The 56,122-nt window shown below is 72.9% G+C and carries 52 protein-coding genes and 2 pseudogenes (1 of these 54 cut by a window edge); 36 read left to right on the top strand and 18 right to left on the bottom strand.

The genetic code is table 11. The features are described 5' to 3' along the window. The first annotated feature begins 206 nt into the window (after window positions 1-206). Window positions 207-1,307: a galactose-1-phosphate uridylyltransferase gene (gene galT / locus ABZY91_RS15450; protein WP_355402691.1), complete on the top strand. Its 1,101-nt coding sequence runs from the start codon at window positions 207-209 to the stop codon at window positions 1,305-1,307. Window positions 1,308-1,434: 127 nt separating this feature from the next. After that, on the top strand, window positions 1,435-2,574 hold the full coding sequence (galK, locus tag ABZY91_RS15455; protein ID WP_355402693.1) for a galactokinase: 1,140 nt from the start codon (window positions 1,435-1,437) through the stop codon (window positions 2,572-2,574). Between the two features lie 114 nt (window positions 2,575-2,688). On the opposite strand, the gene ABZY91_RS15460 is transcribed toward galK, so the two are convergent. Beyond that, a complete protein-coding gene (locus ABZY91_RS15460) occupies window positions 2,689-3,108 on the bottom strand; it encodes a hypothetical protein (RefSeq protein WP_329877655.1) in 420 nt (139 codons plus the stop codon). A gap of 195 nt (window positions 3,109-3,303) precedes the next feature. After that, window positions 3,304-4,044, bottom strand: coding sequence for an alpha/beta hydrolase (locus tag ABZY91_RS15465; RefSeq protein ID WP_355402695.1), 741 nt, complete (start codon window positions 4,042-4,044; stop codon window positions 3,304-3,306). A 301-nt stretch (window positions 4,045-4,345) separates the two neighbouring features. Between ABZY91_RS15465 and ABZY91_RS15470 the strand changes: the two genes are divergently transcribed. Beyond that, window positions 4,346-4,819, top strand: a complete 474-nt coding sequence (locus ABZY91_RS15470) for a hypothetical protein (protein WP_355402696.1) — start codon at window positions 4,346-4,348, stop codon at window positions 4,817-4,819. Next, the gene (locus tag ABZY91_RS15475; protein WP_355402698.1) at window positions 4,819-6,654 is read left to right on the top strand and encodes a CHAT domain-containing protein; all 1,836 of its coding nucleotides are present in this window, start codon (window positions 4,819-4,821) and stop codon (window positions 6,652-6,654) included. Before ABZY91_RS15470 ends, ABZY91_RS15475 begins: the two co-directional genes overlap by 1 nt. A 100-nt stretch (window positions 6,655-6,754) precedes the next feature. Here ABZY91_RS15475 and ABZY91_RS15480 read toward each other — a convergent pair whose 3' ends face one another. Then, window positions 6,755-6,928, bottom strand: a complete 174-nt coding sequence (locus tag ABZY91_RS15480; RefSeq protein ID WP_355402700.1) for a hypothetical protein — start codon at window positions 6,926-6,928, stop codon at window positions 6,755-6,757. Window positions 6,929-7,256: 328 nt separating this feature from the next. Between ABZY91_RS15480 and ABZY91_RS15485 the strand changes: the two genes are divergently transcribed. The 8 genes from ABZY91_RS15485 to ABZY91_RS15520 all read left to right on the top strand — a co-directional run bounded on the left by ABZY91_RS15485 (window position 7,257) and on the right by ABZY91_RS15520 (window position 15,142). After that, entirely contained in the window at window positions 7,257-9,893 is a 2,637-nt protein-coding gene (locus tag ABZY91_RS15485) for a serine/threonine-protein kinase (protein ID WP_355402701.1), read from the top strand. An 80-nt stretch (window positions 9,894-9,973) separates the two neighbouring features. After that, window positions 9,974-10,492 carry a GNAT family N-acetyltransferase gene (locus tag ABZY91_RS15490; protein WP_355402703.1) on the top strand — a complete coding sequence of 173 codons (519 nt, stop codon included), beginning with the start codon at window positions 9,974-9,976 and terminating at the stop codon, window positions 10,490-10,492. Window positions 10,493-10,813: 321 nt separating this feature from the next. Next, window positions 10,814-11,017 carry a hypothetical protein gene (locus tag ABZY91_RS15495; protein ID WP_355402705.1) on the top strand — a complete coding sequence of 68 codons (204 nt, stop codon included), beginning with the start codon at window positions 10,814-10,816 and terminating at the stop codon, window positions 11,015-11,017. A 346-nt stretch (window positions 11,018-11,363) separates the two neighbouring features. Next, on the top strand, window positions 11,364-12,737 hold the full coding sequence (locus tag ABZY91_RS15500; protein WP_355402707.1) for an NUDIX domain-containing protein: 1,374 nt from the start codon (window positions 11,364-11,366) through the stop codon (window positions 12,735-12,737). Beyond that, window positions 12,734-13,234 carry an NUDIX domain-containing protein gene (locus tag ABZY91_RS15505; RefSeq protein ID WP_355402708.1) on the top strand — a complete coding sequence of 167 codons (501 nt, stop codon included), beginning with the start codon at window positions 12,734-12,736 and terminating at the stop codon, window positions 13,232-13,234. The genes ABZY91_RS15500 and ABZY91_RS15505 overlap by 4 nt, the downstream gene beginning before the upstream one ends. Window positions 13,235-13,524: 290 nt before the next feature. Continuing rightward, window positions 13,525-14,007, top strand: coding sequence for an NUDIX domain-containing protein (locus tag ABZY91_RS15510; protein ID WP_355402710.1), 483 nt, complete (start codon window positions 13,525-13,527; stop codon window positions 14,005-14,007). Between the two features lie 134 nt (window positions 14,008-14,141). Continuing rightward, window positions 14,142-14,618 (top strand): GNAT family N-acetyltransferase, encoded by a 477-nt coding sequence (locus ABZY91_RS15515; protein ID WP_355402712.1) that lies wholly within the window; start codon window positions 14,142-14,144, stop codon window positions 14,616-14,618. After that, a complete protein-coding gene (locus tag ABZY91_RS15520) occupies window positions 14,615-15,142 on the top strand; it encodes an HIT domain-containing protein (RefSeq protein WP_355402714.1) in 528 nt (175 codons plus the stop codon). The genes ABZY91_RS15515 and ABZY91_RS15520 overlap by 4 nt, the downstream gene beginning before the upstream one ends. A gap of 177 nt (window positions 15,143-15,319) precedes the next feature. Here ABZY91_RS15520 and ABZY91_RS15525 read toward each other — a convergent pair. Next, window positions 15,320-15,442: pseudogene (locus tag ABZY91_RS15525) on the bottom strand (CPCC family cysteine-rich protein); the annotation flags it as partial. Window positions 15,443-15,631: 189 nt separating this feature from the next. Between ABZY91_RS15525 and ABZY91_RS15530 the strand changes: the two are divergent. Continuing rightward, entirely contained in the window at window positions 15,632-16,594 is a 963-nt protein-coding gene (locus ABZY91_RS15530; protein ID WP_355402716.1) for an HD domain-containing protein, read from the top strand. A gap of 4 nt (window positions 16,595-16,598) precedes the next feature. Next, window positions 16,599-16,850, top strand: a pseudogene (locus ABZY91_RS15535) (ATP-binding protein); the annotation flags it as partial. 30 nt (window positions 16,851-16,880) lie between these two features. Here ABZY91_RS15535 and ABZY91_RS15540 read toward each other — a convergent pair. Beyond that, a complete protein-coding gene (locus tag ABZY91_RS15540; RefSeq protein ID WP_355402718.1) occupies window positions 16,881-17,333 on the bottom strand; it encodes a hypothetical protein in 453 nt (150 codons plus the stop codon). 638 nt (window positions 17,334-17,971) lie between these two features. On the opposite strand from ABZY91_RS15540, the gene ABZY91_RS15545 reads away from it, so the two are divergent. After that, on the top strand, window positions 17,972-18,346 hold the full coding sequence (locus ABZY91_RS15545; RefSeq protein ID WP_355402720.1) for a hypothetical protein: 375 nt from the start codon (window positions 17,972-17,974) through the stop codon (window positions 18,344-18,346). Between the two features lie 156 nt (window positions 18,347-18,502). Here the strand turns inward: ABZY91_RS15545 and ABZY91_RS15550 are convergent, their stop codons facing one another. After that, complete coding sequence (locus tag ABZY91_RS15550) at window positions 18,503-19,447, bottom strand: LysR family transcriptional regulator (RefSeq protein WP_355402798.1); 945 nt, start codon at window positions 19,445-19,447, stop codon at window positions 18,503-18,505. Between the two features lie 112 nt (window positions 19,448-19,559). On the opposite strand from ABZY91_RS15550, the gene ABZY91_RS15555 reads away from it, so the two are divergent. The 5 genes from ABZY91_RS15555 to ABZY91_RS15575 all read left to right on the top strand — a co-directional run bounded on the left by ABZY91_RS15555 (window position 19,560) and on the right by ABZY91_RS15575 (window position 25,077). After that, complete coding sequence (locus tag ABZY91_RS15555) at window positions 19,560-20,453, top strand: NAD(P)H-binding protein (RefSeq protein ID WP_355402722.1); 894 nt, start codon at window positions 19,560-19,562, stop codon at window positions 20,451-20,453. 72 nt (window positions 20,454-20,525) lie between these two features. Then, window positions 20,526-20,891, top strand: a complete 366-nt coding sequence (locus ABZY91_RS15560; protein WP_355402724.1) for a darcynin family protein — start codon at window positions 20,526-20,528, stop codon at window positions 20,889-20,891. A 222-nt stretch (window positions 20,892-21,113) separates the two neighbouring features. Continuing rightward, complete coding sequence (locus ABZY91_RS15565; RefSeq protein ID WP_355402726.1) at window positions 21,114-22,319, top strand: hypothetical protein; 1,206 nt, start codon at window positions 21,114-21,116, stop codon at window positions 22,317-22,319. A gap of 85 nt (window positions 22,320-22,404) precedes the next feature. Beyond that, window positions 22,405-23,610 carry a hypothetical protein gene (locus ABZY91_RS15570; protein WP_355402727.1) on the top strand — a complete coding sequence of 402 codons (1,206 nt, stop codon included), beginning with the start codon at window positions 22,405-22,407 and terminating at the stop codon, window positions 23,608-23,610. A gap of 171 nt (window positions 23,611-23,781) precedes the next feature. Next, window positions 23,782-25,077 (top strand): MFS transporter, encoded by a 1,296-nt coding sequence (locus tag ABZY91_RS15575; RefSeq protein ID WP_355402729.1) that lies wholly within the window; start codon window positions 23,782-23,784, stop codon window positions 25,075-25,077. A gap of 209 nt (window positions 25,078-25,286) precedes the next feature. Here ABZY91_RS15575 and ABZY91_RS15580 read toward each other — a convergent pair whose 3' ends face one another. Both ABZY91_RS15580 and ABZY91_RS15585 read right to left on the bottom strand, forming a co-directional pair. Further along, a complete protein-coding gene (locus tag ABZY91_RS15580) occupies window positions 25,287-26,099 on the bottom strand; it encodes an arginase family protein (RefSeq protein WP_355402731.1) in 813 nt (270 codons plus the stop codon). A 109-nt stretch (window positions 26,100-26,208) separates the two neighbouring features. Then, window positions 26,209-27,168 carry a LysR family transcriptional regulator gene (locus ABZY91_RS15585; RefSeq protein WP_355402733.1) on the bottom strand — a complete coding sequence of 320 codons (960 nt, stop codon included), beginning with the start codon at window positions 27,166-27,168 and terminating at the stop codon, window positions 26,209-26,211. A gap of 56 nt (window positions 27,169-27,224) precedes the next feature. On the opposite strand from ABZY91_RS15585, the gene ABZY91_RS15590 reads away from it, so the two are divergent. The 5 genes from ABZY91_RS15590 (at window position 27,225) to ABZY91_RS15610 (ending at window position 33,961) form a co-directional block, all read left to right on the top strand. Beyond that, window positions 27,225-28,697: an amino acid decarboxylase gene (locus tag ABZY91_RS15590; RefSeq protein ID WP_355402800.1), complete on the top strand. Its 1,473-nt coding sequence runs from the start codon at window positions 27,225-27,227 to the stop codon at window positions 28,695-28,697. Window positions 28,698-28,707: 10 nt separating this feature from the next. Next, window positions 28,708-29,649: an ABC transporter substrate-binding protein gene (locus ABZY91_RS15595; protein WP_355402735.1), complete on the top strand. Its 942-nt coding sequence runs from the start codon at window positions 28,708-28,710 to the stop codon at window positions 29,647-29,649. Between the two features lie 29 nt (window positions 29,650-29,678). Next, window positions 29,679-30,629 carry an amino acid ABC transporter permease gene (locus ABZY91_RS15600; protein ID WP_355402737.1) on the top strand — a complete coding sequence of 317 codons (951 nt, stop codon included), beginning with the start codon at window positions 29,679-29,681 and terminating at the stop codon, window positions 30,627-30,629. Continuing rightward, window positions 30,626-31,417, top strand: a complete 792-nt coding sequence (locus tag ABZY91_RS15605) for an amino acid ABC transporter ATP-binding protein (RefSeq protein WP_355402739.1) — start codon at window positions 30,626-30,628, stop codon at window positions 31,415-31,417. Before ABZY91_RS15600 ends, ABZY91_RS15605 begins: the two co-directional genes overlap by 4 nt. Before the next feature lie 300 nt (window positions 31,418-31,717). Continuing rightward, complete coding sequence (locus ABZY91_RS15610) at window positions 31,718-33,961, top strand: sulfatase-like hydrolase/transferase (RefSeq protein ID WP_355402741.1); 2,244 nt, start codon at window positions 31,718-31,720, stop codon at window positions 33,959-33,961. A gap of 67 nt (window positions 33,962-34,028) precedes the next feature. Here ABZY91_RS15610 and ABZY91_RS15615 read toward each other — a convergent pair whose 3' ends face one another. The 3 genes from ABZY91_RS15615 to ABZY91_RS15625 all read right to left on the bottom strand — a co-directional run bounded on the left by ABZY91_RS15615 (window position 34,029) and on the right by ABZY91_RS15625 (window position 37,405). Further along, on the bottom strand, window positions 34,029-35,054 hold the full coding sequence (locus tag ABZY91_RS15615) for a YihY/virulence factor BrkB family protein (RefSeq protein WP_329877635.1): 1,026 nt from the start codon (window positions 35,052-35,054) through the stop codon (window positions 34,029-34,031). A 66-nt stretch (window positions 35,055-35,120) separates the two neighbouring features. Then, a complete protein-coding gene (locus ABZY91_RS15620; protein ID WP_355402743.1) occupies window positions 35,121-35,594 on the bottom strand; it encodes an SRPBCC family protein in 474 nt (157 codons plus the stop codon). 164 nt (window positions 35,595-35,758) lie between these two features. Then, window positions 35,759-37,405 carry an NAD(P)/FAD-dependent oxidoreductase gene (locus ABZY91_RS15625; RefSeq protein ID WP_355402745.1) on the bottom strand — a complete coding sequence of 549 codons (1,647 nt, stop codon included), beginning with the start codon at window positions 37,403-37,405 and terminating at the stop codon, window positions 35,759-35,761. A gap of 213 nt (window positions 37,406-37,618) precedes the next feature. Here ABZY91_RS15625 and ABZY91_RS15630 point away from each other — a divergent pair, with 213 nt between their 5' ends. Further along, the gene (locus ABZY91_RS15630) at window positions 37,619-38,536 is read left to right on the top strand and encodes a hypothetical protein (protein ID WP_329877629.1); all 918 of its coding nucleotides are present in this window, start codon (window positions 37,619-37,621) and stop codon (window positions 38,534-38,536) included. A gap of 198 nt (window positions 38,537-38,734) precedes the next feature. On the opposite strand, the gene ABZY91_RS15635 is transcribed toward ABZY91_RS15630, so the two are convergent. Both ABZY91_RS15635 and ABZY91_RS15640 read right to left on the bottom strand, forming a co-directional pair. Next, on the bottom strand, window positions 38,735-38,893 hold the full coding sequence (locus ABZY91_RS15635; RefSeq protein ID WP_329877627.1) for a hypothetical protein: 159 nt from the start codon (window positions 38,891-38,893) through the stop codon (window positions 38,735-38,737). A 263-nt stretch (window positions 38,894-39,156) separates the two neighbouring features. Then, entirely contained in the window at window positions 39,157-41,493 is a 2,337-nt protein-coding gene (locus ABZY91_RS15640; RefSeq protein WP_355402748.1) for an Orn/Lys/Arg decarboxylase N-terminal domain-containing protein, read from the bottom strand. A 264-nt stretch (window positions 41,494-41,757) separates the two neighbouring features. Between ABZY91_RS15640 and ABZY91_RS15645 the strand changes: the two genes are divergently transcribed. Next, entirely contained in the window at window positions 41,758-42,003 is a 246-nt protein-coding gene (locus ABZY91_RS15645) for a substrate-binding domain-containing protein (protein ID WP_355402750.1), read from the top strand. A gap of 108 nt (window positions 42,004-42,111) precedes the next feature. Here the strand turns inward: ABZY91_RS15645 and ABZY91_RS15650 are convergent, their stop codons facing one another. From ABZY91_RS15650 to ABZY91_RS15660, 3 genes are all read right to left on the bottom strand, one after another. Next, window positions 42,112-43,110: a hypothetical protein gene (locus ABZY91_RS15650; protein ID WP_355402752.1), complete on the bottom strand. Its 999-nt coding sequence runs from the start codon at window positions 43,108-43,110 to the stop codon at window positions 42,112-42,114. Between the two features lie 151 nt (window positions 43,111-43,261). After that, window positions 43,262-44,404, bottom strand: coding sequence for a serine hydrolase domain-containing protein (locus ABZY91_RS15655; RefSeq protein ID WP_355402754.1), 1,143 nt, complete (start codon window positions 44,402-44,404; stop codon window positions 43,262-43,264). A 121-nt stretch (window positions 44,405-44,525) separates the two neighbouring features. Continuing rightward, complete coding sequence (locus ABZY91_RS15660) at window positions 44,526-45,725, bottom strand: serine hydrolase domain-containing protein (RefSeq protein ID WP_355402756.1); 1,200 nt, start codon at window positions 45,723-45,725, stop codon at window positions 44,526-44,528. A gap of 320 nt (window positions 45,726-46,045) precedes the next feature. On the opposite strand from ABZY91_RS15660, the gene ABZY91_RS15665 reads away from it, so the two are divergent. The 4 genes from ABZY91_RS15665 (at window position 46,046) to ABZY91_RS15680 (ending at window position 49,052) form a co-directional block, all read left to right on the top strand. Further along, window positions 46,046-46,849 (top strand): alpha/beta hydrolase, encoded by an 804-nt coding sequence (locus ABZY91_RS15665; RefSeq protein ID WP_355402758.1) that lies wholly within the window; start codon window positions 46,046-46,048, stop codon window positions 46,847-46,849. Beyond that, window positions 46,846-48,138, top strand: coding sequence for a SpoIIE family protein phosphatase (locus ABZY91_RS15670; protein WP_355402760.1), 1,293 nt, complete (start codon window positions 46,846-46,848; stop codon window positions 48,136-48,138). Before ABZY91_RS15665 ends, ABZY91_RS15670 begins: the two co-directional genes overlap by 4 nt. Then, a complete protein-coding gene (locus tag ABZY91_RS15675) occupies window positions 48,135-48,476 on the top strand; it encodes an STAS domain-containing protein (protein WP_355402762.1) in 342 nt (113 codons plus the stop codon). Before ABZY91_RS15670 ends, ABZY91_RS15675 begins: the two co-directional genes overlap by 4 nt. A 228-nt stretch (window positions 48,477-48,704) precedes the next feature. Beyond that, the gene (locus ABZY91_RS15680) at window positions 48,705-49,052 is read left to right on the top strand and encodes a hypothetical protein (protein ID WP_355402764.1); all 348 of its coding nucleotides are present in this window, start codon (window positions 48,705-48,707) and stop codon (window positions 49,050-49,052) included. A gap of 167 nt (window positions 49,053-49,219) precedes the next feature. Here ABZY91_RS15680 and ABZY91_RS15685 read toward each other — a convergent pair whose 3' ends face one another. Then, entirely contained in the window at window positions 49,220-49,924 is a 705-nt protein-coding gene (locus ABZY91_RS15685; protein ID WP_355402765.1) for a metal-dependent hydrolase, read from the bottom strand. A gap of 339 nt (window positions 49,925-50,263) precedes the next feature. On the opposite strand from ABZY91_RS15685, the gene ABZY91_RS15690 reads away from it, so the two are divergent. The 4 genes from ABZY91_RS15690 (at window position 50,264) to ABZY91_RS15705 (ending at window position 55,056) form a co-directional block, all read left to right on the top strand. Then, complete coding sequence (locus tag ABZY91_RS15690) at window positions 50,264-52,120, top strand: diacylglycerol kinase family protein (RefSeq protein WP_355402766.1); 1,857 nt, start codon at window positions 50,264-50,266, stop codon at window positions 52,118-52,120. After that, window positions 52,120-53,079: a YihY/virulence factor BrkB family protein gene (locus tag ABZY91_RS15695; RefSeq protein WP_355402768.1), complete on the top strand. Its 960-nt coding sequence runs from the start codon at window positions 52,120-52,122 to the stop codon at window positions 53,077-53,079. The genes ABZY91_RS15690 and ABZY91_RS15695 overlap by 1 nt, the downstream gene beginning before the upstream one ends. 10 nt (window positions 53,080-53,089) lie before the next feature. Then, on the top strand, window positions 53,090-53,893 hold the full coding sequence (locus ABZY91_RS15700) for a phosphatase PAP2 family protein (protein ID WP_355402770.1): 804 nt from the start codon (window positions 53,090-53,092) through the stop codon (window positions 53,891-53,893). Window positions 53,894-54,036: 143 nt separating this feature from the next. Further along, window positions 54,037-55,056: a hypothetical protein gene (locus tag ABZY91_RS15705; RefSeq protein WP_355402772.1), complete on the top strand. Its 1,020-nt coding sequence runs from the start codon at window positions 54,037-54,039 to the stop codon at window positions 55,054-55,056. Window positions 55,057-55,196: 140 nt separating this feature from the next. On the opposite strand, the gene ABZY91_RS15710 is transcribed toward ABZY91_RS15705, so the two are convergent. Continuing rightward, complete coding sequence (locus ABZY91_RS15710; RefSeq protein WP_355402774.1) at window positions 55,197-55,331, bottom strand: hypothetical protein; 135 nt, start codon at window positions 55,329-55,331, stop codon at window positions 55,197-55,199. 276 nt (window positions 55,332-55,607) lie between these two features. On the opposite strand from ABZY91_RS15710, the gene ABZY91_RS15715 reads away from it, so the two are divergent. Next, on the top strand, window positions 55,608-56,122 hold the 5' portion of the coding sequence (locus tag ABZY91_RS15715; RefSeq protein ID WP_329877591.1) for a hypothetical protein. Its footprint extends 133 nt past the window's final position; only the first 515 of its 648 coding nucleotides appear in the window; its start codon is at window positions 55,608-55,610; its stop codon lies off the right edge, out of view.

Here is a 56,122-nt window from a genome sequence, read left to right on the forward strand (position 1 = left end):
CACGTGGTGCGGGTCGTCGCCCCTCTCCGTCGCCCCGGGCGGCGGCTGCCGCCGCCCGGCCGGCCGGCCGGGGGATCTCCGCCCCACGGTGCTCACCCACCATTTCACGACATCTGATTGTTGACTTCTGTTTCTTTGTGTTCGAATATGAACCCGAGGCTTGCTCAGTACGGGTAGCCGAGACAGGCCCTGCAGGGAAGGAAGCCATGATCAAGACCTCGGACAAGCTCGCGGACGGCCGCGAACTCCTCTACTTCGACCAGGACGACGCCACTCCCCGAGCCCGCTCGGTCGACCTGCGTCCCCTGGAGCCGGCGGCGAGCCTGTCCGAGATCCGCAGGGACCCGCTCACCGGGGACTGGGTGACCATCGCCGCGCACCGGCAGGCCCGCACCTACCGTCCGCCCGCGGACGAGTGCCCGCTCTGCCCCTCCCGCGACGGCCGGCTCAGCGAGGTGCCCGCCTCGGACTACCAGGTCGTCGTCTTCGAGAACCGCTTCCCCGCCCTGGCCACCGGCGCCGACCCCGAGCGTCTCGGCCACCCGGTGGCCAAGGCGGAGCCGGGCGCCGGGCGCTGCGAAGTGGTGTGCTTCACCGCCGACCACGGATCGTCGTTCGCCGACCTGACCGAGCCCCAGGTCCGCCTCGTCCTCGACGCGTGGACGGACCGGACCGCGGAACTGTCCCTGCTCCCCGACGTCAGGCACGTGTACATCTTCGAGAACCGCGGCGCCGAGATCGGCGTCACCCTCGCCCACCCGCACGGACAGGTCTACGCCTTCCCGTTCGTCCCGCCGCGCACCGCCCGCATGATCGAGCAGGCCGACTGGCACCGCGTCACCACCGGCCGCAACCTCTTCGAGGACGTGCTGGCGGCCGAACGCGCCGATCCGGTACGCGTGGTGCTGGCCGGTGAGTACTGGACGGCGTTCGTTCCGTTCGCCGCCCGCTGGCCCTACGAGGTGCACCTCTATCCGAACCGGCGGGTCGCCGACCTGACGCACCTGAACGAGGCGGAGCGCGCCGAGTTCCCCGGCCTCTACCTGGAACTGCTGCGCCGCTTCGACCGCCTGTTCGTCGAGGCCGAGAGCGGCGGACAGACCGCGCCGACGCCGTACATCGCGGCCTGGCACCAGGCCCCGACCGTCGGTGCCCCCGAACTGGCCCTGCATCTGGAGCTGTTCACGATCCGCCGCACGGCCGGCAAGCTCAAGTACCTCGCCGGTGTGGAATCGGGGATGGACGCGTTCGTCAACGACGTGTCGCCGGAGGCCGCCGCGCAGCGTCTGCGGGAGGTCTCGTCATGAGCAGGCACCTGGTCACGGGCGGCGCCGGCCGTGTCGGCCGGACCCCGCGCCGCCCGAACCCGGACGACGTCGTCGCCGATGCCCGGGCCTTCACCCCGAGGCGGAACACCGAGAGGCAGCAAGCCCGATGAGCCCGGTACGCACCCCCGGCAGCGCGACGGCCCCCGCCCGGACCGGGGTCTGGGCCGCCCCCGGCCGGGTCAACCTGATCGGCGAGCACACGGACTACAACGACGGGTTCGTCCTGCCGATCGCGCTGCCCCAGGCGGCCCGCGCCACCGTCCGCCCCCGCGCCGACCGGGCTCTTCGCCTCTACAGCGAGCAGGGCGACGGCCGGACCGTCGAACTGGACATCGACGCCCTCTCCCCCGGCGGCGTGGACGGCTGGGCCCGTTACCCGGCCGCCGTCGTCTGGGCGCTCCGCGAGGCCGGATGCGCGATCGGCGGTGCCGACGTACACATCGACAGTGACGTGCCGACCGGCGCCGGCCTCTCCTCCTCGGCAGCGATCGAATGCGTCGTGGCAGCCGCCTACAACGACCTTCACGATCTCGGGCTGACCAGGAGGGAACTGGCCCGGATCGCCCAACGCGCGGAGAACGCCTTCGTCGGCGTCCCCTGCGGGATCATGGACCAGATGGCCTCGGTGTGCGCCCGGCAGGGCGAGGCGCTGTTCCTCGACACGCGTGACCTGTCCGCCCGTCACGTCCCGCTCGACCTGGAGGGCGCCGGCCTGCGGCTCCTGGTCATCGACACCCGGGTCAAGCACGACCTCGCCGACGGCGAGTACGCGAAGCTGCGGGCCGGCTGCGAGCGGGCCTCCGCCCTGCTCGGCCTCCCCGCCCTTCGCGACCTCACCCCGGACAGGCTGCCGGCGGCGCTTGATCGCCTGCCGGCCGAACTACGCCCGCTCGTACGCCACGTGGTGAGCGAGAACGCGCGCGTCGAACAGGCCGCCGCCCTCCTCCACGAGGGCTACCTCCACGCACTCGGCCCGATCCTGACCAGCGGACACGCCTCGCTGCGCGACGACTTCGGCGTCTCCTGCCCGGAGACCGACCTCGCCGTCGAGGCCGCCGTCGACGCCGGCGCGCTGGGCGCCCGGATGACCGGCGGCGGCTTCGGCGGCTCGGTGATAGCGCTCGTCCCGGCCGACCGGGCGCCCACCGTCACCACCGCGGTCGAAACCGCCTTCCGACAGGCCGCCTACACCGCTCCCCGCGCCTTCACGGCCGTCCCTTCGTCCGGCGCCCGCCGCATCGTCTGAGCCTCCCCGAAGGGCTGCCCCCCTGGCGGCGACGGCCGGCCGGTCCCCGCGCGCCGCTCAGGCTGCCCCGGCGCGGCAGGACGTCGACCGGCGCGACCGCGTCCGGGCGGGCGCTCAGACGTGGGGCGTGAGGGGCCCTCCGGCCGTCCGCGACCCGCCCAGCGGAGCGAGAGTGCCGGCGGCGGCCGCCAGGACCTCGGCGAGCAGAGCCGCGGTGCGACTCGCCTCGTACAGCTGGTCCCGGGCATCGCGGGCGGCCCGGATGACGTCGAACGCCGCGTCGCCCACCGGTTCGGTGGCGGGCGCGATCCGGCCCGAGGCCTGCTCGCTGCTGAGGAAGGCCTCGACCTGGTCCAGCAACTCCGGCAGGCGCGCGGCGATTCCGGCGAGCGCAGCGACGGTCTCGGCCGCCTCGGCGGTGTGCAGCAGGCCCGGACGGCCACCCTGGGGAGCCGTACCGGCGGCACGCAGAAGATCGGCGGCCTCGGTGGCGAGGCGTACGACGGAAAGGTTCGGAGGGACGGGCTGGCTCATGGGTGGTCCTCCTCGACGGGGCGGTGGTGAGGGACCGTCACCGACGCTCCCTGGCACCGTCTTCCCCTTCGTCTCCGCGCCACACCACCCGAATTCTCGTCGGCCGGAGGGCGGTCCCCGGAGGGAAGCCGGCCCGCGGACGGGGGCCCGGCCGCGCGACGCGGCGACGGGTGCGGCGCGGCAGCCCGTCATTCCTCAGAGCGCCGCCAACTCCTCCAGCACCACGGCGGTCCCGGCAGGCCGGGAGAACATCGGCCAGTGGCCGGTGGGCAGTTCGCGCAGCTCCCACTCGGGGCCGGCGAGCGGGGCGAAGTACGGCTCCCCGGAGGCGATCATCGCGCGGATCTGCTCCAGCGGGAACGAGCAGGAGACGAGCGCCTTCGGCAGGGCCTGTCCGCCGCCCGTGAGCCGCAGCGGTTCGGTGAAGACCCTGACCGGCACATCGGTGGCGCGCGCCCGGATGTCGTCGAGGGTCTCCCGGTCCAGGCCGTCCAGGCTTGCGCCGCTCGCCGCCAGTTCGTCCCAGGGAGGCATCGGGTGCCGCCAGCCGCCGACCAGGGACGCTTCGGCGCGGGCCCGGTAGGCGGGTTCCCAGAGGTCGCACAGGGCGGCGCCGTCCGGGAGCGGCCCGCTGTCGAGGTAGACGACCCGCCGGATCCGCCCGGGCAGGCGGTCGGCCGCGCCGGTGGCCGGGGCGCCGCCGCCGCTGTGCGCTACCAGGACGACCTCCCGGAGGTCCTCGCGGACCATCAGACCGGTCAGATCGGCGATGTGCGTCTCCAGCCCGACCTCCGGTCCGGCCTCGCCCGCACGCTCGGCCAGGCCGGTCAGACTCACCGGGTGGACGGTGTGCCCGGCGGCGCGCAGCGGCGCGGCGACCGCGTCCCAGGCCCAGGCACCGAGCCAGAAGCCGGGCACGAGTACGAACGTGCTCATGGCGTCCTCATGGAATGTCGCCCCACCTTCCCGTGAGGGTCGAAGCTGATCATCCGCAGGGCCGGCGCGCCCGGTGGGGGCGCCGCCGACGCCAGGGTAGCGGGCGCGGGTGCCGCGAAGGCCGTCCGACAGGCCCGCAGATTCCACCATCCTTACCGGCTAGGAGAGTTCGTTCTGACCGGTCGTCAACCTCGGTCCGTCCGAGGCCCTCACGCCGGCCGCCCGGCGGCCCCGCACCGGCGGGTGCCCACTTCCACCGAAAAGCCCCGTCACCGAGGGCGGGGCCAGTAACCTCTCGTGCATGGACGACTACATGTTTGTGCATGTTCCTTCAGATTTGTGGGAGTTGCTGAAGGCGGCGGACTTCGACGAGGTCGAGACGAACACCCGATCCGCCGACCAGTGGTCGTCGGTGATCCAGGCCGTGCTGTCCGTCGGCCAGGAGGGACTCGACGTCTCGGCCGACCTGGTGGGCGTCTACCTCGCGCGCGAGCAGATCGCCGACTTCGCCCGCCGCACCGCGGCGTGGTTCGGCTTCCGCGTCCCCGCCCCCCGCTCCGGCGAGGGAACCACCGGCCCCGGCGCGGCGCCGCTCGTCTTCACGATCACCACGGGCCCGCCGGGCAGCGAGGTCCGCATCGAGATCCGCTCGACACCCGGTCCCGACGGCGCCCCGGTCCTGGACGCGACCGCCCTCGTCAACACCCTCGTGGCCGCCATCGAGACGCCGTCGCCGGCGGCGCCCCGGAGCACCGGTTCGCCCGCAGCCGGCTGATGGGCTTCTTCGCCTCCCGCCGCACCGCGGAGTACGAGAAGGTCACCGAAGCCGTCCGGGAGTTGCAGCGCCTGGGACGGCGGGAGGGGACCGCCGCCGCCGCGGACGGTTCCTGGAAGCTCATGCGTCACTGCTTCGACAGAATGGCCCGCGGCAGGGCGTGGTACGCCCCGATGACCCTCCGCTCCGCCCAGGTCTCCTTCGGCATGCACGCCGAACTGGGGCAGTGGTTCGTCGCGGCCTGCAGCAGCCTGTCGTTCGCCGCGGCGGTCGCCCTGATGGACGCGGAGTGCACCCGACAGGGGACACCGTTCCCCGAAGAGGTCCTCCCCGACATGCAGATGATGGCGGAGATGTCGGTGGACGTCGCCCACCGCGCACAGGTGCCCCTCGTGGGCTACCTCGTCGCGGAGGCCCTCACCGGCCTGCAGATGGGTGACCGCACCATCGTTCGCGAGGCGACGGACCTACTCGGCGCACAGAACACGGTGGAGCGCCTGCGCGCGCTCCGACACGACGTGGGACACGCCCGCAAGCAGGCGCGGCTCGCCTCGAAGACCACCGGTATCGACACGGTCGCGGCCCTGCGGGTCATGGCCGACGCCATGCTGGCCGACGACCTGGACAAGGCTCTCGACAGGCTCGCCAAGGGCCACCTGCTCTCCGGCTCCAACACCGCGTCCGCCCTCCTCGCCTCGGTGATGACGGCCCGCTCCGTCGTCTACGTGGCACCGGGGGCGGTCGCCGGTGCGGCGATCCGCCTCAACGCGCCGGGGACGGGCCGCGACCTGTGCGAGAGCGTCGCACTGCCCGGTCTGCGGGCCACCACCGTCCGGGACCGGCTGGACACGCTGGGCGCGCGGCTGGCCGTACCCGCGCGGGGAATCCGCGATCGGGCGGTCCGGGACGTGCACGCCTTCGTGCGCGAGGCCGTGTGGGAGCCGCTGCTCGGGGCCTGGCCTGACCTCGTGGGGGCGCGGGTCGCCCTGGTCCCCCTGGGCGAGAGCGCACGGCTGCCCCTCTACACGGCGCCGGCGGACGACAGCGGCATCCCGGCCTGCGGCCTCATGGATCTCACCGTGGCCCCCTCGGGCAACGCCCTGATGTTCGCGAGCGCCTGGCCGCGGCCCTCCAGGCTCGATCCCCTGGTGGTGGCCGACCCCTGGTTCGAGGACGGCGAGGGATTCGGCCCGATGCCCTTCACCGTGCCGGAGGCCCGCCAGGTGGCGGCGGCCCACGGTGTCGAACCCCTGCTCTACCGTCAGGACGCGGACACCACCGACGGCGACGGCGACGGCGACCGTGACGACGGTGAGGGTGAGGGTGAGGGTGAGCGGCTGAACGGTCCCGGCGGGTCCCCGGCTCCCCCGGGCGCTCGGAAGGGCGGGGCCGCAGCACCGGAGCTGGCAGGGCTGCTGACGTCGGCCAACCTCATCCACCTCGGCGGCCACGGCGTCCTCGACCCGACCCGCCCCCTGGACTCCGCCGTCCTGCTGGGCGAACGCCTTCCGCTGTCCGCGCTCCTGGGCCACGACCTGCGACGGGGGACGACGGTCGTGCTCTCGGCCTGCCACCTGGCCGGCATCGGCACGCGGACGCCCGGCGAGCAGCTCGGCTTCCCCGCCGCGATGCTCGCCATGGGGGCGAGCACGGTGGTCGCCGGGCTCTGGGCCATCCCCGACTCCGAGGAGGCCGTCACGTTGATGACCGGATTCCACCGGGACCTCGCACGGGGGACGTCCCCGTCGGCCGCGTTCGGCCGGGCCGTGGCCCGCGCCGCCGCCGACGGTGCCCGCCCGACCCTCTGGGGGGCGTTCACCCACTTCGGCGCCTGACGACCGCCGGCAGAAGCAGGTGAGCCGAGGCACGGACGACGGCCCGAGTCTGAACGCCCCCCGAGGGGCCAACTCCCCGGGTCGACGTGCTGAGGCCGCGTCAGTCCGCTGCGGACGGCCGCGCGGCCACCGCCTCGACACCGGCGGCGCGCAGGCGGTGGACGAGAAGCGTCATCTCGGGCATCGTCCCGGCGAACAGGCCGGCGCGGATCTGCTGAAGCGTCCTTCTCGCCCGTGCCAGCTCCCCGCCGAACTCGGCACGAAGGACCTTCATCACGAGGACCGCACTGGCGCCGCCGTCGCCGAGGGACCGGGCGGATCCGGCGGCAGCTTCCGCATCCCCTCCGGGCACAAGAACGGCAGCATCACCGGAACGTCCGTGTACTTGGCGTACACCGACGACAACTGCCAAGACTCGACGACCGGCCCGCGCCGACGTGCGGCGAACGCCCGTGGCGGCACCCACCCCCGTGCGCGTCCACGCCGACCCCGGCCGGGGGCCGCACCCCGACCGGGGGCCGCACCCCGGCCTCGGTCGCGGCCTTCCTGCTACTACCCTTTCAACGCCCGACGAAGGGTGCAGTTGACGAGGGGGCAGGGCCTTGGACGTATCCGAAGGGACTGTGGTCGCCGGCCGCTACCGGCTGGCCGAGCGGCTGGGCGGCGGCGGCATGGGCGAGGTGTGGAAGGCCCGGGACCAGCGGCTGCACGTCGAGGTCGCGGCCAAGCGCCTGGTCCTGGACCCGTACGCCACACCCGAGGAACGCCGGACCGCCCTGGCCTACGCGGTGACCGAGTCACGTCACGCTGCTGCGCTGCGGACGCACCCCAACGTCGTCGCCGTCCACGACGTGGTCGAGGACGAGGACGGGATGCCGTGGACGGTGATGGACCTGGTCTCCGGGCGCTCCCTGGCGCAGGCCCTCACGGCGGGCGAGCGCCTCGGACCCGACCGTGCCGCGCTGATCGGCCTCCAGGTGCTGTCCGCCCTGGCCGCGGCGCACGCGATAGGCATCGTGCACCGGGACGTGAAGCCCGGAAACATCATGCTGGCCGACGACGGCCGCATCCTGCTCGTCGACTTCGGCATCGCCAGGCACCACGAGGACACCAGGATCACCCGGACGGGCATGGCGGTCGGCACCGTCGAGTACATGGCTCCCGAGCGGTTCGACGGCGCCGACGGGCCGGCCGGTGATCTCTGGGCCCTGGGCGTGACGCTGTACGAGGCCGTCGGGGGCGGATCGCCGTTCCGCCGCGAGTCGATGATGGCCACCATCCGCGCGATCGGCATGGACGACCCCCCGCCGCCGGCCTCGGGCGGCCGGCTGGCCGGGCCCATTCTGCGCCTGCTGGACAAGGACCCTCGGAGCCGCCCCACCACCGACCAGGCGGCGGCGCTGCTGGAGGGCGACCGGGCTTCGGGCACCGTGCCCCTGGCGCGTGCCGGCGGGCATCCACCCACGCAACCGGTGACGGCCGGTCCGCTGTCGGCGGCCCGGCCCCCGCTCACCGCCACGCAGGAGGAGTTGTACGACCGCGCCGTGCGGATCGCCGAGTCCATCGACGACCCGGAGGAGCGAGCCGCCGCGTTCGTCGCGGTGGGCCTGGCCGCTCCGTGGCTCGGCGACGAGATCACGACGCGGGTGGCCGTGGAGGACCGCGCTCCCACCCTGATGGCACTGGCCTGCCGCACGGACGATGCCGGCCTGGCCCGACGTCTGCTCGAACGGGCCGAGGCGATCGTCGCTCCGACCACCGCCGCCGATCAGGACGTCACGCGGGATTGGTCGTCCGTCCATGCGCTGAGCAAGGCCGCGGGTCTCCTGGCCGGGGCCGACCCCGGCTTCGCACGTCAGCTGATGGGGCGGGTCGAGTCGGCTGCCCGCGACCTGCGCCCGGACCCCGACTACGTGTTCGCCCTGCCGGAACAGCTGGTGGAGATCGCCAAGGACGGCCACGACGCCGATCCGCACGCCTCCCGGCGCCTGATCAACCTCGCCGAGCAGCGCGCGCTCGACCTCGCCGAGCAGGAGGACAGAAACCTGGCGTTGCAGTTGGTCGGTGAAGCGGTGGCCCCGGTCGACCCTGACCGGGCCGAACGGCTCATCGGCATGATCACCGAACGGCACGTCCAGGTCTCCGCCTGGGAGCACGCCGTCGAGGCCGCGATCACCGCCGACAGCCGGCACGTGCCCCACCTCATCGACACGGCCGAGCTGGCCCTCGTCGGACCGGCGCCGACCGCAGGACCGGCCCCCGTCGCAACACCGGTGGACGCTGCCGCGTCGCCGCTCCGGGACGAGGAGCAGCCGTCGGGTGGGTGGTGGCGGCGCAAGACGCGTCGGGCCCATCCGGCGGACGCCGACGTCGAGGTGCGGGAACGGGAGGCTCCGGCGGACGCGGACGCCGCCGGCGATCTTGTGGGCATCGCCGTCGCTGCCGCCGCAGCCGACGTGCCCCGGGCCGAGCGCCTCGCGGCCCGGATCACCCACCAGGCCGCCCGGACCACGGCCCTGACCGGCATGGCACGTCAGGTGGCCGCCTCCCGCCCCGACCAGGCGCGGAGTTGGCTCGTGGCCGCCCACCGGTCGGCGCTTCTGGTCCCGAGTGCCCACGGCCGCCGGACCAAAGCCTTGGGAGAGGTCGCCGCGGCGGCCTCGGACATCGACCCCGAGTTGGCGGTTCGGATCACCGAACGCCTCCTCCCCGACCTCGGGGACCGCGAGCAGGTGTGGACCCTGGCGCTCCTCGCCGAGCACATCGCTGCCGTCGACCCCGCTCAGGCGATCCGGCTCGTCGACCGGGTCGAGGGCCACCGCGACACCCGGACGAGGCCGCTGGACGGGGTACAACGGCACGCTCTCGCAGAGGCATTGGCCATCGCCGCCGCGACGCTGGTCGACACGGACCCCCAGCAGGCGAAGAGCCTGATCCGGCGGGCCCGGCGGACCGTCCACCAGCCGTCCGCGGTCGAGGAGTACGTCGATCAGACGTGGTGGCCCCTCAAGGCCCTGGCCGGCAGGAATCTGCACGCGGCCGAACAACTCATCGACCAGCTACCCCACTCCGACCAGGATCCGCTACTGGTCGACATCGTCTCGACACTCGCCGCCACCGATCCTTTCCGCGCCGAACAGACGGCCCACCGAATCACCGATGACACCCTCCGAAAGCGCGCCCTGGTGGGGGTCACACTCTCGATGGCAGTCGGCGCCCGAGTCACACGACAGCACTGACCCCGGTGTCCAAACGCAACGCCGGGAAGTGGAACGGCCTCGCCAGTCGTGCCGACGTGGCCACCTGTTAGCCTGCGCGGATGGACGATCTGGGACCCGTGGCCTGGCCGCCCGAGCCGATCAGGACCGAGAGGCTCGTACTCCGTGAGCCCGAGAGCCGGGACCGTGCGGCGTTCATCGAGCTGCTCGCCTCCCCGGAGGTGCACACCTACCTCGGCGGCCCCAGGCCACGTGACGAACTCCGGCGCGAACTCCCCGGGACGCCCGAGCGGCGGCCCGGGAGCTTCGTCGTCGATCTCGACGGATCGATGATCGGTCAGATCCTGCTCAGGAGAGCAACGGGGCACCGGCGCCCGGCTGCCGCGGGGAAAGCCGATCTCGGCTACCTGTTCCTCCCGCGGGCGTGGGGATTCGGGTACGCCGCCGAGGCATGCACGGCGGCACTCGACTGGCTCGCCGGCGCGCTTCCCGGCGAGCCGGTGGTGCTCACCACCCAGAGCGCCAACCTCGGCTCGATGCGTCTCGCGGCGAAGCTGGGTTTCGCCGAGGTGGAGCGGTTCGAAGCCTGGGGCGCCGAGCAGTGGCTCGGTATGCGGTAGCCGGTCGCGCCGTCCACACACGCGCGGCAACGGTGACCTGCCGGAGCCTCGGGTTCCCATGATCCCCCCGCCGGCCGTGCCGTACCGCCTGGTCGGCTCCTTCCCCTGAACAGTGGCCGTTCGGCGGGGTGCTTCGCCCTTGACCGGCCCAAGGACCCGATCACCGCCGCCCGGGGGTGACCGCGGGCGTACTCGACCGGCCCGGCGCCGCATTCAGCCCGGCGCCCCGCGCTTGCCGCTTGCCGCTTGCCGCTTGCCGCTTGCCGCTTGCCGCTTGCCGCTTGCCGCTTGCCGCTTGCCGCCAGGATCCCGCCCGCGAGCATGCCACTCGGCGCAACCGACCCGGACACCCCCGCAGTCCGAAACCTCGTCGGGCATCCGACCATCCGATCGGGTGATTCCGGCGACGGCTGCACCCGGCGCGGACCTCTCGCCCGCGAGGCCGCCCGCAGCCGCCTCGAACCCGGCCGGGGAGAGGCGCTCGAACGGGCGATCGCCGCCTGCGTGCTGGCTCCGCCGCCCTGACCCGAGCCCTCCGCGGCCAGGTGCGGCATGCCGGGGCCACGCCGGGACTGTGCTCGAAAAGTCCCCGTTCGACCCGGGCTCGCCCGGAGGAAATCCGCTTGAACGCCGCACTCGAACAGCACCATCATCAGTCGCCTCCGCGCACAACGGGCCGACCAACTCGACCTCCTGAAAGCTGACTTACCGCGCCCCGCACCAGCGGTCGACCTGGCGTGCTCGAACACCACCGGCGTCCGGACCTCCGGCCCGACCTGCCCCGCCTGCCCCGCCTGCCCGCCCGCCCTGCCTGCCCGCCCGCCTACCCGCCCGCCCGCCCGCCCGCCCGCGACAGCGAGGAGCATCTCCAGTGATCGACTTCGACGTACTCACGGAACTGGCCGCCCGCGAGGGCACCGAACGGATCGGCGTCGGCGTCGTGGTTCGCGACGCCTCGGGACGGATCCTGATGATCCGCCGGGCCCCGCACGCCGTCCCGCCGGGCCTGTGGGAGTACCCGGCCGGCAGCCGGGAGGACGGCGAGACCGTGCCGGCCGGCGCGGCGCGCGAACTCGCCGTCGCGACCGGGCTCACCGGCGTGCCGCTGGAATTCGCCCGGAGCCTGGACCTCACCGACCGACACGGCCGACGCCTGCGGCAGTTCGTCTTCACCACCGTCGTACCGGACGGCACCACGGTGACCCTCTCCCCCGACCACGACGAGCGCCTATGGGCGAGTGCGGACACCCTGCCACCGGCCGAGGACGGACAGCGGGAGGTCATCGACTGGCTCGTCCGTCGCCTGGCGATCCCGGGATGGCGACCGGTCGGCGGCTACGTCACCACCATCGCCCGGCCCACGACCTACGGCAGTTTCCTGATCACCGACCCGCAGGGCCGCGTCCTCGGAATGCGCTCGACCATCAACCCCACCGTGTGGAACTTCCCCGGCGGCAACGTCGAGCACGGGCGGACGCCGTTCACCACCGCGCTGATCGAGACCGCGGAGGAGACCGGCCTCGACCTCACCGAGGAGAACCCCGAGGTGATCGCATGCCGACGCCTGGTCGCCGTCGTCCACGAACAGGCCGGCACCGACTACCCGGTGCCGGTCTGCGGCTACGTCTTCGACGGCGGTGTCCTCGGCGAGGAACAGCAGGCGAGGATCCGGCTCGACCCGGCCGAGCACACCGAGTGGCGGTTCGAGACCGCCCACGACTGGCACGCGCTCATGGAGCCCGACCACTACCAGCGACTCCTGCAGGTACTGCGCGCCCACCGCTCCGGCGTCCCCCTGTACCTGGAACGGCCGGTGCCGGAGCACGAGTTCGAGGGCGTGATGGTCTTCGTCACCGACGCTCGGGGCAGGCTGCTGATGCACCATCGCGACGACAAGGAGGGCATCGCCTGGCCGGGCTACTGGACCCCGATCGGCGGCTGGCGCGAGGGAGGGGAGACCCCGGAGGAGACCGCCGCGCGCGAGGTCGGCGAGGAGGCCGGGATCACCGTCTCCGGGCTACGGGCCGTACCCGGTCCGCACCACCACCTCGTGCACCCGCTCACCCGCGTCCTGCACGCCGTCTGGGACGGCCCCGAGACGGATCTCCGGCTGGGCGACGAGGGCCTCGCCGTACGCATGGTCCCCCTCGCCGAGGTGCCGTCCCTCAAGGTCCCGCCCTACCTGCGGCACTACCTGCCGCTGCTCGCCGCCGCGGCCGGTCTGCCGTCCGGGAAGCCCGCGTGAACCCGCTCGACGACACCCGTCACCCGGCCGCCGCCGTACCCAGGGCCTCCGGAACCGACCCGCTGACCCTGGTCGTCGGCGTTCACCTGGTCCTGGTCGAGGGCGCCACAGTACTGCTCGGTCGGCGCCGCAACACGACCTACGCCGCCGGGATGTGGCACCTGCCGGCCGGACACATGGAACGGGGCGAACCGGTCACCGGCTCGATGTGCCGCGAGGCCGGGGAGGAGTTGGGCATCGCCGTCGCCGAGGGCGACCTCGTGCTCGTCCACACACTGCACCACCTCGACGCCGACGACGGCCGCAGCCGCCTCCAGCTCTTCTTCGGCGCCGCCCGCTACGAAGGGCAGATCCGGAACGCGGAGCCGCACAAGTGCGGGGCTCTGCGCTGGTGGCCGCTCGACGGGCTGCCGCACGACACCGTGCCTTACACCGTCCACGCACTCGGCGAGATCGGCCGCGGCCGCACGTTGTCGACCCTGGGGTGGGCGGTATGAGCGCCCCGCCGTCCCGGTCGACGCCGACCGGCTCCTTCGCGACACGGCAGGGCGGTGCGACCTGCCGGCCAGGAACTCCCGCGATCTCTCCGGCCGCCCGACGTCCGGCCGTCCGGTTGTCCGAAGACAGCGCCGACGGCACCGGCCCTCGTGGCCCGCAAGGCCCCGTCCCTTCTCGTCGAGGGTGTCGGGGCACGGCTCGGATACGCCCGCGCCGTTCTGGAGCTGGTGCGTCGACCCGCAGAAACCGTCGGAATCCCGCCCGTCGAACGTCCTTGGGAGGAAATGCTGTGGAGAGCCTGCGGCAGGCCGTGTCCGTGATCGCCCACGACCGGGCCCGCGGGGTGGTCGCGACGATCCGCTACGCGGTGAACAGTTGGAGCGCGACGCCCGCCTGGACGATCCCCGGCGGCAAGGTCGAGGTCGGTGAGCGTCTCGACGAGGCCGCCGCCCGCGAACTGCACGAGGAGACCGGCCTGGTGGTCACGCCCGAGGACCTGCGGCTGGTCCACACGATCCAGGTCCGCGAAGGCTGGGACGGCAAGGGGCCGTTCCTGCTGAGCGTGTTCCTCGCCACCGCCTGGAGCGGCGAGTTGAGCAACCCCGAGCCGGACAAGCACCTCGGCGTGGTGTGGGCCCCGGCCGGCGATCCGCCGCTGCCCATGTTCGCCACCTCCCACGCCGCCCTGACGCTGTACCTCTCCGGCGGGCGCGGCTTCTCCACCCACGGCTGGGACGGCGCGGACCACCCGCGTGGGCTGGTCGGGGCGTGAGGGCCACGGGCCACCACCGGCGACCACCCCGCCCCGACCGGCCCGGTGGTGGGGGGACCGGGCCGGCGCCGACGACCGGCCCGGTCCCCCGCCACCGCCCCTGCCCGACCGACCGACTCACAGGAGGAAGCACCGTGCCCCACCTCCCCGTTCGCCCCGCGGGCCCCGGCGACGCCGACGAGTTGCTGCGCCTACGCGTCGTGGTCCTCGACGGCGCCCAGCTCACCGACGAGTGGCGCCTCACCTTCCGTGACGACATGCGGGAGCGTCTCGGCACCGACCCGAACCTGCTCGCCTACGTCGTCCCCGCCGACGCGCACACGCTCGTCTCGTGTGCCATCGGGATCGTCTACCGCGGCTACCGCGGCCCCACCCACCCCGGCGGACTGTGGGGCCGCGTCCACACCGTGGCCACCGACCCCGCCCACCGACGGCGCGGCCATGCCCGCGCCGCCACCACCGCGCTCGTCGACGCCCTCAAGGAAGCCGGCTGCAGCTCGATCGAACTGCGCGCCACCGAGGCCGGCGCACCGCTCTACCACTCCCTCGGCTTCGGTCCGCTGGACGGCTACATGGCGCTGCGCCCCCGCCCGGACGGCCGGACCACGTGACCGCCTTCGACCTCGACGCCTACAACGAGCAGGCCCGAAACGGCCCTTGCTTCATCTGCTCGATGCTCGCCGGCGCCCCCGGATACGAGCACCGGGTCGTCTACGACGACGGCGTCCACATCGCCTTCCTCGACCGCTACCCCACCCTGCCCGGCAAGGTGCTGGTCGCCCCGCGCACCCACGTCGAGGACACCGTCGGCCACTTCACCGAGGACGAGTACCTCGCCCTCCAGCGCGTTGTGCACCGCGTCGCCACCGCGCTCGCCGCCACCGTGCCCACCGAACGCCTCTACGTGCTGAGTCTCGGCAGCAGGCAGGGCAACTCCCACGTCCACTGGCACATCGCCGCCCTGCCGCCGGGTGTCCCCTACGAGCAGCAGCAGTTCCACGCCCTGATGACCGAGGGCGCGGGAGTCCTGCCGCACGATCCCGAGCGGGACGAGCGCCTCGCCGCCGTCCTGCGCAGCCGGCTCCGACTCGACCACCCCGACCGCCAGAACCACCCCGACCACCGAGGAGCCTGACTCGTGCCTTTTGTCCCACCCGAGCAGTTCGTCCCCACGCTGCCTCACGGCGTCTCCTACGCCGGCGTGTTCTTCACCGACCGCCACGACCGGCCGCTGCTGCTCGAAGGGTCCATCGGCGGCAGAGGGGCGAACATGTGCGACGCCGCCCGCGCCGCACGCCCCGAACTGCTGGCAGTGCTGCTGGGCAGCGATCAACGATGTCCGGTTCGGACCACTCTCCATGGCAAGCCAACGAAACCGGATCACGTCGTCCTCGCAGAAGCAGATCGGACAGATCGAAAACGACCCAGGCCACATCTCCTCCTCAACATCGAGGACGAGATGACCACCACGGACAAGGACGGCGACTACTCACCAGGACTGTCTGCCCGGCCAGGGTGATCACCCGCAGACCGGCTCCCGGGAACAGCCACCTGATGGAGGGGGGCGACAACCTCCAGTCGTCGCTGACCGAACCACCCGTGGTGCAACGGCTACTATGCCGCGGTGACGACCACGCGAATACTGTCGATCGCCCTTCAGGACACCGGCCAGCCCCCGCTGCGTCCACTGCCGATCGAAGCAGCCGAACTGCTTCACGACCTTGACGCTCCGCCACGCCTGGTCGCCCATCTGCGAGCAGTCCACGACGTTGCAGGGCAACTCCTCGAATGGATCGCTGCACGCGACCTCGACCTGGGCATCAACCCGCAGGCCGTTCTCTTCGGAGCCGCCACCCACGACATCGGCAAGGTGCTGCACCCCGCCGAGTTGTCCGCTCCCGGCGCACAGCACGAAGAAGCCGGCCGTGGGCTGCTCACGGCCCGAGGCATCGATTCCGCCATGGCTCGCTTCGCCGGAACACACGCCGCCTGGACCGCCGAAGAGGCCGGGATGGAAGACCTCCTGGTCAGCTTGGCCGACAAGATCTGGAAGAACAAGCGGGTCCCCGAACTCGAAGATCTCGTCGTCGCCGGACTCGCGGTGGCGAGCGGAAGATCAGTCTGGGAGGAGTTCCTCGACCTGGACAGCGTGCTCGCTCGCATCGGTGACCAGGCAGATGAACGCCTCGCCTTCCAGATGTCCTACCCCACAGCCGGGAACGGCCGTCGACTGCCCAACCTTCCAGGCACGCTGACGACATGGTTCGCCGAGAACGACGCGGTCTTCTGCGCGCGTGGGATCACCGCCGAACTGCGGCACTCCCCAGAAGACGGCCGGCTCAAGAACAGCGCAAGGCTGACCGTCGAGGCCGGGAACCGGGTCATCCAGATCACCGTCTGGAGCAGCGGCGAGGCCGAACTCGACTACGCGGACCTCGGCAGTGGGGACAACCGTCCTGAGCACCGAGACCTCCAAGCCGACCAGGAACTCCACGCTCTCCTCACATCCGCGCTCGACTGGGTCGCACCTGTCGGCGTACAGGGGAAGGTGCTCAGCCACGTACAGGTGAACGTGCCCAGTTCTTGAGGTGATCTACTTCACCAGCCTCGACGACATGGTCAGACACCTCAAGGCCGCCGAGGCTGCCGGACGGCTGACCAGCAAACTCCGCACCTACCTGAGGCCGAACATCCTCGTGGTCGACGGAGTCGGCAAGGAAGTCCTCGCCACCGCCGTCCTCGACCGGCTCCTCCACCACTGCGACGTAATCTCCGTCAACGGTCCCAGCTACCGGCCGAAGAACCGACTCGCCGCCATCGAAAGGGACGCCGACGCGGCCTGACCGCTGAGACCTCGTATGCCGGAGGCTGTTTCACCAGTGTGGATGGAAGTCGTCCCAGAAGGCCTCCTCGGCTTGTTCGACTTGTTCGGCGGAGGTGAACCAGTGGGTGTCGAAGTGTCGCGCGAGGGAGTGGGGATGCTGCGGATCGGTCAGCATCCGGTGGACGAGTTCCGCCGAGGAGCAGTCGAACCGCTCCCAGGGATCCCACTTGTCGCCGCGAGCGAAGACCGGCCACTCGTCCGGGTCCGGATCCTCCACCAGCCAGCAGAACGAGTGCTCGGCCGAGGTCATCGCCCATTGGAGGAGCCCGATCGCAGGCCTGCTGGAGGGAGCGGGGCCGGCGAACTCGATAGGGTCGGTCATAATCAGGTCGAGGTTCAAGTACTTTGAGCCCGGCGCGCAGAGTTCGAGGTTGTCGTCGAAGGTGCCCGCACCGAAGGTCTCGGCCAGCAGCTTGTAGTCCCGGGGAAGGCGAAGGCCCAACTTTCGTTCCACCGACTCCCAGTCGACCAGCCGCCGGGGCCCTCGCCAACCGGTGAGTGCGGCCAGTTCCTCAGCCCACGACAACGCGGCGGGTCCCACCCGACCCGCAGGGGTTGGAGCTGCCACGGCGCTCACCACGGCAGTCAGACCTGGGGCAGCGTCGCCGACGCCTCTGAACAGGCCGACCCCAAGCCACCTCTGCCCCACGCTCCACCCATACATTTCGATGGCCTGGCCCGCGAGAACATCGGCCAGCGGTGGACCCGGCAGACGCCGGAGCGACGGATCCATGAACCCGTCCAAGGCCACGGGCTTGGGCGGCCCGAACCGCGACCTCAGTGCGGTCACGACCGCGTTCAGCTCAGCAGGTTCACGATCGCCGGCTGCGAGATCGACCAGCTGGTAACCCGGGACTCCTTGTCCACTCTCCTGGGCGGTCCCCTCGCCCGGCAGCGGCCTGGCCAAGAGTTCTTCGATCACGGCGAGATGAGCAGCACTGTCCACGGCAAGGAGTAAACCCCAGGGCGCGGACACTGCCCGCGGAGAGGCACAGAGATGGGAGCTACGGGCTGAGCACGTTCATCTGTACTTGGCTGAGCACCTTTGCTGAGTACGCGGACAGCACCAGACACGAACGGTTGATCACAAGGATTGGACACGACTCTGCGAACGGACGTCGACGACAACTGACGCGGACTCGAACGAAACCCCAGCTCAACGCCGCACAATGGGACACGCAGTCGCGGAACGTACACATCCGCGAACTCGCCGACCAGGGCCTCACCGTCATCCTCATCACCCACCGGCTCGCCGCCACCGCCGACGCCGACCTCATCTACGTCCTGCACGAGGGCCGGCTCTCCGAACAGGGCAGCCACGCCGAGCTGATGGCGGACCCCGACGGCCGGTACCGGGCCTCCTACCTCCTTCAGGCCGCCCAGTACGCCACCGCCGTCCCCCATCGGCGCAGCGGCGCCCACGATCAGGGCGAGCCGGCCCCGGATCCGGCCTGACCGTCACCGGGGGTGTCCGGACAGGGAGCGGCCGCACGATGCCGGGCGCGACGTCGGCGGGTCTCCTGCGTCCAGCGGGCGCGCCGGCCTCCGACAGCCGTGCCGGGGCGGCCCGCTGAACAGCCTGAACAGCCGCCGGGACAGCCGGCTCCTGTTTCACGCGGTCGGGCTCCCGGGCGGGCGGAGGGTCCGGCGGATGGCGTTGCGGAGCCAGTGGTGGGCCCTGTCGGCTGCATGGCGGGGGTGCCAGGCCATGCCGACGATCACGGGCGGCAGCGTCAGGGGAAGGTCGAGGAGGTGCAGTCCCAGGGCGACGGCGTCGCCGGTGAGGGGTGAGGGGGCCGCGCCGGGGAGTGCGGCAGGGACGAGGCAGACGATGTCGCTGCGGGCGGCGAGGATCATGGCGGCCAGGTGGCTGGGGAGGACGATGCCGACCCGCCGGTGAAGGTTCTGCTCGGCCAGGGCGGTGTCGAGGGGGCCGGTGAACCGGCCGCGGCGGCTGACCGCGACGTGGTGGGCGGCGGCGAGCCGGACCGGGGTCAGGGGTCCTTCGGTCAGCGGATGGCCGGGCCGGACGGCCGCCACCATGCGGAGGCTGACCAGCTCCTCGACCCTGGTCTCGGGGTCCACGTGGTCGATGGACCCGACCTCCAGGTCGATCCGGCCGTCGCGCAGGGCCGGGCCGGCCTCCAACTCCTCGGCCCGGAGCCGGAACGAGACCCCCGGCGCCTCCTGCTCGGCCAGGCGCAGCAGTCCGGGGGCCAGGGCCGCGCCGACGAGGTCGGCGGTCTGGAGGGTGAAGGTCCCGCGCAGGGTGGCGGGGTCGACGCCGGCATCGGGGCTGAGCAGGGCTCCGAGGCGCTGCACGACGGCGGCGGCCTCCTCGCGCAGGGCCAGGGCGCGGGGGGTGGGGACCATGCGCTGCCCGGCCCGGACCAGCAGCGGATCCTGCAAGGTGCGGCGCAGGCGGGCGAGCGTGCGACTCATGGCGGCGGGCGAGGTGTGCAGGCGGGCGGCGGCCCGGGTGACACTCTGCTCGGCCAGCAGGGCGTCCAACGCGATGGCGAGATTGGCGTCGAGGGCCGAATCCGAGCTGTTCACCAGCATTATTCCGTTTCCGTCAATGATTCCGTGCCGACGTTCCCATTGTGGCAGCACCGGGGTCCTCAGCAGGATGAGGGGCGTACCGACCAGCACGACCTGCGAGGTTTTCATGATCGTCATCACTGCTCCCACCGGGAACATCGGCCGTCACCTGCTCTCCCGGCTCCTGGAGTCCGCCCCCGCCGCAGGCGAGGAACTGCGCGTGATCGTGCGCGACCCCGCCCGGCTTCCGGACGCGGCGCGCGGACGCGTCGAGGTGGTCGTCGGCTCGCACGGGGACGCCGAGGTCGTCGACCGGGCCTTCGACGGTGCGGACGCGGTCTTCTGGCTCGTCCCCCCGGTCGCCGCCCCGTCTCCTCAGGTCGCCTACAGCGGCTTCAGCGGGCCGGCCGTGAAGGCGCTCGCGGCGCACGGCGTCGGCCATGTCGTCGGAGTCTCCGCGCTCGGCCGCGGCACCCCGCTCGCCGACCGGGCCGGCCTCGTCACCGCTTCCCTCGCCCTGGACGACCTCATCGCCGACAGTGGCGTCGCCTACCGGGCCCTGGCCAACCCGTCCTTCTTCGAGAACCTCCTGGAGGAGGCCGACTCGATCCGCGAGAAGGGCTGCTTCACCGACTCCGTCGACGCCGACCGCAGGGCTCCGCTCGTCGCCACCGCCGACATCGCGGCCGCGGCCGAAGGCCTGCTGCTGGACCGCTCGTGGACCGGCACCGGCAGCGTCCCGGTCCTCGGGCCGCAGGACCTCTCCCCCAACGACCTGGCCCGCATCATGACCGAACAGTTCGGCCGCCCCGTCCGCTACGAGCGCCAGTCGCTCGACGCGCTGTACGCCACCCTCGTCGGCTACGGCCTCGACGACGCGTTCGTCCAGGGCATCGTCGACATGAAGCGCGCCAAGGACCAGGGCCTGGACGCCGGTGTCGCCCGCACCCCGCAGACCGCCTCCCCCACCGGCTTCGAGCAGTGGTGCGCCCGGACGCTCAAGCCGGCCGTCCTCTCCTGAAGCCCCCACCCACCGCCGGGACACGGAGTAACCCGGCGCACCGACACCACCTGCCGCTCTGGAGACACCCTGATGCCCGCTGAGAAGACCGCATCGCCGGTCACCGCGTTCATGCTCGTCAAGACCACACCCGAGTGGCTCGCCCTGACCGTCCGGCAACGCGTCGACGCCTTCACCACCGAAGTCCTGCCCGTGATCGAGGCCAGGACGACCGGCGTCCGGTCACGCTTCTACGACACCGAGTTCTACTCCGCGCGCGTCACCGACGTCTGGGTGTGGGAGGCCGACGACCACCACGCGTACCAGCTCCTCATCGACGCGCTGCGCGAAACCCCTCTCTGGGAGCGCTACTTCGAGGTCGTCGACCTCCTCGTAGGCACCGAGAACGGCTACGCCCGCACCTACGGCCTCGACCCCGTCGCCACCATCACCACCTGACACACCGCCCACCACCCGCCGCGCGCGTCTGTTCCTGTGCCCTCCGGCCCCACCCGGCCGGAGGGCACAGGAACAGGAGGGCACAGGAACCGGGGGAGCCGGAGCCGTCGGCCGTCCCGCAGGGGCCGGCGGGAACGGTCCCGCGAAGGCCGGGGCCGGTGATCCGGCGGTCGGTCCGATGCGGGGTGATGATGGAAGGGAGTAGACGCGAGGAGGCCTGCGATGGTCAGGTTCACTCCGAACGACCCGACCGGGATCGCCGTCAACGCGGGCGGGACAGGGCCGGCCGACTTCACGGTCAACCCGTCCGGAACAGCCGTCGGGTTGGAGATCTGGCACCGGACGGTCCGCTTCGACCCGGCGGCGCCGCCGCCTCCCCCGTTCGTCCTCGGCCCCGTCTGGGACCCGCCCCACCCCACGCGCGCCCTGCACGCGGACGTCCCCGTGGGCGGCCTCTACCAGGCCCGCCTCTTCGAGAAGGGCAGGGGCAGCGCCGCGCTGGCGGAGAAGCCGCCGCCGGAGCTGCTGGTCGGCAGGGTCGACGCCCCCTGCGCGGGCCCGAAGACGCGCCTCAAGTTCCTCACCGCGTGTATCGAGAGACCTCAGACCCTCCTCACGCCGGGCGGCACGTTCGTGACGGCCGCCTTCGCGACGAGCGCCCCGGTCATGGCCCGGGTCCAGGTCTCCGACAGCCCGCCCCAGGTGGCGCCGCTGACCGGGCACCCCTTCTTCGGCAACCAGGAGGTGATCGCCACCGCGACCTCCGACCGGCCCGCGCTGATGCACGAGTTCTCGCTGATCGACGACCTGCGCTCGCCGCTCACCTCGTCCCACGTCGGGCTGCGACCCGGCACCGAGCTCTTCTTCCTGATCGTGGTGTGGGACGCGGCGGGCTTCTTCGACTTCCTCTGGAACACGACCGGCGAGGCCCCCGCGACACCACCGGAGAAGATCAAGGTCAAGAACCGGATCGTCGAGGCCAGGGTGGCCGCCGTCCACTGCTACGAGGACAGCGACAGGCACAGCTTCGGCGAGGCGGACTTCACCTTCGGCCTCACCGGCGGGGCGAGCACGGTGACACAGACCTTCACCTGGGATCCCATGGCCCTGAGGTCCGACATGACTCCCCTCCCCGCCTGGGCCACCGCCCTCCAGTTGGTCGCACCGTTCACGGACGACAGGGTGGTCGTCTGGGTCGACGCCACGGAGGACGACTCGGGCAGCTTCCCGTCGGACTCCGACGACGGTGCGAGCACCGCCGGCCGGCTCGGCGGCGGCGCGGGGCGCGGAACCCCGCTGAGCTTCCCCGTCGGCGAGGGCCGCGAACAGGTGACCGACCAGCCGCTGGTGCTCCACAGCGTTCCGACCACGGACGGCGAGCTGCTGAGCTTCTCGACCACCGTCCTCTACTCCGTCACCTACGCCTGAACCCGGGCCGGACCGGACCGCGCCGTTCCCGGGCCGTCGAACCCTCGAACCGTCGAACCGCCGATACCGAACAAGCGAGGACACCATGGTCAGATTGGTTCCGGACCGCACGGCGGCCATCGCCCTCGCCGGCGGCGCGGTCTTCCACCTCGACGCGAGCGACTTGCTCGGCGGGCAGGCCAACCTGGAGCTCTGGGAACGGACGCTCCCCTTCACCCCGGCCGGGGTACCGGCGACGGCCCCGTTACCGCCTTTCACCCTGCGCCCCGGCCCGGTCTCCGAGAGCCCCACCAGCCCGACCGTCCAGCTCGTTCCCCTCGGGGGGATCTACCAGCTGCGCCTGTTCAACCGAGGGCACGGCAGCGCCGAACTCGCGGAGAACCCGCAGCCGAGGCGGCTCACCCTCGGCGCCCTGGACTTCCCCTCCATCGGACGCGGTCACGCCACCTTCCTGACCGGATGCGGCGACAAGCCCCGGGTCATGGTGACCCCGGGCGGGACGTTCGTCTCGATGGCGTTCGTCACCCAGAGCCCGACCATGGCCCGTGTCCAGCTCCTGGGCAGCACGCCCCAGACCGAGAGCTTCGGCCACCCGGTCTTCCTCGCGCCGGACGTGATCGCCGACGCCGTCTCCCCCCGGCCCGCGATCGTGCACCGCGTCTCCGTGGTGGACCGGATCTCTGCGTCGGCCCCGGGCCACATCCCCCTGCGGACCAACCAGGAACTGTGGTTCACGATCCTGGCCTGGGACGGAGCGGGCGACTACGACATCGTCTGGAACACCACCGGCCTCGTCACCGCCACGCCCCCGGAGGTTGTCAGGACCAAACAGCGCGTCGTGCGCGCCCGACTGGCCCGGCTCCACTGCCACGAGGACAGCGACAAGATCGGCAGCGGATCCGGCGAGTTCACCTTCGGGATCACCGGCGGCTCCGCGACGGCGATGTCGCCTCCGGTCTCGTGGAAGCCGATGACCACCGGCGGCATGCTCGAAGTCCCGGCCGGGCCGGACCTCTCGATCTCGCCGCCGGACGCCGCCACGACGGTCCGCGTCTGGGTCGACGGCACCGAGGACGACTCGGGCAGCGTCCCCCAGGACGACGACGACCGGGCGAGCACCGCCGGCTACCTCGGCGGCGGCCCCGGCCGGGGGACGTCGCTCCCGTTCCCGGCCGGCCAGGGGAAGGAACTGGTCACCGACGCCGTGATCACGCTCGCCAGCGCCCCGGTCACGCTCGGCGACAGGTTCGAGTTCTCGGCCGACGTCGTCTACAGCGTCGACTACGTCTGAACCACGGGACGGCCGAGGGGAGACGGGCGGGGCGACGTCCGTCGAACGCCGGCCCGTCGGCGATCCGTTGGCGACCCGTCAGACACGAAAGCCCCGCGCTGCGCGCGATCACGGCCGCCGCCTCACGGACCGTACGGAGGGGCCAGCTGGGGCGCTGTTAGCCTGTTCGACATGATCATGAAGAGTGTCGGGGTGAAGATGTCCGGCGTGCCGGCGGAAACCGGTCCGCAGCGCGCCCTCATCGCGGCGAGCTTCGTCAGCCGGGTGGGCAACGGGCTGTTCAACACCGCCGCGGTGCTCTACTTCACGCTGGTGGTGCACCTGCCCGCCGCGCAGGTCGGTCTCGGTCTCACGATCGCCGGGTTGGTCGGGCTGCTCGCCGGGATCCCGGCCGGGAACCTGGCCGACCGGTACGGGCCGCGCACGGTCTGGCTGGCGGCCCTCGCGATGCAGGCCGTGACGATGGCCTCGTTCGTCCTCATCCACAGCTGGCTCACGTTCACGCTCATCGCCACCCTGGACCGGCTGGCGGCCACGGCGGGCGGCGCCGCAGGTGGTGCGCTCATCGCCCGTGCCGGGGGTGAACGACCGGCCGCCTTCAGGGCGAAGCTCCGCACGTTCGTCAATCTCGGCGTGGTCCTGGGCACCCTCGGTGCCGCCTTCGCGGTCTCGGTCAACAGCCGCTCGGCGTACACCGCGCTCATCCTCGCCAACGCCGCCAGCTTCGCCTGTGCCGGCCTGATCGCCCTGATCGGCGTCCCCGACTACCAGCCCCTGCCCCGGCCGAAGGAGCATCACCGCTGGGCCGTCCTGTCCGACCGGCCGTACGTGTGCTTCACCGCGCTCTACGGCGCCATGGGCCTGCAGTACCAGACCGTCTCCCTGCTCCTGCCGATCTGGCTCTCCGCCCACACCGATGCGCCCCGGTGGACCGTGGCGGCCGTCTACGCGGTCAACAGCGGGGTGTGCGTGCTGCTCCAGAGCAGGATCGGCTCGCGGGTGGAGACACCGCGCCAGGGCGGCCGGGCGTTCCGCGTCGCCGGGCTGCTCTTCCTGGTCAGCTGCCCCTTGATGGCCCTGACCGCGGACGTTCCGACCTGGATCGCGCCGGCGCTCGCCGTCCTCGCCGTCTGCGTGCACAGCCTCGGAGAGGTGTGGGAGTCCTCGGGCGGCTTCGCCCTCGGTTTCGGCCTCGCCCCCGACCACGCCCAAGGGCAGTACCAGGGCTTCTTCGGCCTCGGTTTCAACGCCGGGCAGGCCCTGGCTCCGGTGGTCCTGACGACGGCGGTCCTCGGACTCGGGCACGCGGGCTGGCTGCTCCTCGGCGTGTTCTTCGCGGCCCTCGGCGCGGCGGGCCCGCCGGTGGCGGCCTGGGCGGAGCGCACCCGCCGCCCGATCCACGACACGACCGGCACGGCGCCTGCCCGGCCCGACGAAACCCCGCTTCCCGACACCGTCCAGGGCTGATGCCGGGGTCCGGGCGCTCCCGGCGGCAGTGCGACGGTCCCGGACGGTCGTGCGGTCACGGCGACCAAGGAGAGTGGAACGGACCTGCGTCACGAACTGACGGAGGGTCCGGCCCGACCGCCCTGTGCTGATTCTCGAACACCGCCGCAGCCGCTCCGGGTACGGACCGGGCTCGCCGACCGGCACGTCCGGTCCGACGAACCCTCCGTTCAGCGGCGGAGTTCGGTGAGGAGGGGCTCGATCGCGGCGACGAGGTCGTCGGCCGTCGCGGAGCCGTTCCCCTCGAACTCGGCGATCTCGGCGCCGACGGGCGCACTCACGGCAAGGACCTTCGCGCAGGCGTGGAGGTCGTCGAGGCTGAGGCCGCCCGGGACGGTGTAGTCGGTCGTGAAAAGCCCCGGCTCCATGACGTCGCAGTCGACGTGCAGGTAGGCGGGGCGGCCCCGGAGGACGTCCGCGAGGCGCTCGTCGAGCCCGCGGCCCGGGGGCACGAGGGCCACGCGGCCGGCGGTGACGTGCCGGATCTCGGCAGGGTCGAGGTCGCGGGCGCCGACCAGGACGGCCTGCTGTTCGGGGAGCCCGCCGCCGAGACCGGAGTCCCACCAGCCCAGCGGACCGGCGAGGGCCAGGCCGCCGAGGTATCCGGTGGTGGTGTCGGCGGGGACGTTGATGTCCCCGTGGGCGTCGAACCACACCACGACCGCGTCGGGGCGGTGACGGAGCACGACCGGCTGGGAGGCCAGGGCGACGGCGCACCGGGTGATGACGCTGATCGGCGCCTGTCCGGCGGTCATGACCTGGTCGATGCGCTCAGCCATGCGCTGCAGGGTGGGAAGCGCTCGGCGCAGCTCCCGGTCCCAGCTGGTCGGCTGCGCCGGCTCCGGGGAGCCGACGACGACCGGGGAGATGCCGAGCCGACGGGTGAACGCCTCGCCGAGCAGGGTGGCGGCGCTCATCGCGCGGTCGTTGTGGTCCCCTGCGGGGCCGCGGTAGACGGTGAGGGAGGAGGGGTGCGGGTTCATGTCCTCAGCGTGGCAGCGGTCCCGGCGGAGAGGAATGCCGAGATCCTCTACAGGTGTCCATACCTGGTATGGCGATCTCGCGGCAGTCGGGCCCGGCACCGCGTCGTCGTCAGGCGGGGCGTTCGTTCCAGGCTTCGGTGATCTTCCGCGCCTGCGAAGCGAGCGCTTCGCGCAGGGCGTCGGCGGAGTCGGAGACGGTGGAGCGGAGCATGGCCACGCTGATCCGCCGGGCCAGGGGCGGGCCGTCGACGGACCGGATGACGATGTCGAGTTCGGACTCGTGGCCGGTGAGGGCGAGCCGTGGGATGAGCGCGACCGCGATGCCGGCGGCCACGAAGCCCTTGAGCATGCCGTAGTCGTCGGTCCGCATGACCCGGACGGGCTCGAAGCCCTGCTGTGCGCAGGCCCAGGTGAGCACGCGGTCGCACGGGTCACGGTCACCGGCGCCCATGATCCAGCCGGCGTCACGGAGCCGGCCCAGGGGGACACGGTCCAGACCGGCCAGTGGGTGGTCGGCGGGGAGCGCCAGGAGCAGCGGGTCGTCGAGGAGGGGGTGCAGGACGAACTCCTCGTCCAGGTCGAGGGGTTCTCCCGGCTGGGAGTAGACCAGGGCGATCTGCACGTCTCCGGTGCGCAGGGCCTCCACCACGGTGGGGAGTTCGCCTTCCACGAGTGAGACCTTGACCCCCTCGCGGGCAAGCTGCCGCAGGGCCGGCGGGAGCAGGAGCGCGCCGGCGGTGGGGAACGTGGCGGCGCGGAGCGACTTGGCACCCTGTTCGATCAGGGCGCGGACTTCCTGTTCGACGAGGCCCACCCGGCCCAGTACGGCCTCGGCGTGGCGCAGCACGAGCTGCCCGACCTCGGTGAGGTGCACGCCGCGCGGACCGCGGTGCACCAGGGGTGCGCCGAAGTGCGACTCGATCGCGGCGAGGTGGTGCGCGATGGTCGGCTGGCTGTAGTGCAGTGACCGTGCGGCCGCCGCGAGCGAGCCCTCGCGGGCGATCGCCCGCAGCACCTGGAACTGGCGGAGCTCCAGCACGCCGATCACCATACCTTCTATGGAGGCCACAAGAGGATTCCAGTATTCCTCTTGTCATCGCCCGGAGTCATCCTCGAAGCGTGCTCATGCGAAACCCCTCCCCCTCCCAGTCCTCCGCCCCCTACGCCGATGCGCTGACCGCCCACGCGCGGGAGCCCTGGCTGCGGCTGAACGTCCCCGGCCACGCCGCGGACCCGGACGCCTTCGCCGCGCTGGCCGCCTTCACCGGCGACGCCCAGCTGCGCCTGGACGTCCCGCCGCTGCTCGACGGCATCGACCTGGGGCCGGACAGTCCGCGGGCGGCGGCGCTGCAGCTCGCCGCCGAGGCGTGGGGCGCACGACGCACGTGGTTCCTGACCAACGGGGCCTCCCAGGGCAACCGCCTCGCCGTGATGGCACTGCGGTCGCTGGGCGAGTGCCTGGTCGTGCAGCGCAGTGTGCACTCCAGCGTCGTCGACGGCCTGGTCCTGTCCGGTCTGCGGGCCGCGTTCGTGCAGCCCGGCGTGGACTACACGCTCGGCATCGCGCACGGCGTCACCGCCCACGACCTCGCCTTCGCCCTGGCCGAGAACCCGGACGCCGCAGCCGCCTGCGTGGTGACGCCCAGCTACTTCGGCGCGGTCGCCGACGTCCGGGCCCTGGCCGACACCGCCCACGCCGCCGGGGTGCCACTGGTCGTGGACGAGGCGTGGGGCGCCCACTTCGGCTTCCACCACGAACTCCCGCGAAACGCCCTCGCACTCGGTGCGGACCTGGTGATCTCCAGTACGCACAAGCTGGGGGGCAGCCTCACCCAGTCAGCCATGCTGCACCTCGGCGACGGACCCTTCGCCGACCGGCTCGAACCCGTACTGGAGCGGGTGTTCCAGCTCACCCAGTCCACCAGCGAGAGCGCGCTGCTGCTCGGCTCCCTCGACCTGACCCGGCGCCGCCTGGCCACCGCAACGGACGCCATCGGGCATTCCCTGCGCGCGGCCGACCTGATGCGCGAGCAGATCCGCGACCGCGGACGCTTCGCCGTGGTCAGCGACGGGTTCGCAGAGTTCCCCGACGTCGTCGCCACCGACCCGCTGCGGATCCCCGTCGACACCCGCGCCGGCGGCATCTCCGGCCACGAGGCGCGCCGCCGGCTGATGACCGACCATCAGGTGCTGGTCGAGGTCGCCACGGACTCGGCTGTCGTCGCGGTCGTCGGCGCGGGCTCGACCCCGGACGTGGCACGCTTCGTCGACGCCCTGCACTCCCTCCCCGTCACCGTGACACCGGGCCGGGAACCCGGGGGTCTCAAGCTCCCCGTGCCGAGCGAGGTGCGGATGACGGCCCGGGAGGCCTTCTTCGCCCCCAGCCGCAGCATCCCGGCCGACGAGGCAGTCGGCCAGGTGTCGGCGAGCACCCTCGCCGCCTACCCGCCCGGCATCCCCAACGTCCTTCCCGGCGAGGTCATCACCGCCGAGCTCGTCTCCTTCCTGCAGAGCACCGCCCGTACCCCCGGCGGTCACGTCCGCGGAGCCTCCGACCCCGAGGTGCAGAACCTGCGCGTAGTCACCCCCACCAGATGAGGACCCTCCCATGAACAGACCCCCAAGACGTCTCACCGGCGCCGCGGCCCTTGCCGTGTCGAGCTCCCTGGCCCTTGCCGGATGCGGCAGCTCCAAGATCGGCGGCACCGCCGGCACCGCCCCGAACGCCTCCCAGTCGGTGAACGCACAGAGCGCCGACCCGGCGCTCGCCGCCATGGTCCCGGCCGCACTCAGGGCCAAGGGCACCGTCGTCATCGCCACCGACCCCACCTACGCGCCGAACGCGTTCAAGGACGCGAGCGGCAACATCATCGGCATGGACGTCGACATGGGCAACGCGATCCTTGCGAGGCTCGGCCTGAAGCCGCAGTGGCAGGGCGCGGATTTCGGCAGCATCATCGGCGGCCTCAACGCCAAGAAGTACGACCTGAGCCTGGCTTCGTTCACCGACACCAAGGAACGCGAGCAGCAGCTCGACATGGTCGGGTACTTCAACGCCGGCGAGGCCATCGCCACCCTGGCCGGCAACCCGTACCAACTGACCGGCAACGCCGGGGACCTGTGCGGCATCAGGGTCGCCGTGCAGACCAACACCGTCGAGGCGACCGAGATCGCAGAGACGATCAACCCCGCCTGCACGAAGGCCGGAAGGCCGGAGATCCCCAACAACGGTGACCAGTTCAACGCGCAGACCGACGCCGTCTCCGCTCTGGTGGCCAAGCGCGCCCAGGCGATGATGGCCGACTCCCCGGTCATCGACTACGTGGTGCAGCAGAGCAACGGCCGGCTGATGAAGATCGGCCCCGACTACAACACCGCCCACTACGGCATCGCCATCCCCAAGGACGACGGCCGGCTGGCCCGGGCGGTCCAGGGCGCACTCAAGGGCCTGATCAACGACGGCACCTACCTGCAGATCCTGACGAAGTGGGGCGTCCAGTCGGGTGCGCTCACCGCGGACCAGGTCCTCATCAACGCCGCCACCAGCTGATCGCCCCCTTGTACGTAAGGCAGAGACTCATGACGATCTCTCAGACAACGGCGCCTCCGGAGCGGTGTGTCCCGGAGGACATCCAGGCCGTCGCCGTGCGGCATCCGGGCCGATGGATCGCGGTCGCCGTCATCACGGTTCTGGCCGCGATGTTCATCCACCTCCTGACCACGAGCAGCGTCCTGCACTGGGACGTGATCGGCCAGATCTTCACCTACAAGACCGTGATCGCCGGCCTCGGCCGGACACTTGGCCTGATGGTCCTGGCCATGCTCATCGGCCTGGTCGGCGGCAACCTGCTCGCCGTCATGCGGCTCTCGAAGAACCCGGTGCTCTCCGGCAGCGCCTGGCTGTACATCTGGGTGTTCCGCGGCACCCCGGTGCTGGTTCAGCTGTTCTTCTGGAACTTCCTCGGCGCGCTGGTGCCCACCGTCGGCCTCGGCGTCCCGTTCGGACCGACGTTCGTGACCTGGAACTACAACGACCTGGTCGGTCTCTTCACCGCGGCCACCCTCGCGCTCGGCCTCAACGAGGCCGCCTACATGGCCGAGATCGTCCGCGCCGGCATCACCTCGGTCGACGGGGGCCAGACCGAGGCCGCGCACTCGCTCGGCCTCACCCAGGGGCAGACCCTGCGGCGGATCGTGCTGCCGCAGGCGATGCGCGTGATCGTCCCACCGGCGGGCAACGAGACCATCTCGATGCTGAAGACCACGTCCCTGGTCTCCGCCATCGCCCTGGAGGACCTGACCCGGGCCGGGCAGGACATCGCCTCGCGGACCCTCCACCAGATCCCGGCGCTGGTGGCGATCAGCCTCTGGTACCTGCTGCTGACCTCGGTCCTCTCCCTCGGTCAGTACTACATCGAGCGGTACTACGCCCGGGGCGCCGACCGCGCACTGCCGGACACCCCCTGGCAGAACGTGCGGAAGAACCTGATCGGCTTCAAGCGCGCGACAACCGCCGGAGGTGCCGTATGAGTGGCGCGACGACCGCCCCGTCCGGCGTCGAACCGATGGTGCGCGCCGAGCAGGTACACAAGCGCTACGGTGCCGTCGAGGTTCTGAAGGGCATCGACCTGGAGGTCAGGACCGGACAGGTGTTCTGCCTCGTCGGCCCGTCCGGTTCGGGCAAGTCGACCTTCCTGCGATGCATCAACCACCTGGAGACGATCGACGCCGGACGCCTCTACGTCGACGGTGAGCTGGTCGGCTACAAGAAGAAGGGCGGCAAGCTCCACGAACTGCGCGACCGCGAGGTCGCCGAACGGCGCCGCGACATCGGCATGGTCTTCCAACGGTTCAACCTCTTCCCGCACAGGACCGCGCTGGAGAACGTCGCCGAGGCCCCGGCCCGGGTCAAGCGACTTCCGAGGACGCAGGCACTCGAGCAGGCGATGGAACTGCTGAACCGGGTCGGCCTCGGCGACAAGGCCGGCAACTACCCCTCGCAGCTCTCGGGCGGCCAGCAGCAGCGGGTGGCGATCGCCCGTGCGCTGGCGATGAAGCCGAAGCTGATGCTCTTCGACGAGCCCACCTCGGCGCTCGACCCGGAGCTGGTCGGCGACGTTCTCGACGTCATGCGCCGGCTGGCCGAGGACGGCATGACCATGGTCGTGGTCACCCACGAGATGGGATTCGCCCGCGAGGTCGGCGACGCGCTGGTGTTCATGGACGGCGGCGTGGTCGTCGAATCCGGTCACCCGCGCGAGGTACTGACCGACCCGCAGCACGAGCGCACCCGGGCCTTCCTGGCCAAGGTCCTCTGAACGAGGGCTGCGGCGTCAGCCGTCCAGTGATCGGGACGGCTGACGCCGCAGTCGTTCTCCCGGCCTGCCAACGGAGGCCCTCCACCGAGTCTTCGGCCCGGGGTTCGGTGAGGGTCCGGGGTGACGGCGGCGAATGACGGCGGCGAGTGACGGCGACGGCTTCACATCCTTGTCATGCCGCATGCATGGGTATCCGGCCGGCCGCTCAGGAGGATGGACGCACCGGCACAGGCGGCGTCCCCCGCCCGCCGTCGCATCCGCCGTTCCCGCCGCCCGCCCCTTCGCCTCCAGGAGCACCCGATGTCCAGTCGTCGCCGGTTCCTCACCGGGTCCGCCGCGGCCCTCGGCCTCACCGCGCTGCCGGCCCCGCCGGCCGGGGCCGCGGCCACGGGCAGCACGTCCCCGGGCGGTGCTGCCCCGGGCAGTGCGGCCACCGGTGGCCGGGCCCCGAACCTCGTCGTGGTCCTCGCCGACGACCTCGGCTACGGGGACCTCGGGTCCTACGGCCAGAAGCTGATCGACACCCCGAGGATCGACCGACTGGCCGCGGAGGGCCTCAGGTTCACGGACGCCTACTCGCTCGCCGCCGTCTGCGCGCCCTCGCGCGCCTCCCTGCTCACCGGCCTGCACACCGGTCACTCCGCCGTCCGGGCCAACCCCAACGGCGCCCAGGGGTCACTGGGTGACGGTGACACCACCTTCGCCGAGGTCCTGCGCAGCCGGGGCTACCGCACCGCGGTGATCGGCAAGTGGGGCTTCGGGCCCGAGCAGGGCGACCAGCCCAGCCACCCCAACTCCCGTGGTTTCGAGGAGTTCTACGGCTACATCGACCACGGGCACGCGCACCAGTACTACCCGCAGTACCTGTGGCACAACGGGGTGAAGGAGACCGTCCCCGCGAACGCCGGCGGTGCCAGGGGCCGGTACGCCCCCGATCTCATCGAGCAGCACGCGCTGGAGTTCATCGACGCGCACGCCGCCGAGCCCTTCGCGCTGTTCCTCACCCCCAACGTCCCGCACGCGCCGAGTGACATCCCCGACAGCAGCGCCTACGCCGCACGCGCCTGGTCGCAGGAGAACAAGGGGCATGCCGCGCAGATCAGTTACTTCGACGCGCTCGTCGGCAGGGTCGCCGACCGGCTGCGCGCGCGGGGCATCGCCGAGGACACCGTGCTCCTCGTCACCAGCGACAACGGCCCGCACGAGGAGGGCGGCGTCAACCCCGACCTGTTCGACGCCAACGGCCCGCTGCGCGGCTACAAGCGCAACCTCTACGAGGGCGGCATCCGGGTCCCGCTGATCGTCTGGGCGCCCGGCCGGATCGGCGCGGGTGTCAGTGACCGCCCCACCCCGCTCACCGACGTACTGCCCACCCTCGCGGAACTCGCCGGCGCGCCCGCCCCCGCCGACATCGACGGCCTGTCCGCCGCTCCGCTGCTCGGCGGCAGCACGGACGCGGCCCGTCACACGCACCTCTACTGGTACCGCGACGAACGCGGTGTCACCAGCCGGGCCAACAGCCAGGACAAGGGTCGCGGCACCTGGCTCGCGGAGGCCGTCCGCAAGGGCGACTGGAAGGCGGTGCGGTTCGCGCCCGTCCGGGACCGCACCCTCCCCGACACCCAGTGGCAGGTCGAGCTGTACGACCTGGCGAGCGACCTCGGCGAGCAGCGGGACGTCGCGGGCCTCAACCCCTCCGTCGTCACCGACCTCGTCGCCCTGATGCGCGCCTCCTGGCGCGACACCTACCCGCGCAGGCCGTTCGGGCTCTCCGTGACCGTCCCCGCGTACGCCGCGCCGGGCGTGCCGTTCACGGTCTCGGCCACCCTCGGCAACGCGTCCGCCCGGTCCTGGAGCGACGCGCTCCTCACGCTCGGCGCCCCGGCGGGCTGGGTCGTTCGGCCGACCGGGCCGACCAACCGGGCCGAGCTCGCCGCAGGCACCGTCCTGACCGTGACATGGGAGGTCACCGCGCCGACGGGCGCCGCCCCGGGCACGGACGGGTCCCTGGCCGTCACCGCGGGCGCCCGCTCCACCGGCGGTCCGCTGGCCTTCTCCGCGACCGGGCGGACACCGCTCCTCCCGGCCCCGCCGGCCGCGAACGCCTACCTCAGCGACCTCCCCTGGGTGTCGGCCACCAACGGCTGGGGCCCGGTCGAACGCGACACCTCCAACGGCCGCAAGGAGGCCGGCGACGGCACGCCGATCACCTTCGCCGGCACGACGTACGCCAAGGGCCTGGGCGTCCACGCACCGTCCGAGATCGTCTACCACCTCGGCGCCCGGGGGAACCGGTTCACGGCGCTCGTCGGCATCGACGACTTCTCCACCCGGCAGTCCGCGCTCGGTGCGACGAAGGCGTCGGTCCACGGCGACGGCAGGGTGCTCTTCACCACCGGGAAGCTCACGGGCGCCTCCGGCCCGGTCGAGGTCGACGTCGACGTCCGGGGCGTGCGTCTGCTGCGGCTGGTCGTCGAGGACGCCAACGGCAACACGGCCTTCGACCACACCTCCTGGGCCCGGGCCCGGGTGACCGTACTCTGACCCTTCTCCGGGCCTTCTCCGGGCTCTCCGATCCTTCTCCGGGCCGGCCGCCGCGGCGGCCGGCCGGCTAGGTCTTCTCGTCGTCGGGCCAGGTGCGGGTGTCGCGGGGCCGCACGTACGGCTCCTCCTTCTCGGGCAGGCCGCCCTCGATGGCGCGTTCCCGGGAGAGCTCGGCGTCGAACTCCAGGCCGAGGAGGATGGCGAGGTTGGAGATCCACAGCCAGACCAGGAAGACGATCACACCGGCCAGCGTGCCGTAGGTCTTGTTGTAGGAGGAGAAGTTCGCGACGTACAGGGCGAACCCGGCGGAGGCCGCCATCCAGAGGACGACCGCGAGCACGCTGCCCGGGGACACCCACCGGAAGCCCCGGTCCCGCACGTTGGGCGCGGCCCAGTACAGCACTGCGATCATCAGCACGACGAGAACCAGCAGGACCGGCCACTTGGCGACCGACCACACCGTCAGCGCGGTACCGCCCAGGCCGAGTGCGCGGCCCACCCGGTCCGCGAGCGGGCCGGTGAACACGACGATCACCGCGCTCGCCGCCAGCAGCACCATCAGCAGGAGCGTCAGGCCCAGGCGCAGCGGTGTGGTCTTCCACACCGGGCGGCCCTCACGGATGTCGTAGACGGCGTTCGAGGAGCGGATGAAGGCGGCCACGTAGCCGGACGCCGACCACAGGGCGCCCGCCAGGCCCACGACCAGCAGGACCGAGCTGACGCCGCCGCCGGAGTTCCGGAGCTGGTCGACGGCGTCGCGCAGGATGTCGCGGGCGGCGCCGGGTGCCAGGTTCTGCAGGTTGTCCAGCACGGCACCGGTCGCGGACTGCCCGATGACGCCGAGCACCGAGACGAGGACGAGAAGGGCCGGGAAGATCGCCAGGACGCCGTAGTACGTGAGGGCCGCAGCGCGGTCGGGCAGCTCGTCCTCCAGGAACTCCTTGCCGGTGCGGCGCAGTGCGGCCCACCACGAGCGCCGGGAGAGGTCGCCCGGCGAGTCCGGGGCCGCTTCCGTGACCCGTCGGCTCGGGCCCGGCCCGGCGTCGTTCTCCCGGCCGTCGGGCCCGTGTGCGTGTCTGAACCGAGGTGCCATGACGGGTGTCTGTCCGCACCGGCCGTAGTCAATCCCCTCGGTGTGAGCCCGACCTGCGGAACGCGGTCACCCGACGGGCCGGCCGGCACCGGTTCCGGTGGCCTGCCGGTGTTCCTCGACCGCCACCCGGGCGAGGTTGCCGAGCAGCCTGCGGTTGCGCAGGTGCAGCACGAATTCGCTCGGTGGTCCCTCGAAGCGCGAGCCGGGGCCGGTCAGGGGGTGCTCGTCGAGGAGGACCAGCGTGTTGGCACCCCAGGGGATGAGGGTGAACGCGATGCGGGCGGTGCCGAACGGTGCGGCCTTCGCCTCCAGCTCCAGGCGGGTGCCGGGCTCGCAGATCCGGACCGTGCAGCTGTCGTCGATGGTGAGCGGGCCGAGACCGGCCCGGTAGCGCAGGGCCGCGCCCACCGCCGGCCAGCCGGGGTCGACGTGCTCGATGTCCTGCGTCCCGACCACCCACTCGGCGTAGCTGTGGCCGTCGGCCAGGACGCCCCAGACTGCTTCGGGCGGGCATGCGATGAACTGCTGGCGCCGTGCCATGCGACTCCTCCTCGGTGCTTCCCGTGTTGCCGTGTTGCCGTATCGCCGTATCGCCGTGTTGCCGTATCGCCGGGCTGTCGGGTTGCCGTACTGCCCGGCTGTCGGGTTGTCCGTTCGGTGCGTCGTCGGGCCCGGTCCGCCCGGTCCGCGCGCTCCGGCGGTCGTCAGTCGTGGTCGTGGGGGTGCTCGCGCGGGCCCGACAGCAGTCGCTGGGCCGCGGCGAGGCCCGGGGCGAGCACGCGGCCGGCCAGGAGCCGGTGCGCGCGCAGGGCCGCGCGGGCGGCGTTGGCCCCGCAGGCGCCGTGGACCCCGCCCCCGGGATGCGCGGACGAGGACGCCAGGTAGAGCCCGGCGACGGGCGTCTCCGGACGCCCGGTGCCCGGGACGGGGCGGAAGACGAGCTGCTGGTGCGGCGCGGCGGTGCCGCCGTTGATCGCGCCGCCGACCAGGTTGGGGTTCAGCTCCTGCAGCAGCGTCGGGGTGAGGATCCGCCGGGCGACGATCCGCTCCTTGAACCCCGGGGCGAAGCGCTCCACCTGGTCCTCGATGCGGGCCGCCATCGCCTCCGCCTCCCGCGGGTCCCAGCTGCCCGTGATGCCGTCGGGCCCCAGGTCGTCCTTGATCGCCCGGGGGACGTGGGTGTAGGCCCAGGCGGACTCGGTTCCGGCCGGGGAGCGGACGGGATCGGCCGTCGTCATCTGCCCGAACAGCACGAACGGGCGACGCGGCAGGCGGTCCGTGCCCAGCTGCAGCGCGTAGTCGCTCAGCTCGTCCAGATCGGCCCCCAGGTGCACCGTCCCGGCGCCGGCCGTCGCGGGCGCCGCCCACGGCACGGCGCCGTTCAGGGCCCAGTCGACCTTCACGGTGGAGAGGTCCCACTGGAAGCGGCGGAGGTCCGCGCGCATCGAGGACGGCAGGTGCTCCCACCCGACCAGGCCGCCGTACAGGGCGGGGGCCGCGACGTCCGCGAGGACCGCGCGGCGGGCCCGGTACGCCTGGCCGTCGGCGGTCCGCACCCCCAGCGCGCGCCCGCCGCGTACGACCACCTCGACCACCGGGGCGTCGCAGTGCAGCCTTCCGCCCGAGGACTCCAGCCGCCGCACCAGCGCGTCCGTCAGCGCGGCGGCGCCGCCGACCGGGACGGGCCACCCGACCTGCTGGCCGAGCATCGCCATCAGCCAGCCGAACGCCCCACTGCCGACTCCCTCCGGCAGCAGGTCGGCGTGCAGGGCGCACCCGGCGAGCAGCAGGCCGGCGCCGGGCCCGGTGAACTCCTCCTGCGCCAGACGGCGCACCGGAAGGGTCAGGAACCGCAGGGCCCGCAGTCCGCCCGCGGCCCGCAGCCGGGCGGCCATCGCCGCACCCGCCCTGACCGGGGGGAACGGCGTGAACAGCGTGCGCAGGAGATACGGGTCCAGGTCGTCCCAGAGCCGTGAGAGCCGCTGCCACGCCTCGGCGTCCGCCCCGCCGAACGCGCCCTCCAGGCCGGCGCAGGTCGCCGTGACGCCCCGGTGCAGCGTGGCGGCGCGTCCGTCGAGCAGGGGGTGGGCCAGCACGGTGGGTGCGTGGCTCCAGCGCAGGCCGAACGCGCCCAGGTCCAGCGCGCCGATGGCGGGCGAGGCGACGGCGAGGGGGTGGAAGGAGCTGAACACGTCGTGGACGTAGTCGGGGTGGACACTCCGGTCGCTGCGGACGGCGCCACCGGGCTCGGACCGGCCCTCCAGGACGTCGACCTGCCAGCCGGCGTCGGCGAGGATGTTGGCGGCCACCAGCCCGTTGGGGCCGGCGCCGATGACGATGGCGTCAGGCATGACCCTCCTTGCGCCGCTCCCCCTCGCAGCACGCTACCCGCGCCGGTGCCGCACGGCCCGCCGAGGATCCGGAGACCCGTTCCGGACCTTCCGGAGGACGGACGGCCGCGACCGTCCCCCACGACTTCTCGGCCGCGCCCTGCGGCGAACCGGTTGGGCGGGCAGGGTGGACGGGAAGGCTGCCCCCGACCGCTTCGTCGTGTGGGGAGTGCCATGGTGCGCAGGAATGTGGGGACGACCGCCCAGAAGGGTCACCCGTTCGGACGGCGGCCTGCCGGTGGGCTGGCCGACGTGCTGTGGGACTGGTCGAAGTCCGGCACCCGGAACGCGGTGCGCAACCGGCTGCTGCGGCGGCTGCCCGGAGTCGGTTCGGCGCCGGCGTACCGGTTCGGGCTGGTCGAGCGGCCCCACTACGCGTACGGGGTGCGCCGGGCCACCGAGTCGGCCGCGCGGCTGGGGCACCCGGGTGTCACCGTCGTCGAGTTCGGGGTGGCCGGGGGCAACGGGCTGCTGGCCCTCGCCGAGCACGCCCGGTACTACGCCGCCGCCACCGGTGTGGCGGTGCGGGTGGTCGGCTTCGACGGCGGCTCGGGCATGCCCCCCGCCAAGGACCCCCGGGACATGCCCTACCTGTTCGGTCCCGGCTTCTACACCATGGACCACGACCGGCTGCGGGCCCGCCTGGGCTCGTCCGAGCTGGTGATCGGCGACCTCGCCCGGACGCTGCCCGACTACCTCGACACCCACGCGGACGTGCTGCGCGATCATCCGGTGGGCTTCGTCTCCCTCGACCTGGACTACTACTCCTCGACGGCGACCGCCCTCGACCTGTTCCGCGGCTCCGCGCACGGGCACCTGCTGCCGCGGGTCACCTGCTACCTCGACGACCTTCCGGGGACCGTCGAGCAGATCGGCGAAGCCGCGGCGGTCGCCGACTTCAACGCCGAGCGGTCCGACCGGGTGGTCGGCCGTGTCCTGGGCCTGCGCGCGTTCACGCCGTTCGACCCGCCGTGGGCCGACCAGATCTACGTCCACCACCGGCTGGACCACCCGGACTACGCGCGCCTCGAAACCGGTGCCACCGGCGATCAGCTCCCCCTGGCCCCGGACCTGCGGCGGCGCGGGCGCTGACCCGGGACGCGCAGCGGCGCGGGCCCGCCCCGCCGCTGCGCGACGTGCCACGACGGCCGGGGTACGACGCACCGGGGTACGACCGCCGGGGTACGACGCACCGGGCCGCCCCGGCGATGCCGGGGCGGCCCGGTGGAACGGTGTGACTCGCGCAGCGGACCCCGACGAGGAGCCAGGGCGGAGAGTCAGGGCAGGGCGTCAGGGCGAGGGCCGGGCGTGCCGGGGCCGGTACGCGTCGTCACCACGACCGACGACGGCGCGGGGGCCGCGGTGCCGGGACGCCGTGCGCGGGCCGGTGGCCGCCAGTACGGCAGCGAGGACGAGCGGCGCCACCAGCAACACCATGGTGGTGGACATGTGCACCTCCGAGCGTTTGGCCGGAACAGATGCTGTCCCTTCTGCCCCCGAGGAGTGAGGCCATGTCAGGCGTCACCCGATTCGCCCACCACCCGGTGGGACCGCGGGCTCCTGCAGGCCACCGTGTACCACCTCTGAGGACCGTTCGCGCCGGACTGCCGGTGTCCTCGGAGCGCCCTGGTCGTGTGCCGGACCGATGTGTGCCCGACGACGCCGAGGCGGGAGGGCCCCGCCCCGAGCTCGCCCCGCGCACGGCCCCTCGGTCACCACGTCGCCCGGACGTCCTCCCGCACGCATTCGATGAGGTAGTCGCCGGTGCCGGGGTCGACGGACACGCCGTGCGCCTCGCTGTGGAAGCCCGGGAAGGAGCGGTCGAAGGCCTCCAGCGCGCCGAGGTAGCGCAGGACCGGGCCGTCGGGGGTCCCGAGTGCCTCCCCGGGCATCAGGACGGGGATCCCGGGCGGGGTCACGGTGACCATGGCGGCGGCCACCCTGCCGGCGGCCTCCGCGAGACGGAGGCGCTCGGTGCCGCCCCGGATCAGCTGCCGGTAGCAGTGCTGGGGCGGGACGACCGGCACGGGCAGCTCCCGGAACGCGGTGTCCAGGGCGTCGATCAGTTCCGCGCGGGTGAGGTGTTCGTGCATCTCCTGGCAGAGCTCGCGCAGGGTCGTCCGGCCGTAGCGCTGCGGGTGGCGCTCGACCAGGTGCGGCAGCACCCGGCGCAGCGGGGTGTCGGCGTCGTGGAGGGCCTTGAAGTCCATGAGGGCGTCCATCAGGGTGCCCCACTTCCCCTTGGTGATGCCCATGGAGAACAGGACGAGCGCGGTGTAGGTGTCGGTCTTCTCCACGACGATGCCACGGCCCGCGAGGTAGGCGGTGAGGATCCGGGCGGGGACGCCCCAGGGGGCCGTCCGGCCCGTCGCGTCGACGCCGGGGCAGGTCAGCGTCACCTTGACCGGGTCCAGCAGGCACTGTCCCCGGCTCAGTCCGGGGAAGCCGTGCCAAGCCGCGCCGGGCTCCAGCTCCCAGCAGCGGGGGTCCGTGGCCAGGAGCGCCGGGGAGGCGTCGGCGAAGGGGACGGTGGTCCCGGTGGCCGGGTCGGTCACGGTGTCGGGCTGCCAGACGCCGAAGAACCACGGCGGCCTGTCGCCGGCGGCCGCGATCCGGCGTCCGGTGCGGACGACGGCCTGCCGGAACCGGACGGCTTCGGTGATCGCCTCGTTGACGAGCCACTCCCCCTGGGGTCCGTCCATCATCGCCGTGGCCACGTCGAGCGAGGCGATCGCCGGGTAGAGGGCGGAGGTGGTGCCGTGCATCATGAACGCCTCGTTGAACCGGTGGTGCTCGACCGGTGCCCGGGGGGAGGACTTCACGTGCACCATGGCCGTCTGCGACAGCGCGGCCAGCAGCTTGTGCGTCGACTGGGTGGAGAAGACCGTCGGCCGCTCGTCGCCCCCGAACGTGTCCGGGCCCACGGCCATGCCGTACCGGCCGGCGTAGAGGGGGTGGAAGCGCGCATAGGCGAACCAGGCTTCGTCGAAGTGGAGCCGGGGGGTGCTGGGGGCGAGCGCACGCGCGGTCTGCACGGTGTCGTAGCAGAGGCCGTCGTAGGTCGAGTTGGTGATCACCGCGTACTGGGCCCCGGGTGACACCGCCCCCGCTGTCAGCGGATGGGCGGCGATCCGGGCGTGCACCGCCTCGGGACGGGTCTCGGTGGCGGGAAGGGGCCCGGCCAGGCCGTAGCCGTTGCGGGTCGGGACGAGGTAGACGGGGCGGGCGCCGGAGATCACCAGCCCGTGCAGGACCGACTTGTGGCAGTTCCGGTCCACCAGGGCGATCTCGCCGTCGGCGACGCAGTAGTGACCGACCATGCGGTCGGCGGTGGAGTTCCCGTGCAGCACGAAGTACGTCCGGTCCGCGCCGAAGACGCGGGCGGCGTTTCGCTCGGCGTCCCCGATGGGACCGCTGTGCTCGAAGAGGGATCCCAGCTCCTCCACCGAGATCGACAGGTCGGTACGGAAGAGGCGCTCGCCGTAGTAGTCGAAGAACGCCCGTCCGACGGGCGACTTCAGGAAGGCGACGCCACCGGAGTGCGCGGGGGTGTGCCAGGAGTACTCGTGGGCGTCGTCGAACCGGCGGAGGGCCTTGAAGAACGGCGGCAGGACGGCGTCGGCGTAGGCACGCGCCGCGCTGAGGACCCGGCCCGCGATGAAGGAGGGGGTGTCCTCCAGGGGCCAGATGTAGCCGACGGCGATCTCGGCCACCCACAGGGGCAGCCGGTCCAGCCCGAGGTCGGCCGTCTCGGACATCACGACGAAGACCGGCAGGTCCTTGAACCGGCGCGAAACGTGCCGCAGGACGACCGCGCCCTCCCCGTCGGCCGCCGCGCCGTCCTCGGAGGGGAGGTCCCAGGCCACGACCGCCGCGGCCAGGCCCGCCTCGGTGCTCAGGACGGAGACGGCCCCTTCGACCGTCCGCGCCCACCGCACCTCCAGCCCGCGGCTCTCCAGCTCCTTGCCGATGCGCCGTAGTTGGTCGCCGCCGACTCCCCGGCCCAGCGGGTCCTCGCGCAACGCCAGCAGGACACTTCCGTTCGCCATGGCACTCTCCGTCTGCCGTGGGCCCAGCAGCCCGACGTGCCCAGTGTCGAGGCCACGCACCGGGGATCGGGGCGGGAAGCGGCGGCTCTCACCCTTTCGAGCGACCACGAACGCGGTGCGGACGGCGCCGGGCGGTGCCGGCCGCACCGGGCCCACGGCCGGTCGGTCGCCGCCGTGGCCGGCTCGGACGCGCTCGCGCGGCGCGGCACCTCCGCCTCGGGTGTACAGGGAGAAGCGGACCACGCCCGAGCGGGTCCCGGTGGTGTGCTGAAGGAGCTGAGGGTCCGCGGGCTCGCCGTGCCGGACTCGTGCGCCGTGATCGGCATCGACGGCCTGAGGATCGGCGTCTTCGTCGAACCCGAACTCACGACGCTCCGGCTGGACTTCGCGGCGTTCGCACAGCCGGCGTTCGACGAGGTCGCGCGGATGTCCACGGCGGCCGTGAGCACGCCGCTGCCGCAGGTCCGGAAGCGCATCGCCCACCGGCTGGTGGTCCGCGAGTCCGGCTGACCGCCGCCCGAAACGGCCTTCGGCGGACGGGAGTTCACGCGGTGCGCCGTCGAGGCCGTCCAAACCGGCCCCCTGCGGATCCGGACGGCCTGCGGATCCGGGCGGCCGTCAGCCGAGCGGCTCCCGGACCGCGCCCGGCGGTTCCGTGCGGCGGACGGGGTGACCGGACGGATCCGTGGTGAGCCAGGATCCGTCGCCGAGGGGCCGGAAGTCGTCGGAGTCCCCCGCCACCATTGCGTCGAACTCCCCCCGGACCCGGCCGGAGCAGGCGTCGACGCGGTAGTGACGGCGCCACTCCTCCCCGACCTCCTCCCCCTCGGTCTCGTCCTCGTCCTCGGTCTCGCCGACGAGGGTCACGACGACGGTGTCCTGGTCCAGGTAGCCGCCGCTCCATTCCAGGTAGGTGCCGTCCGGGTCGTACCCGAAGGCGTCGACGGTGAGGGTGAACGCCACCTCGCCGTCGGGGTAGGTGTGGACGGCGAGGTCGGTCTGATCGTGGTGAACGGTCAGGAACCGGCGTCCGTCGGGCGACAGGTCGATCAGGCACCGGTCGTCCCACGGGTAGCGGACGAGGTCCATCCGGCCCTCGGTCAGCGACCCGCGGTAGACGACCGAACCGTCCTGCCCCTCCCCCACGTTCAGGAGGACCTGGCCGCTCGTCCGGTGCGACAGCTGACGGCCGCCCTGCCCGACGGTCGACAGGTCCGCCCGGGCGACGAGCGCGCCCGTCCCGGCGTCCAGCACGACCCACTGGTCGGGGCGGTCGCGGCCGGCCATGACGTCTGGCCGGTAGACCCACACCGTCCGTCCGTCCGCCGACAGGGCGCAGCCGGGCCAGTGCCCGAACCGCCGGTCCGACGGCGGCCCGAACGCCGACCGCCAGACCTCGGCCCCGTCCGACGTCACGCAGACGACCGCGTCGAGGGTCGTGTAGTAGGCGCGCCGAAGGTCGGCGGCGACGGCCCGGTCGACGACCTCGTCCCCGGGAACGGGCCGGAAGCTCACGGCGGGTGACAGCACGTCCGCGGCACCGGCGGCCAGGTCGTAGGCGCAGACGTGCCCGTCGACGAGCCGCGTGACGATCCGGGGGTGAGGGGGCTGAGCCATGTCCCGGAGGGTAGCGTCCCGCGGTTGCGGACGGCGCCGCACCCCCTCCGCCCGACGGTGCGGCGCCGGTGCGCGGACACGGGGCCGGTGGGCCCGACGTCGGGTCGGGCCCACCGGTCGTCCTACCGCGCGGAACTCCCCTCGGCGGGGCTCAGCGGCACAGGGCCGTGTCCACGGCGCGTTCGAGCTTCCTGCGGCTCGCCGCGTCGGTGAGCTGCACGGTGACCGCGACGGTGGCGGCGCGGCCGTCGTCGGTGACCCCGCTCCGGGTCTCGTACCCGGGGAAGCTGCCGCCGTGCCCCCAGGAGAGGCCGCCGCACGGCAGCGGCCTGCTGACGAGCCCCAGTCCGTAGCGGGCGCCGGGGCCGAAGGTCTCCTCGGCGGGGACGGTGGTCCGCATCTGCGCGAGCAGGGCCGGCGGCAGGAGGCGACCGGCCAGGAGCGCGCCGAAGAACCGGTTGAGGTCGGAGCCGGTGGAGACCATCTGCCCGGCGGCCCACCCCCAGGACGGGTCGATCTCGGTGACGTCGCGCAGCGGGGCGTCCGCCGATTCCCGGTAGTAGCCGTGGGGGTGGGGTTCCCGGATGCCCGCGTCGCGGGGGGCGGGGAAGTAGGTGTGGCGCAGCCCGACGGGTCGGACGACGCGCCGGTCGATCTCCTCGGCGAGCGGGCGGCCGGTGACCTCCTGGACGAGCAGGCCGGCGAGCACGTAGTTGGTGTTGCTGTACTTCCACTTCTTGCCGGGGGCGAAGTCGGCGGGGTGCCGGAGGGCGAAGGCGAGCAGTTCGTTCGGGTCGTAGTACCGGGCGTCGTCCCCGAGGTCGCTGCTGTAGTCGGGGAGCCCGCTGGTCTGCTGGAGGAGCTGGCGGACGGTGATGTCGTGCCCGTCGATCCCCTCCCCCCGGACGAGGCCGGGCAGATGGGCGTCCACGAAGTCGTCCAGACCGATCCTCCCCTCGGCGACCAGTTGCAGGACCACGACCGCGACGAAGGACTTGGTGTTGCTGCCGACCCGGACCTGGCCGTCGACGGGCACCTTCGAGCCGGTGGCCAGGTCGGCGGTCCCCGCGGTGTAGGTGCGGGTGCGGCCGTGACGGTCCCGGACGCTCGCCAGCGCGGCGGGCATCCCGTCGTCACGCACCAGTGCGTTCAGGCTCCGTTGGACGGTGTCCGGCCCGGTGGCGGCGGCCTGGGGCGCCGTCAGGACACCCGGTACGGTGAGGCCGACGGCCAGCGCGGCCGCGGCCGACAGGGCGTGTCGCCGCCGGAGTCCTCGGCGTGTCTGTTCCTGCATGGGTCAACTCCTGGGGGTTCGTCGGTTCGTCGGTCGGGGTTGCTCGGGCACGGCACGGATCGGCACGGCACGGCACGGATCGGCACGGCACGGCACGTCCGGCCCGGGAGGTCGGCGGGTGTCAGCCGCACAGGGCCTTGTCCACGGCCTCCAGCACGTGCTTCGTGCCCGCGTCGGTCCACGGGACGCCGGTCACCGCGACGTTGGCGGCACGGCCGTCGTCGGTGACCCCGCCCCGGGTCTCGTAGCCCGCGATGTCGCCGCCGTGGCCCCAGTAGACGCCGCCGCAGGACAGGGCCCTGCTGGTGAGCCCCAGCCCGTAGCGCAGGTCGGAGGGCCCGCCGACGGGGACGGTGGTGCGCATCTCGGCGAGCTGGGCGTCCGGGAGGAGCTCTCCGCCGAGGAGCGCGCCGAAGAACCGGTTGAGGTCGGAGTTGGTGGAGATCAACTGGCCCGCCGCCCAGCCCCATGACGGGTCCATCTCCGTGTACTCGCGCAACGGACCGTCGGCCGGGTTGCGGTGGTAGCCCTTGGGGTGCGGCTCGCGGATGGTCATGTCCCCGGGGGCGGGGAAGTAGGTGTGGCGCAGGCCGACGGGCTTGACGATGCGCCGGTCGATCTCCTCGGCGAGGGGCCGGCCGGTGACCTTCTGGACGATCAGGCCGGCCAGGATGTAGTTCGTGTTGCTGTACCCCCACACCTTCCCCGGGGCCGCGTCGGCCGGGTAGCGGAGCGCGATGTCGATCAGGTCGCGGGGCTCGACGTACCGGTACCTGATCTCGTCGTCGTCGAGGTGGTTGCCGTACTCGGGGAGTCCGCTGGTGTGCTGGAGGAGGTGGCGGACGGTGATGGTGCTCCCGTCGATCCCCTCGCCCCGGACGAGGCCGGGCAGGTGGGTGTCCACGAAGTCGTCCAGGCCGAGCTTCCCCTCGGCGACCAGTTGCAGGACCACGACCGCCGTGAACGTCTTGGTGTTGCTGCCGATCCGGACCTGGCCGTCCCTGGGCACCTTCGAGCCGGTGGCCAGGTCGCCGGTCCCGGCGGTGTAGGTACGGGTACGGCCGTCCCTTCCCTTGACGCTCGCCAGCGCGGCGGGCAGCCCGTCGTCACGCACCAGCGTGTTCAGGACCTGCTGGACGGCGTCCGGCCTCGCTCGGGCGGAGGCGGTGGCGGGGTCGGCGGCGAGGGCGGCGGGCGGGGCGAGGACGCCCGCCGTCATGACGCCGAAGGCCGCCGCGGCCACGGCCGACACGGCCCGTCGCCGCTTGCCGCCCCGCTGCCCGGTCGGAGAACTGGGGGCCTGCCGGATCTGCGTACGCATCGGTCAACTCCTGGAGATCGTTCGGTGTGGGCACGATCCTGGTTTCCGGGGGCCTCCCTCCACATCGCGGGAAGGCGGGAAAGATCACTCCCCCGATCGGGGGAGGCCCCCGACGGAGTTCCCGGCGATACTCGCGATCGGGCGGCGGGCGGCGGGCGACAGGCGGTGCGCGGTGGGCGGCGGGCCTCGGCGAGACGCGCGAGGCGGGGTGCCCGCAGCCGGGCCACCGCCCGATGTCCCGGGCCCGGCACCCTGCACCCGCCCCCCGGCACCCGAGGCCCCGAGAAGGCGCCGGACGGGCGGGTGGGAGACTGGCAGGCATGGATGTCGCACGCAGGAACAACATCAGGGTGACCGGGCGTGCCGACGGGCCGGTGGTCGTCCTCGCGCACGGGTTCGGGTGCGACCAGAACATGTGGCGCCTGGTCGTTCCGGCCCTGGCGAACGACTACCGCGTGGTCCTGTTCGACTACGTCGGGTCCGGCCGGTCGGACGCGTCCGCGTGGACCGAGGACCGCTACAGCTCGCTGGACGGCTACGCCCGGGACGTGGTCGAGGTCGTCGAGGAGCTGGACCTGCGGGACGTGACGTTCGTGGGGCACTCGGTCAGCGCCATGGTGGGGGTGCTCGCGGCGGCCGCCGTCCCGGAGCGGTTCTCCCGGCTGGTGATGGTGGCGCCCTCCCCCTGCTACATAGACGAGGACGGCTACCGGGGCGGGTTCGACGCCGGGGACATCGACGAGCTGCTGGAGTCGCTGGAGTCCAACTACCTGGGCTGGTCCGCGGCGATGGCCCCGGTGATCATGGGCAACCCGGACCGGCCGGAGCTCGGCGAGGAGCTGACCACGTCGTTCTGCGCGACCGATCCGGACATGGCGCGGGTCTTCGCCCGGACCACGTTCCTGTCCGACAGCCGTGACGACCTGAAGTCGGTGGCGGTGCCGACGCTGGTGCTGGAGTGCGCCCAGGACGTGATCGCCCCCCGTGAGGTGGGCGCCTACGTCCACGCCGCGATCCCCGGCAGCCGGCTGGTGACCCTGGACGCCACCGGCCACTGCCCGCAGCTCAGCGCGCCGGAGGCCACGGCCGAGGCGATCCTCGGCTTCGTCGGAGCCGCCCGATGACGGCTCGCGCCGACGACCGGAGCCCCGGCGGCCCGAGACGGGAGGGGGGCCTGAACGCCCCCGACGCGACGTTCACCGCCCTCCTGGAGGACAGCGCCGAGGAACTGTACGAGCAGGCGCCCTGCGGCTACCTGTCCACCCTGATGGACGGCACCGTGGCGAAGATCAACACCACCCTGCTGGACTGGCTGGGCCTCGGCCGCGACCAGGTGGTGGGCCGGATGCGGTTCGCCGACCTCCTCACCGTCGGCGGCAGGCTCTACCACGAGACGCACTTCGCGCCGCTGCTGCACCTGAACGGCGAGATCAGCGGGATCGCCCTGGAGCTCAAGGCGGCAGGCGGCACGCGGCTGCCGGTCCTGGTCACCTCCCGGGTGAAGACCGGCGCCGGCGGCGAGCCGATGCTCATCCGCACCAGCGTCTTCGACGCCCGCGACCGCCGGGCCTACGAAGCCGAGCTGCTGCGCGGCCGACGGGCGGCCGAGGAGGCCCGCCGGCAGGCGGAGGCGGACCGCGAGCGCCTCCAGGAGGCGCTGGCCGTGCTGCAGCAGAGCCTGCTGCCCTCCGCCCTGCCCGTCGTGCCGGGGCTGGAGGCCGCCTCGCACTACCACACCGCCTCGCCCGACCTGCTGGGCGGAGACTTCTACGACCTGTTCCCCCTGGACGGCGCCCGGTGGGCGTTCTTCCTGGGCGACGTCTGCGGCAAGGGCCCCCAGGCCGCCGCCGTGACCTCGCTGACCCGCCACACCCTGCGCGCCGCCGCCCTGCACGACCCCGACCCGGTCACGGTGCTCCACACGCTCAACACCGTGCTGAACGAGCGGTACACCAGCGGCGGCGACACCCGCTACTGCACCGCCGTCTTCGGTGTCCTGCACCCCCGGGGCGACACCTGCACGGTCCAGCTGGCCTCCGGCGGCCACCCCTCGACGCTGGTCCAGCGTGCGGACGGCACCGCCGAGTTCCTCACCACTCCCGGCGGCATGCTCATCGGCGTGCTGCCCGACGCCCAGTTCACGCCCACCCGCACCGTCCTCTCCCGCGGGGACACGCTGCTGCTCTACACCGACGGCCTGACCGAGGCCCGGATCGGCCCGAACCGCGAGCTGTACGGCGAGGAGGCCCTGCTAGCCTTCGCGGCCACCCGCGCCCCGGCCGGGCCTCAGGCCCTGGTCACCGCCCTCACCGGGCTGCTCGCCGGCTTCGGCGACGGCCTGGACGACGACACCGCCCTACTCGCCCTCGGCATCCCCTCCCCGGCCCCTGCTACGAGTGAAGAGCACGGATGAACCCGCTGACGATCACCACCCGAGACGCCGCGACCGGTCCCGTACTGGAGATCGCCGGTGACCTCGACCACCACACCGCCCCCGGCCTCCGCGAGGCAGTCGACACCCTCCCCCTCGCCGGCGGACAGTTGCTGGTCCTCGACCTGGCCCGGCTGGACTTCTGCGACTCCAGCGGCATCACCGTCCTGCTGGCCGCCCGCAACGTCGCCGTGGGCCACGGCGCCCGCATCGCGCTGGCCGCCGTACCCTCCAACACCGCCCGCATCCTCGGCATCGTCGGCCTGGACCGGGTCTTCACCATCCACCCCGACACCGCCACCGCCGTGCTGCGTTCCTGACCGGGCGCCACCGGGGCGACCGCTGCACGCACCCCGGCACGGCCCCGCCGGATCGGACTCAGGCCGGACCCGCGCGCCGGCCGGACCGCGCGCGGTGCGACCGTGACGGCCTCCGGCGTGCCGGGCGACGGACGCCTCGCCTCGACGGCCTACCGGTCCGGCTGGTCCGGCTGGTCCGGATGCCACCGTGCGGGTGCGACGGACCGCGCGGGCGGCCACGTTGAGAAGATGGACATCATCGTCGTACTGGAACTGGACATGCCCACCAACGTTCGGATCCTCGGACCCGACCACACGCCGGCGGACCCGGAGAACCCGGTGCGCCTCGCGCACGCCGCCCCCGCGGACGCGTCGGGCGTCTGCGGCCCCCTCACCCTGTGCGGTCTGGACACCGGCGAGATGACCCTCGCCCCGCACCGCTTCACCGACACCGACCGGTCGGGGGTCCGACCGCACTGGCACACGTGCAGCACCTGCCAGACCGCCCGGCAGAGCACCGCGCCCAGAGCCCCCGAACCGGCCACCACGGACCGCTTCGAGGACAGCGCCCACCCCGCAGGAACCGCAGCACGCTGAACCGGTCCCCGGACGCGACGGCATCACCCCCGCCGCCCCGGGCCCGGCCGCCGCAGGCCCGGCCGTCGCCGCCCTGTCCGCACGGGCCCGCGGCGCCGGGCCGGCCGAGCGGCTCCGGACCGAGGCCGGACCGAGGCCGGACACGCGGTCGGATGCGCGGTCGGCGGTCAGCTCGTGGCGAAGCGTGGGGCGAAGGCGGTGAACCAGAGGGCCCCGAAGGTGGCGACGGTCATCAGCGGCACGAAGAAGCGGGTCTCCCGACGGCTGCCGGTCCGCCGGATCAGGACCACTTCGAAGCGCCGCCGGTACGGCCACAGCAGCGGCGCGCCCCGCCGGGTCAGGCAGTCGCCGAGCAGATGGGTCAGGGCGCCCAGACCGACCGTGTAGGGCAGCCAGCCGGCGATGCCGTCGAACCAGGCGGCGACCGTCGCCGTGCCGACCCCGGCCAGACCGACCGAGGTCACCCACGCGGTCAGCCCGTGCCCGGGCGGATACAGGTGCAGGGCGCGCGCCGCGAGGGCGAGGAGGAAGAAGGTGACACCGAGGGTGAAGCCGTCGCCGAGACGGGTGACGCCCCACCAGGTGCCGCCACTGACGAGTGCCACGAACAGCAGCGAGTGGGTGGCGTGGCGGTGTCCGCCGCTCAGCTTGCCCACCAGGCGGCAGAGCCCCCTCGACAACGGGCCCAGCAGGTGCGCGGGTGTCGCGTCGTGGTGGTCGAGGTCGGGGAGCAGCGCGGCCCCGGCGCAGAGCAGCGTGCCCACCAGGATCTCGCCGGGGCGCAGCTCCTTGCCGAGCAGGGCCTCCGGCAGGAACGACGCCGTCGCGGCGAAGATCAGTGCCCCGCTGACCGCGTGTGACTGGCCCAGCATGCCGGATCGCACCTGTCCCTTCTGCCCCTCGGGCGCCGTCCGCTCCCCCGCCGGCCGACCGTGCGGCGGGGCCGTCGTGGGGAGGAGTCCGTCTGCTACCCGCCGTTCCCTCTCCCACTCCCGGCCGTGCCACGGCGGCGGGCGATCCGCCTGGCCGGTCCGGGGAGTTCCTGACGCTCGGACGGGTTGCTGACACTCGGAGGGCCTGCCACCCCGGATCCTGACGCCCATGGGCCCGATGCGCCGGGCCCGATGCGCCGGGCCTGACGCACCGGGCCCTGCTCCGCCCGGGGCCGGCCGGGAACGCGTGAAGCGGCCGGGTCGGGGCACACGGCCCGCATGATGACACCAGGGGGCGTACGCTCCGTCAGACGGATCGTCCTGGCACTGCCGGCCCAGACCGTCGTGCTGGTGCTGGCCGGACTCCTCGTCACGCATCCGCCGTTCGGCCTCTGGGACCAGCGGGAGCCGACGGTCGTGACCTGGCTGGCGGAGCACCGGAACCCGTCGCTCGACCGGGCCTCCGGGTGGGTCTCGGCGATCGGCTTCACCCCCGCCATCGTCGCCGCGACCGCCGCGGTGATGCTGGCGCTCGTGCTCGCGGGGCGGCCGCGCCGGTGGCGGGAGGCGTTGTTCGTCGGCGGCGCGGTCCTCGCCCAGGCCGTCGTCTTCGTGACGGCGGCGGCGCTGGTGGGCCGCTCCCGGCCCGACGTGGTCCGACTGGACGGGGCCCTGGCCACCTCCAGTTTCCCGTCCGGGCACGTGGGCGCCGCGACGGCCCTGTACGGAGCGCTGGCGGTGCTCGCGCTGCGATCGGCGAAGGGCCGGCGCCGGTACCTCCCGGTCGTCGCGCTGCTCTGCCTGGTGCCGCTGCTGGTCGCGGCGAGTCGGCTCTACCGGGGGATGCACCACCCGACGGACGTGGTGGCCGGGCTGCTGAACGGCGCCGTCGCCCTCTGGGTCCTGAGCACGCTCCTGCGGCCCGAACGGCGCCCCGCGGCACGGCGGGCCGTACCGCCCACGCAGGCCGCGCCCGGGTCGGCCACCGCGGGCGCGGCCACCGGGAGCCGGGAAGCCGCCGGCCCCGCGGGCCGACGCGCGATGGTGGTGTCCAACCCCGTGGTGACCGATCCCGCCGTTCTCGACGACGTCCTCGCGGTGCTCGCGGCGCACGGGTACCGGGAGCCCCGGCTCGCCGAGACCGACCCCGACGACCTCGGGCGGTCGGCCGCCGCCCGGGCGGTCGCGGACGGCTTCCCGCTGCTGGTCGTCTGCGGCGGCGACGGCACCGTGACCGCCTGCGCCCAGGCCCTCGCCGGGACCCGGACCGCGCTGGCCGTCGTCCCGTGCGGCACCGGCAACCTGCTCGCCCGCAACCTCGGCCTGCCGACCTCGCCGGCCCGGGCGCTGGCCGCCGCGCTCGACGGCGCACCGCGCCGCATCGACCTGGCCCTGGCGGAGGGCGACGGCATCGAACCGACCCTCGTCGGGGCGATGGCCGGGATCGGCCTGGACGCCGCCGTCATGGCGGACACCGGGCGCGGCCTCAAGCGCCGCCTCGGCTGGGCCGCCTACCTGGTGGGGATCGCCCGGCACCTCGGGGACCGGCGGATGCGGCTCGCCGTCACGCTCGACGACGGCGCCACCTTCCACCGCCGCGCCGCCATGGCCGTCGTGGGCAACGTCGGCTCGCTCCAGGGCGGCGTGCGCCTGCTGCCGCAGGCCGAACCGGACGACGGTGTGCTCGACCTGGTCCTGTTCCAGCCCCGGGGGTTCGCCGGCTGGTGCACGGCGACGCTCCGGCTGGTGACCGGTCGGCACGGCCGGCAGGAGCAGGACCCGCGGCGCGGCGGGACCGGGCAGGCCGACCGGGACGCGCAACCCACGCAGGCCGAGCGCTCCGCGCGCGGGAACGGGAGCAGCCTGGAACACTTCCGTGGCCGCCGGATCACGCTCGTCACGGAGCACGGAAGCCCGCGCGAGCTGGACGGCGAGCCGGTGGGCGACGGCCGACGGCTGCGCCTGACCGTGCGGCCGGGCGCGCTGCTGGTGCACGCCCCGGTCCCCGCGGGCGACCGTCCCGGCCGGGGGCGGGCCTCCGTGCCCCCGCCGCGCCCGGCGGCGGAGCCGACGGGCCCCTCCCCGGCGGGACCACCGACCGACGCGGGTCCCCGGACCGTCGGGGCGGCGGGCTGATGGGCACCGCGAGGAGGGTACGGGGCCGGGGCGGCGACCTCTCCGCCGACGAGGCGGTCGCGACCCTGCGGGAGCACGGCCGCTGGCCGCTCTTCCGCGACGCCGTGGTCCGCTTCCGGTACGCCGACGGGTTCAGTCACGCCCGCGCCCTGGCCTTCCAGACCGTCCTGGCCGTCGTCCCGTTCGCCATCGCCGTCATCGGCCTCTCCGAGGTCATGCACACCGAGCGGATCGGCATGGTCGCCGAGCTCACCATCGAACGGCTGACCGCCGGGCCGAGCGCGGACATGGTCCGCGACGTGCTGGACCGCAGCCGGACGCGGGCCGGCTCGGGCGGCACGGTCGCACTCTGGTTCGGCCTGGTGTTCTCGATGGTCAACCTGGTCACGGCGATGAGCCAGATCGAACGCGGCGCCAATCGCATCTACGGCATCGAGCGGGACCGCCCCGCCCACCGCAAGTACGGCCGGGGCCTGGTGATGGCCGTCCTGGCGGGACTCCCGATGGGAGCGGGCCTCGTCGTCCTGGTCGCGGGCCCGGAGATCGCCGCCTCCGTGGCCGACGTCTACCGGCCGAACAGCGTCGTCGTGACCGTCTGGTCGGTGCTCCACCGGCCCTTGGGGTTCAGCCTGGCCCTGCTCTCCTCCGTCGTGATCTTCCGGCGCGCGCCGCGGCGCAAGCAGCCCGGCTACAGCTGGCTCGCCTTCGGCGCCGCCGTCCACCTGGTGCTCTGGCTGGCGACGACCTGGCTGCTCCGCACCTACCTGAAGATCAGCGGGTCCTTCGACGCCGTGTACGGGCCGCTCAGCGCGGGCGTCTCGCTGCTCGTCTGGGCCTACCTCACGGCGATCGCACTGCTCCTCGGCATCTCGTTCGCCGCCCAGCTGGAGGCGGACCGGGCCGGCCGGCGCTCGCCGATCGAGCCGGATCCGGGGCCTGACCAGCCCGGACGTGGGTAGCCGTCGAAGGATGAACACCGATTCCCGATCCCTCCGCCGGCGCCCCCCGCGCCGACCGCTGCGCGCCGCCGACCGCCGCTTCGGCCGCCGGCTGCTGGCCGCCGCCGGCGCGTTCACGCTCGCCTCGGTACCGGCCGGCGTCCTGCTGGTGCTGATCGAGGCACGCTGGACGCCGCTGGCCGAGCTCGACCGCGGCGCCGCCGACCGCCTGCACACCGCCGTCCTCGGGCACCCCGCGCTGCTGTCCGTGATCCGTGTGCTGAGCGACCGCGTGTGGGACCCGGTCACGCTGCGCCTGCTGGTCGCGGCGGCCGTGGGCTGGCTGCTGTACCGGCGCGCGTGGAGGCTGGCCGCGTGGGCCGCCGCCACGGAGATCGCGGCAGGATTCACCGGATTCCTGGTCAAGGCGGCCGTCGGCCGGGTCCGCCCGAGCCTGCCCGACCCGGTGGCCCTGGCACCCGGATACTCCTTCCCCTCCGGGCACGCGATGACGGCCGCCGTCTCCTGCGCGGTCCTGCTGCTCGTCCTGGAGCCGGTGGTACCGAGGGCGCTGCGGCCGGCCGCCTGGGCCGTGGCCGCGGTGTCCGTGCTCGGCGTGGGCTTCACCCGCGTCGCGCTGGGCGTGCACTGGGCCAGTGACGTGCTCGGCGGCTGGCTGCTCGGGGCGGGGCTGGTCGTGGCGACGGCGTGGGCGTTCGACGCGTGGCGGCTGGAGACCGGCCGCGGCGTGCCGCCGGTGACGGACGGTCTGGAGCCGGAGCTCGCGACGGCGGGACCGGAAGGGCCGGAGGAGTCGGCCCCCGCCGGGCGGTGAGCACCCCGAGCACCCGGCGACGGCACCGGCCCGTCGCCGGGTGCTCGACCGAACCCGGCGCCGTCAGTCGAATGACCGATGCGTCGGCTCCCGGTGGTGAAGGACAGTGGGCCCGCACCTCGCCCACCGGAAAGGACGGAAGCGTGAAAATCACGCCCAGGCGGCGGCTGCCCGCCATCACCCTGTTCACCATCGTTTCAGTTCTGTTCTTCGCGAACTCCGCAGCCCATGCTTCGCAGCCGGGAGAGGGAACCAGCTGGACGCACGAGACCGAATCCGGACACAACGTGTTCGCGCTCGGCGCCATGGCCGAGACCCGCGACCCCAACAACAACGTCCTCGTCCAGGTCTGGCGGGCCGCGAACAACACCATCCGCCTGTCCGTCGGCCACGGCCCGGAGGTCACGATGGCCGGCGCCACCACCTACGCCGACCCGGTGGTGGAATGGGTGACGACGAACGGATCGAGCTCCACCTTCCGCGTGTTCCACACCGGCACCAACGGATTCGTCTTCTACACGTACGTGACCGCCGGTACGTCCGACCAGACACCCCACGTGCAGCCCGAGTGGGAACAGGTCCCCCACGGGGTGGCGACGCCCAACACCCTCCCCGTGTCCGTCGTTTCACTCCCCAACCAGAGTGTTCTGATGAGTTGGCGCGGTTCCAGCAGCGACGAGGACTGGAGCATCTACTTCGACGGGACGTCGAACTCCTGGAACTACCCGTCGACGGTTCCCGGGGCGAGGAGTGAATCCCCCCTCCACCTGGAGATGGACCTGTCGCCCTGGAACCTGAACTGGCGGGGCACCGTCGTCGGCACGTGGCTCGGTACGGACGGCCAGGTCAACCTCATTCGCCAGACCTACGGCCAGAGCAACTGGTGGGGGCACGAAATCCTTTCCGGGATCCGCGGAGAGGGCCAGCCGGCCGTGGCGATCGCGGCCAACGGTCAGGGACAGGTAGCCGTACGCCGGGCGGGGGACCACCGGATCGCCCTCGCGAGGATCGACGCGAACGGCGGATGGCAGGGAGGGTGGGACCTGGAGACGACCGGGTACGTGGCCAGGGCCATCAATCTCATCGCCTATCAGACCGCGGTCTACCTGCTGGCCACCGGCACCAGCGGCGGCGTGGACTGGAAGCAGTCACGGCAGTTCTGACGGCTGCCACCAGGCCGACGAGACCGAGTAGGCCCCGCCCTGCCGACGCTCACCGGCGGGACGGGGCCGAGAGGGGCGCGGGACGGCATTGAGTCGTCATCAGTAACAATCCCGCGCCCCCGGTTCTGAGGGCATCCGGCTCAGATCGGCAGGTTCCAACTCGGACCGGCCTCACTGCCGATCCACACGCGCTGGCCGAGGGGCGAGACCGTGATGCCGAACCCGTCCTGGTGGGGCTCGCCGGCTGCCTGCCAGGCTTCAACGGCACTCTCCACCTGGTCTTACAAGCCTGCTCGGCCCCGCCCCCGGTGACGGGCGTGACCTCGGCGGGTGGATCGGCAGAACCTCCTCCGGGCCTCCCACCGCCCCGGGCCGAACCCGAGGTGACCGCCGCTCAGACTTTCACGACCCACCCGCCCCCGGGCGAGAAGCGTCGGGCGGACTCGGCCTGCGCGTCGCCGGTCCTGTTGTGAACGAAGCCGAGGCCGGAACGAGACAGCCGACCTCCCGACCGGACGGTGGTCGTCCGGTGCGCACTAGGCTGCGTGCCCATGGGACTTTCGATATCGGTCGGCCTCCTCCACGACCAGGCGCGCAACGACCCCGAGGGGCTCGACTACCACCGGCGCGCCTTCGCCCGCCTCGGCCGGGCGCTCGCGGCGCAGGGAGTCGACTGGCACGAGCCGCCGATCGCCGGCCCGCCGCACTCCCCCACCTTCTCCGGCGGCTTCCCGTACGGCTACCTGACCCAGCTGCGCCGCATCGTGGTGCTCGTCGGGCGCGGTGAGCCCGTCACGCCCGCCGCGTCGATCGGCGAGCAGGAGTGGGACCGCGACTGCGAGAAGATCCAGGACGAGACGTCGATGTTCTCGTCCCACCTGCTCTGTCACGCCGACAACGCGGGCTACTACGTGCCGGTCGACTTCGCCGACCCGCTCTTCCTCCCTCCCGAGGCGGAGGTCGCGGGCGCCGGGATGGTCGGCTCCGCCCAGCGTCTCCTCGCGGAGCTCTCGGCCGTCGCGCCTGCCCTCGGCATCGGCGTCGACGCCGGGGGCCTCGCCCTCGG

Origin of the sequence: Kitasatospora sp. NPDC002965 (assembly GCF_040611255.1) — a bacterium.
Classification (GTDB): domain Bacteria; phylum Actinomycetota; class Actinomycetes; order Streptomycetales; family Streptomycetaceae; genus Kitasatospora.

Excerpts from the sequence above, each read along its gene's own strand:
- ABZY91_RS15470 (WP_355402696.1), top strand. The coding sequence starts at position 4,346 with ATGGACGACTACATGTTTGTGCATGTTCCTTCAGATTTGTGGGAGTTG.
- ABZY91_RS15610 (WP_355402741.1), top strand. The coding sequence starts at position 31,718 with ATGTCCAGTCGTCGCCGGTTCCTCACCGGGTCCGCCGCGGCCCTCGGC.
- ABZY91_RS15495 (WP_355402705.1), top strand. The coding sequence starts at position 10,814 with ATGCCACTCGGCGCAACCGACCCGGACACCCCCGCAGTCCGAAACCTC.
- ABZY91_RS15685 (WP_355402765.1), bottom strand. The coding sequence starts at position 49,924 with ATGCTGGGCCAGTCACACGCGGTCAGCGGGGCACTGATCTTCGCCGCG.
- ABZY91_RS15640 (WP_355402748.1), bottom strand. The coding sequence starts at position 41,493 with ATGGCGAACGGAAGTGTCCTGCTGGCGTTGCGCGAGGACCCGCTGGGC.
- ABZY91_RS15635 (WP_329877627.1), bottom strand. The coding sequence starts at position 38,893 with ATGTCCACCACCATGGTGTTGCTGGTGGCGCCGCTCGTCCTCGCTGCC.
- ABZY91_RS15580 (WP_355402731.1), bottom strand. The coding sequence starts at position 26,099 with ATGAACCCGCACCCCTCCTCCCTCACCGTCTACCGCGGCCCCGCAGGG.
- ABZY91_RS15595 (WP_355402735.1), top strand. The coding sequence starts at position 28,708 with ATGAACAGACCCCCAAGACGTCTCACCGGCGCCGCGGCCCTTGCCGTG.
- ABZY91_RS15600 (WP_355402737.1), top strand. The coding sequence starts at position 29,679 with ATGACGATCTCTCAGACAACGGCGCCTCCGGAGCGGTGTGTCCCGGAG.
- ABZY91_RS15620 (WP_355402743.1), bottom strand. The coding sequence starts at position 35,594 with ATGGCACGGCGCCAGCAGTTCATCGCATGCCCGCCCGAAGCAGTCTGG.
- ABZY91_RS15660 (WP_355402756.1), bottom strand. The coding sequence starts at position 45,725 with ATGCGTACGCAGATCCGGCAGGCCCCCAGTTCTCCGACCGGGCAGCGG.
- ABZY91_RS15465 (WP_355402695.1), bottom strand. The coding sequence starts at position 4,044 with ATGAGCACGTTCGTACTCGTGCCCGGCTTCTGGCTCGGTGCCTGGGCC.
- ABZY91_RS15700 (WP_355402770.1), top strand. The coding sequence starts at position 53,090 with ATGAACACCGATTCCCGATCCCTCCGCCGGCGCCCCCCGCGCCGACCG.
- ABZY91_RS15575 (WP_355402729.1), top strand. The coding sequence starts at position 23,782 with ATGATCATGAAGAGTGTCGGGGTGAAGATGTCCGGCGTGCCGGCGGAA.
- galK (WP_355402693.1), top strand. The coding sequence starts at position 1,435 with ATGAGCCCGGTACGCACCCCCGGCAGCGCGACGGCCCCCGCCCGGACC.
- ABZY91_RS15590 (WP_355402800.1), top strand. The coding sequence starts at position 27,225 with ATGCGAAACCCCTCCCCCTCCCAGTCCTCCGCCCCCTACGCCGATGCG.
- ABZY91_RS15490 (WP_355402703.1), top strand. The coding sequence starts at position 9,974 with ATGGACGATCTGGGACCCGTGGCCTGGCCGCCCGAGCCGATCAGGACC.
- ABZY91_RS15560 (WP_355402724.1), top strand. The coding sequence starts at position 20,526 with ATGCCCGCTGAGAAGACCGCATCGCCGGTCACCGCGTTCATGCTCGTC.
- ABZY91_RS15625 (WP_355402745.1), bottom strand. The coding sequence starts at position 37,405 with ATGCCTGACGCCATCGTCATCGGCGCCGGCCCCAACGGGCTGGTGGCC.
- ABZY91_RS15460 (WP_329877655.1), bottom strand. The coding sequence starts at position 3,108 with ATGAGCCAGCCCGTCCCTCCGAACCTTTCCGTCGTACGCCTCGCCACC.
- ABZY91_RS15690 (WP_355402766.1), top strand. The coding sequence starts at position 50,264 with ATGATGACACCAGGGGGCGTACGCTCCGTCAGACGGATCGTCCTGGCA.
- ABZY91_RS15555 (WP_355402722.1), top strand. The coding sequence starts at position 19,560 with ATGATCGTCATCACTGCTCCCACCGGGAACATCGGCCGTCACCTGCTC.
- ABZY91_RS15475 (WP_355402698.1), top strand. The coding sequence starts at position 4,819 with ATGGGCTTCTTCGCCTCCCGCCGCACCGCGGAGTACGAGAAGGTCACC.
- ABZY91_RS15695 (WP_355402768.1), top strand. The coding sequence starts at position 52,120 with ATGGGCACCGCGAGGAGGGTACGGGGCCGGGGCGGCGACCTCTCCGCC.
- ABZY91_RS15650 (WP_355402752.1), bottom strand. The coding sequence starts at position 43,110 with ATGGCTCAGCCCCCTCACCCCCGGATCGTCACGCGGCTCGTCGACGGG.
- ABZY91_RS15680 (WP_355402764.1), top strand. The coding sequence starts at position 48,705 with ATGGACATCATCGTCGTACTGGAACTGGACATGCCCACCAACGTTCGG.
- ABZY91_RS15670 (WP_355402760.1), top strand. The coding sequence starts at position 46,846 with ATGACGGCTCGCGCCGACGACCGGAGCCCCGGCGGCCCGAGACGGGAG.
- ABZY91_RS15655 (WP_355402754.1), bottom strand. The coding sequence starts at position 44,404 with ATGCAGGAACAGACACGCCGAGGACTCCGGCGGCGACACGCCCTGTCG.
- ABZY91_RS15565 (WP_355402726.1), top strand. The coding sequence starts at position 21,114 with ATGGTCAGGTTCACTCCGAACGACCCGACCGGGATCGCCGTCAACGCG.
- ABZY91_RS15675 (WP_355402762.1), top strand. The coding sequence starts at position 48,135 with ATGAACCCGCTGACGATCACCACCCGAGACGCCGCGACCGGTCCCGTA.
- galT (WP_355402691.1), top strand. The coding sequence starts at position 207 with ATGATCAAGACCTCGGACAAGCTCGCGGACGGCCGCGAACTCCTCTAC.
- ABZY91_RS15570 (WP_355402727.1), top strand. The coding sequence starts at position 22,405 with ATGGTCAGATTGGTTCCGGACCGCACGGCGGCCATCGCCCTCGCCGGC.
- ABZY91_RS15615 (WP_329877635.1), bottom strand. The coding sequence starts at position 35,054 with ATGGCACCTCGGTTCAGACACGCACACGGGCCCGACGGCCGGGAGAAC.
- ABZY91_RS15665 (WP_355402758.1), top strand. The coding sequence starts at position 46,046 with ATGGATGTCGCACGCAGGAACAACATCAGGGTGACCGGGCGTGCCGAC.
- ABZY91_RS15480 (WP_355402700.1), bottom strand. The coding sequence starts at position 6,928 with ATGAAGGTCCTTCGTGCCGAGTTCGGCGGGGAGCTGGCACGGGCGAGA.
- ABZY91_RS15605 (WP_355402739.1), top strand. The coding sequence starts at position 30,626 with ATGAGTGGCGCGACGACCGCCCCGTCCGGCGTCGAACCGATGGTGCGC.
- ABZY91_RS15630 (WP_329877629.1), top strand. The coding sequence starts at position 37,619 with ATGGTGCGCAGGAATGTGGGGACGACCGCCCAGAAGGGTCACCCGTTC.